This is a genomic window from Leucobacter japonicus, assembly GCF_001273855.1.
GTDB classification, from domain to species: Bacteria; Actinomycetota; Actinomycetes; order Actinomycetales; family Microbacteriaceae; genus Leucobacter; species Leucobacter japonicus.
The window spans coordinates 1-57245 of record NZ_JHBX01000141.1 but is presented as its reverse complement, the minus strand read 5'-3'; the positions used below and the strand labels follow the sequence as shown (position 1 = coordinate 57245).

Here is a 57245-nt window from a genome sequence, read left to right as displayed (position 1 = left end):
GTCGTCGTCGTGGCCGCCGGCGGGCTGCGCGCACTCACCTATCGCGCCGTCGCTGCCGAAGCGGGCGTCTCGCACGGACTCGTGCGACACCACTTCGGCACACGTGACCAACTCGTGGCCGAGGCCATGGAGTTCGCAATCGATGAGAGTTTGCGAGGCTCGAACATGGTCGGTGCCGGGCTCACCGTCGACACCTTTGCCGCCGGCATCGAGTCGTTGGCCGATCGCGAGAGCGGCGTGCAGGCATTCCAGTACGAGCTGCTGCTCGAGTCGCGTCGGCGCCCCGAGCTGCGGCCCCTCGCCGAACGCCACTATCGTGCGTACCGCGAGGCGATCGGGCAGCAGCTCGCGCGCCTCGGCGTCGACGATGCCGAACTCACCGAGCTGATCTGGTTCGCGCTCGACGGCATCGTCTTCAAGCAGCTCGTGCTCCCCGAAGCCGTCGAGCCCGCGCTCGGGCGCATCCGCACGCTCGTCGCAGCGGCCGCGCGGCCTCAGGGATAGCTCCCCGCCGACGGCGGTTCTCGCGCCGCACGCCCCTCGGCCCGCCGCGCCGCACTGCACGACCTGCGCCGCGCCGCTTGCTGTGCGCATCGCGTCACGGGTGCGCGCTTGACTATCCAAATGGATAGTTCTAGGCTGACGCTACCCGCCGCACTGTCGCCGGAACCGCTTTCGAAGGGACACACCGCCGTGCCAGACCACGATCCCACCGCACCCGATACGCGCATCGACTTCCTCTACCTCAACGAGGCAGACATGATCCGCGCCGGGGTAACCGACATGGCCGCCTGCGTCGACACGATGTCAGACATGCTCGGCCTCTTCGCCGAGGGCGATTACCGCATGGCCGGCACCGAGAACAATTCACACGGTGCGCAGATCTTCTTCCCCGAAACCGAGACGTTTCCGGGCATGCCCGTCGACGGGCCCGACCGCCGATTCATGGCCATGCCCGCTTACCTCGGCGGCGACTACCAGGCGGCCGGGTGCAAGTGGTACGGCTCCAATGTGGCGAATAAGGAGCGCGGCCTGCCGCGCTCGATCCTCATGTTCACCCTCAGTGACAAAGACACGGGCGCGCCGCTCGCGATCATGTCGGCGAACCTGCTCAGCGCGTACCGCACCGGCGCGATCCCCGGCGTCGGCGCCCGCGAGCTCGCCCGCGCAGACGCGCGCGTCGTCGGCATTGTCGGCCCCGGTCCCATGAACCGCACCTCGCTCGAATCATTCATGGCGGTGCGCCCCGGCATCGACACCGTGCGCGTCTTCGGCCGCAGCCAGGGCGGCGTCGACACGTTCATCTCGTGGGCGTCCGAGAAGTTTCCGCAGCTCACCCTCGAACAGGTCGACAGCTTCGAAGGCGCCGTGCGCGACTGCGACATCGTCAGCATCGCCGTGCCCAGCCAGTCGGGCTCGGATCACTACCCGCTCGTGCGCGACGAATGGGTGAAGCCCGGCGCGTTCATCTGCTGCTCCGCCCACCTCGCCGTCGAAGAGCCGCTCGTGCAGCGATCCCGCCACGTCGTCGACGCGCGCAAGATCTACCAGGCGTGGGCCGAAGAGCTCCCCGAACCCGCGCACGAGATCGTCGGCATCTGGGGCATCAGCCTCGTCGACCGCGTGCGCGACGGCCGTATGACCCCGGAGCAGTTCGAAGACGTGGGAGAGATCATTCGCGGCATCACGCCGGGCCGTCAGTCAGACGACGAGATCTTCATCTACTCGGTCGGCGGCATGCCCGTCGAAGACGTGGCGTGGGCGACGCAGGTGTATCGCAACGCCCTGCGCGACGGGATCGGCACGCAGCTGAACCTTTGGGATGCGCCCGCGCTCGCGTAGGCGACGCCGCTGCACCTGACGCGATCCCGCACCCCAGCGGACCGACCGAACCCGAACCCGCAACCTCACCGCACCGCACCGACCACCCGAGAAAGAAGACTGATGGAACTGCAGCACACCGACGTGATCGTCATCGGCGCCGGCACCGTGGGCTCGATGGCCCTGTGGCAGCTGAGCAAGCGTGAGGGCCTGAAGGTCGTCGGCATCGAGCAGTACGGGCGCGTGCACCCGCACGGATCGTATGTGGGCGAGTCGCGCGTCTTCCGCACCGCCGTGCACGAGGGCGGCACGTACGTGCGCATGATTCAGCGGTCACGCGATCTCTGGCGCGAACTCGAGCGCGAATCGGGCCGCGACATCTACGCCGAGGTCGGCTGCCTGAGCATCGCCCCCGAGGGGTTCCCCGACCTCGACACCGCGATCGGCACCGTGCGTCAGTTCGGGATCCCCCACCGCCTGCTCAGCACCGAGGAGTTGCGGGCGGAATACCCCCAGCACCGCATCAACGACGGCGATGTGGCGCTGCTCGACGAGCACGGCGGCGGCCTGCGCCCCGAGGTCGCCGTGATGAGCGCGCTCGACCTCGCCGAAGCGAACGGCGCCGAGCTCCACTTCAACACCCCGGTGCTCGAAATCGAGGAGCGCGGCAACGGCGTGGTGGTGCGCACCCCGCAGGGCGCGTGGCTCGCCCGGTCGGTCGTGGTCGCTTCGGGATCGTGGTCGACCCGCCTCTCCCCCGAGCTCAACGACCTGTTGCGCCTCCAAGTGCTCGGCCTCACCTGGTTCATGCCGAAGCATCCCGAGCAGTTCGTGCCGTCGCGCTTCCCGGCGTTCTTGCGCGACGTCGGCCCGATCCACTTCTTCGGCGCCCCCAGCTTCGACGGCTACTCGTTCAAAGCGTGCACGAACCCGGAGTGGCCCGTGTTCCGCGACGTCGACGAGGTGCCCGCCTCGCACACGCGCGCCGAACTCATCAAGATCGGCCAGCGCGCCGCCGAACTGTTCCCCGACATCAACCCTGAGCCCGTGCGCCAGAGCGTGCACCACTGCGCCTACACGCCGGATCGCCTGCCCGTCGTCGACCGCAGCGCCAGCGGGCGGGTCGTCACCGTGACCGGACTCTCGGGGCACGGCTTCAAGTTCTCGCCGCAGCTCGGAGAATGGGCGGCGCAGCTGGCCGCCGGCGACGACCTTGACGCGGTCACCGGTTGGGACCCGCGCTTCGCGCTCCCCGCCCACCTCGAGCGCCTCGCCGTGACCGGCGCCTACACCGGGGGCGGGCACTAGGGGTTTCGGCCGCCGGCCCGCGCCGCGCCCGCCGCCGCGCCCCGCCGCCGCGCCCCGCCGCCGCGCCCCGCCGCGCCGCCGCCTCGCCCCGCCCGCCTGCTCGCGAGTGCACCCCTTTTGCGCGAGTGCACCGGCGCGAAACGGGTGCGCCCGCGCAAAAGGGGTGCACTCACGGGAGAGCGGGCACGCATGAGGGGAAGTGAGCGGCCATAGAAAGAATCCGTGCGCTATCGAGGGAAGAGTACGGTCTCAGTATGGAACTGCAGAACCCGTCGGCGAGCTACTTCTCATCGTTTCAGCACTCGCTCGTCGAGTGGGGAGCGGCACACCAGGACGGCGCCGGAATCCGAGATGCCGGCGACCTCACGAGCATCGCGGGTTTCACTTCTTGGGTCGATGAGTTGCGTGCCGAAGAAATGGCGCCCGCCGGCCCGGGGTTGGTGACCTGCAGCTACTTCTGGATGGTTGAAGACGGCGAATATCTGGGCAGCATTGCCCTGCGCCACGAACTCAACGACTACTTGGCGGAATTCGGTGGACACATCGGCTACTCGGTTCGGCCGTCACGACGCGGTCGCGGGCTTGCGGCTGAGGCGCTTGCCCGCGCACTCCCTCTGGTGGCCGCACGCGGCATCCCTCAAGTACTTCTGGTGTGCGCGGCCGACAACCTCGCGTCTCGACGCACGATCGAGCGGACGATTGAGCGGAGCGGGGGCGCTTTTGACGGTGAGGTGCGAGACGGGCTAGAGACACTTCGCCGGTATTGGATTGACACCGACTCCATCGTGTAAATGGCGTGAGCCTGCTCGCGAGTGCACCCCTGATGTGCGAGTGCACCCATGCGAAACGGGTGCACTCGCGTAAAAGGGGTGCACTCGAGGAAGAACGCGGGGTTGAGGGCGGAGCGACGCGGGGTTGGGAACGAGGCGGGTCGGGGCAGGGCGGGGCCGCGCGGACGACGCGGGGCCGCCGTCAGCGCGCGGGCAGCGCGATCCACCCCTCGATCTCGACGAGCAGGTGGGGCTGCGCGAGCCCGGCGACGATCGCGAGCGAGTGCCCCGGCAGGTCGCCCGACGGGAACCACTCCGCGAAGATCGCGTTGCGCGCCGCCGCGTACTCGGGCATGCGCTCGGCGCCGACCACGAACGACATGAGCCGCACGATCGACTGCGGCGTGCCACCAGCCGCGGCGATGAGCGCCTCGATGTTGCGCAGCGTGTTGCGGGTCTGTGCGGCGATATCGTCGGGCACGGCACCGTCGCGGTCGGCACCGACCTGCCCCGAGATGAACACCCACTCCGCTGGCCCCGAGACCGAGGCGAGGTGCGAGTAGGCGCCGACGGGCGCCGCGATGCCCTCGGGCGAATAGCGCCGGATCACCGGGCCGGCCTGAGCTGAATCTTTCACGGTGGCATCCTCCGGACAACAACAACAACAACGCACCGGGCCCGACTCCGCACGCAGCGGTGGCCGGGCCCGGTGCACGCATTACTTCGCGGCGGCGACGATGCCGTCCATGAGGGTGCGGGCGCTGCCGTATCCCTCGGCGATGGCATTGTGCTGCATGGTGAGCAGCACGTAGTCAGCGCCCTCGGCGGCGGCGAATTCCTTCTCGACGGTGGTCCAGGCGGGCAGCACCCACGGCTTGTTGTTGGCGCGCGCTGCCGCGACAACCTTGCGGAAGTCGTCGAAGTCGGCCTCGGTCTGGCGGTACACGCCGCGTCCGCGCATCAGCGACAGATCGCCGGGGCCGATGAAGATGCCGTCGACGGTGGGCAGCGCCGCGATCACGTCGATGTCGCGCAGCGCACCCGGATCCTCCACCATCGGGAAGATCTTGATGTCGCGATCTTGCGCGGCGACCCACTCGTCGTCGTATCCGGCGTAGTTCATGGTGCGGCCGCCCGCGAGGCTGCGGGTGCCGAGCGGCGGGAACTTCGCGAAGTCGGTGACTTTCTTCGCGTGCTCGAGGCCCTCGATGTGGGGGATGATGACGCCGTCTGAACCAAAGTCGAGCGCCTGCTGGATCGCCCCGCGCTCGGGCACGAGCACCTTCGAGAGCACTTCAAGGCCGAGCCCCTTCAGTACCGGAATGAAGCGTTCGAGAATGGAGAGGTCGAATGCGCCGTGCTCGACATCGAGCACAACGAAGTCGTAGCCGAGATTCGCGACGATTTCAGCGATGGCGACGCTGGAGTCTGAGAGCCAGGCGCCCTGCTTGAGTTGCTGGGACATGAGTGGAGTTCCTTTCAGGAGTTGCGGAGAAAAGCTGAGATCAGGAGGCGATCGTGAACCGGCGGTTCGCGAGCGAGGGGTTGGTCTGGCGCACCTCGGAGATACGGTCGGGCAAGATGGCCGCCGTAGCGACGCCGTTGCGCTCCCCCAGCTCGCCGAGTACGAGGCCCATGGGGTCGATGATCAGGCTGCCGCCGACACCCAACGACGGACCCTGCGACACCGCGGCGACGTAGAACGTGTTCTCGATCGCGCGGGCCCGGGCGAGCGTCTGCCAGTGGTCTTCCTTGCGCGGCCCGGGCACCCAGGCGGCGGGGTACACGAGCACGTCGACACCGGCATCGGCGTGCTGGCGCGCCGCCTCGGGGAAGCGCAGGTCATAGCAGGTCAGCATGCCGACCTTTACCCCGGCGATGTCGAACGTGATGGCACCGTCGAGGGAGCCCGGGCAGATGTTGTCGGACTCCTTGAAGCCGAACGCGTCATACAGGTGGGCCTTGTGGTACACCGCGACGAGGCCGTCTTCGGGAGTCAGTACGACGAGCGAGTTGTAGGCGCGAGTCTCACCCGGAATCTCTTCGAGGATGCCGGCGACGATCGAGACGCCCGTGCGCTCGGCGATCTGCTCGAGCCCGGTGACGAACGGCCCGTCGAGGGGCTGCGCCTGGGCGAGCACCTCAGGGGTGAGCGCGGTGACGCCGATCATCGCGAACTCGGGGAACACGGCGAGGTCTGCACCTTCGGCGGCGGCGATCTCGGTGACTCGACCGATTTCGGCGAGGTTCGCCGCGACGTCCTCGGTCGAGACAATCTGACAGATGGAGAGTTTCATGGGGGGTCCTTCCGGGTGTTTCTAGGATTAGTAATGGGGTTCGTGGGCAGTTTTTGGGTGTGTTCGACCGCGCTTCGTGCGAGCGGCCGTCGGCCTGATGCCGGGTACGGTGTCGCAGCGAAGTGGAGGGTGCGGAATCGCGGGGCCTGGTGCGCCTCACCCGCCCGTCGTGCACTCGGCGATGCAGTGGTCGACGAAGGCCCGGCCCACCGAGTCGAGCCTGCGCGGGACCCAGGAGATCGAGGCCGTCATGCTCGCGCTCGGGTTGACGAGCTTGTGATAGCTCACCCCGTTCGGTCGCAGGTGCGCAAACGACTGCGGGGCGAACGAGACGCCCATACCGGCGGAGACGAGCCCTGCGTGGTCAAGGTATGAGCCGTACGCGTCGATGCTGTTCGGCGAGAATCCCGCGCTCATGCACGCGGAGACCACCGAGTCGAACCCCATCGGGTTCGCCGATCGGATGCCCTGGATGAGGCGTTCGTCGCGCAGCTCGGCGAAGCTCACCTCGTCTTGCCCCTCCAGCGGATGCCCGCTCGGCAGGCACACCATGTAGTCGTCGCTGAACAGGTCGACCGACGAGAGATCTTTGATCGGCGGCCGGGTGAGCAGTACGGCGACGTCGACGCTGCCCTGGTCGAGCTCCTCGATGAGCGTGCTCGTCGCGATGCTGCGCAGACTCACCTCGGCCTCGGGAAACCGCTCTTGGAAGGTGCGCACGGCCCGCGCCGGCGAGGCGAACAGCATCGCCGGCACGATGCCGATGCGTACGCGCCCGAACTGAGCGTCGCGCGCATCGGAGAGTAGTTGCGAGACCTCGCGCATCGAGTCGAGCACGTTGCGGCAGCGGAAGTAGAACTCGCGCCCCGCCTCCGTCGTCGTGATCGGCCGCGTGGTGCGGTCGATCAGCTGCACGCCGACGTCTTTCTCGAGCCGCGCGATCTGCTGCGACAGCGCGGGCTGGGTGATGAAGAGCTCGTCCGCGGCCTGACGAAAGCCACCGGCGTCGACCAGCGCGACGAAGGCTTCCAGGCGTCGGGTCTCCATGATCAGGCCTGCTTCGCTGCCAGTCGGATCGCCCGGCGCTCGCGCTGCACCTCGGGGTCGGGCACGGGAGCGGCTGCGATGAGGCGCCGCGTGTACTCGTCCTGAGGGTGGTGCAGCACCTGCTCGGTCGGCCCCTGCTCGACGACGTCGCCGTGCCGCAGCACGACCACGCGGTTCGACAGGGTCTCGACCACCGAGAGGTCGTGGCTGATGAACAGGCACGAGAACCCGAGTTCGCGCTGCAGGCCGAGGAAGAGGTCGAGCACCTGCGCCTGCACCGAGACGTCGAGCGCCGAGGTAGGCTCGTCGGCGATCATCAGCACCGGGTTCGTCGCGATCGCTCGCGCGATGCCGATGCGCTGCCGCTGACCACCTGAGAGCTCGTGTGGATACCGGTCGACCCAGTCGGGGTTGAGCTGCACCTGCTCGAGCAGTTCTTTCGCGCGGGTGCGACGCTTGCGACCGTCGCGCACGATCCCCTGCCACAGCAGCGGGTCGCTGATCGCCTGCCCGATGGTGCGCCGCGGATTCAGCGACGAGGCCGGATCCTGGAACACCATCGTGACGTGCTTGCGCAGCTGCTTCATGGCTGCGCCGCCGCGGCCGACGATGCGTTCGCCCTCCACTTCGAGCGTGCCCTCGGACACGGGGAGCAGGCCGATCGCGGCTTTGCCGATGGTCGACTTGCCCGATCCCGATTCACCGACGAGACCGACGATCTCGCCCTTCGCGACCTGCAGGTCGATGCCGTTGATCGCTTGAAAACCAGGGCGACGCCAGCGACCCGGGTAGCGGATGACCGCCTGCTCGAGTTCGAGCACGACCTCCGGGAGCACGTTGAGCGCGGTGACGCCGTCGATGCGGAGCTTGTTGCCCGAGGAATCCAGGAAGTCTTTCGCCTTGCCGAGGTGCGGCACCGCGGCGAGCAACTGCTGCGTGTACGGCTGCTGCGGGTTCGCGAAGAGCTGACGCGACGGCGCGGCCTCGACGACTTCGCCGTCTTTCATCACGACCACGTCATCGGCGACGTCGGCGACGACCCCCATGTCGTGCGTGATGATCAGCACGCCCATGCCGAGCCGCTCCTGCAGCTCCGCGATGAGGTCGAGAATCTCGGCCTGCACGGTGACGTCGAGCGCCGTCGTGGGCTCGTCGGCGATGAGCAGCTCGGGCTCGCTCGAAATCGCCATCGCGATCATCGCGCGCTGCCGCTGACCGCCCGAGAGCTGGTGCGGGTAGTCGTCGACCTTCTGCTCGGGATTCGGCATGTGCACGTCGCGCAGCAGCTGAACGGCCCGCTCGCGCGCCTCGGCCTTCGTGAGATCGCGGTGGCTCGACAGCGCCGCGATGAGCTGGTCGCCCACCGTGTAGACCGGATTCATCGCCGTCATCGGCTCCTGGAAGATCGTCGCGATGCGCGATCCACGCAGCTTGCGCAGCGCCTTGTCCGAGAACGCGGTGACGTCGACGCCGTCGAACCAGATGGTTCCGGTGCGCCGCGTGTTCGGCGGGAGCAGGTCGAGAATCGACATGGACGTGACCGACTTGCCCGATCCCGACTCACCGACGAGTGCGAGGGTCTTGCCCTTGTGGAGCTCGAACGAGACCTCGTGGGTCACCGCTCGCCACCCGTCGGGGGTCTGGAACTCGACGGAGAGACGGTCAATCTTGAGGAGTGGAGTACTCATGATCGCTTCTTCGCTTTCGGATCGAGGAGATCGCGGAGGGCGTCGCCGAGGATGCCGAACGCGAGAATGGTGAGCACGACGACGATGCCGGGCACGAGCAATGCGTGCGGGTCGGTCGTCAGGTACCGCTGCCCCTGGGCCACCATCGAGCCCCACGAGGGCGTGGGCGGCACGACGCCGAGTCCGAGGTAGCTGAGGCCCGATTCGAGCAGGATCGCCGCGGCCATCGTGAGCGAGAACTGCACGATGATGGGCGCCGAGACATTCGGCAGCACGGTGCGGAACATGACCACGATGGTCGGCGCTCCGAAGGTCTTCGCGGCATCCACGTATTCCTCGCGCTTCACCGACAGCACCTGGCCGTAGGTGATTCTCGCGAAGATCGGGGCGAAGAGCACGCCGATCGCGATGATCAGTGTCACCGCTCCTGGCCCGTAGAGGGTGACCGCGAGCAGCGCCAGAATGATCGGCGGGAACGCGAGCACCACATCGACGATGAGGCGCATGGTGATGAACTCGGTGAGCCCGTTGAAGTACGCGCCCAGCAGACCGAGCAGCGTGCCGAGGCCCGTTGCGAGCAGCGTCGCACCGAGGGCGATGAAGAGCTCGATCTGGGCGCCGTACATGACGCGCGACAGGATGTCACGGCCGAGCTCATCGGTGCCGAGCAGGTGGCCCTCCGAGAAGGGGGGCTTCAGTCGCAGCGCGACGTTCTGCGCGATCGGGTCGTAGGGTGCGAGTACCGGGGCGAGGAACATCACGACGAGAATGACGACGATGTACACGGCCATGATGACGCGCAGGGGCGTGATCGCCTGGCGCAGGCGGGGACTGAGTTTCATGACCGCCTCACTCGGGGATCGAGAATGCCGTAGATCACATCGACGACGATGTTGATCAGAATGAACATGAGCGCGATGACGATGACGATGCCCTGCACCACGGGGTAGTCGCGGTTGGTGACGCCGTCGACCAGCAGGCTCGACATGCCGGGGTAGTTGAAGACCCGCTCGACCAGCACGGTCGAGCCGAGCAGGGTGCCGAAGCCGATGCCGATGACCGTGACGACCGGGGTCAGGGAGTTGCGCAACACGTGCTTGCGGAACACCGTGAACGGGGCCAGGCCGATCGACTTCGCGGTGCGCACCCAGTCCTGCCCCTGCACCTCGAGCACCGCCGACCGTGTCATGCGGGCGATCTGGGCGGAGAAGCCGACGGCGAGCGATATCGCCGGCAGCATCAGGGACCAGATGGCGCCCAGCGGATCCTTCGCGAAATCGACGTAGCCGCCCGCGGGGAACCACTTCAGCGAGATCGAGAACAGCAGGATCAGCACGGCGCCGAACACGAACACCGGGAGCGCGACGCCGATCGAGCTGAGGGCGGTGACCAGGGTGTCGACCCAGCCGCCCTTGCGGGCGGCCAGGGCACCGAGGGTGATGCCGAACACGACCGAGAGGAGCGTCGCGAAACCGACGAGCAGGAGGGTGCGGGGCAGTCGGGCCCCGATCGCCTCGAGCACCGGCTGGGACGTCTTGAACGAGTTGCCGAGGTCACCGGTGAACACGCCGCCGAGGAAGTGCAGGTACTGCACGAACAGCGGCTGGTTGAGTCCCAGCTGTTCGCGGACCCGGTCGACGGCTTCCGGCGTGGGGGCGCCCCCATCGCCGACGCTGAGGAGCAGCACGGCCGGGTCGCCCGGCACGAAATGCAGCGCTGAGAAGATGAGCGTGAGTACGAGGAGCACGAGGCCCACGCCCATCGCCAGGCGCTTCGCAATGAATGCAAGCACGATGTGATGTCTTCCTGAATCGGGTGGTTACTTCATCGAGGTGTTTGCCAGCATGTAACCGCTGTAGAACGTGAGGGTGCCCGGCAGGTTTGAGAAGCCCTGCACCTGATCGTTGTAGCCGTAGGCCTGAGCGCGCGTGTTCAGCGACGCGAACGGCACATCTTCGGCCCAGATCTTGCCGATCTTCTGGTAGATGTCGTGCTTCGCGGCATCATCGGTCGCCTGCAGGCCCTGACCGATGAGATCGGCGATCTCGTCGTTCTTGTAGCCCCAGCTCACGTTGTAAGTGCGATCGTCGGTGACCCAGTTGATGAGGTACGACGGATCGGCGACGGCGCCGCTGTCACCGGAGACGGCAATGTCGTACTTGCCCTCGTTGCCCTGGGAGACGCGGGTCGACCAGTCAGGGGCGTCGAGCGTGACGTCGATGCCGATCGCCTTCAGATCCTCCTGCACCGACAGCGCATTGTCTTGCAGGAACGTGTACTGCGACGTCGACAGGAGCGTGGCGGGGAAGCCATCGGGGTAGCCCGCCTCCGCGAGCAACGACTTCGCCTTCTCGGGGTCGTAGCTCCAGAGGTTCGCGAGATCCTCATCGTATGCCGGGTCGGTCTCCGGGATCGACAGGCCGTTGAGCGCCGTGCCGTTGCTCTGGAATGCGGCGAGCACCGAGTTGTCGCGGTTCAGGGCGTACGCAACGGCCTGGCGCACCTTCGGGTCGGCGAACGGGCCGTCTTCGACGTTGAACTGCACGTACTGGAACGGTCCGTTGACCTGGTCGACGGTGAAGCCGGCGTCGGCGACACGGTCGAAGTTCTCCCACGTCACGTAGTCGATGAGGTCGACGTCGCCCGACAGCAGCGCGTTCGTGCGTGCCTCGCCGTCGGCGTAGAACTTCACATCGATCTCGTCGAGAGCGATGTTGTCGGCGTCGTAATAGCCGTCGTTCTTTTCCATCGTGAGGCCGATGCCCTGATCGAGGTTCGTCATCTCCCAGGGGCCGGCACCCACCCAGTTGGCGGTGTCGGGGTTGAGCGATGCGTCGGGCACGATGCCCGCGTAGGGCAGCGCGAGATACTGCAGGAACGCGTTGTTCGGCTGCGAAAGCTTCACGGTGACCTCGGAAGCGCCGTCGCTCTCGATGCTGTCGATGTCTGCGAGCAGCGCGGCGAGCTGAGAACCGTTCGCCGGGTCGCGGTAGTAGTCGAGGGTGTTCTTGACGTTGTCGGCGGTGAGCGCGCTGTCGTCGCTGAACGTGAGATCGGGGTGCAGGGTGAAGACGTACGTGCGGTCGTCGGGGGTGTCAATCTTCTCGGCGAGAGCGGGAACCGCCTGGCCGTCGGCGTCGAAGCTGGTGAGACCGCGGTGCACCATGGTGAGGAGCTGGTTCACGGCGGTGCCCTGCGAGGCACCGGTGATCGGCTGTGCCGGATCGGCCGAGAGACCGAACGTCAGCACCTGCTCGGCAGAGCCATCGCCGCTGGAGTCGCCGGAAGAGGAGCCGCTGCAAGCGGTGAGCGCGAGCGCCGCAACGGCGCCGAGCGAGAGAACCGAAAGCCAGGGCTTCAGGCGCTGCGGGCGTGAGGAGGACATCGGGTATTCCCTTCGTTGGGTGACCCACCTCGTGGCGCGACTGATGGTCTCTGCATGGCGAGGAGTCTCAACGCTGAGAGCTCGGTCGTCGTGCCAGTCGAGGGTGCTGGGTGAACAGGTGAAGTGTTCAACGCCCAATCTAGGAGCCGACAACATAGGCTGCAAGTAAGAATTGGGTAACGAGAATAACGCGCAACTTATACTGTGCGAAACCGCAGATGAGTGGCATGAAATGCGTCGATTTCAGTGCGTTCTCCATGCAGAACGCCTCCGATTCCGCGCGTGTTGCTCAGAATCGGAGGCGTTGTCGGAGGCGTTATTGATGGCGGATCACCCGCCCATGCAACGGGGTCAGGGAGTCAGTGAGTCAGCGAATCAGCGAATCAGCGAGTCAGTCGGCCGGCGGCAGCGGGTGCACGCGGGCCTCGACGGCGACGCGACGGTTGCGCAGCGATGGCAGCGTACTGCGCACCGCGGCGATGCGCTCGGGCTCGACGGTCGCCGTGATGAGCGCGAGCTCCTGCTCGCCCGCATCGCCGAGCTGCAGACCGAGCGGGTCGAAGATCACACTGCGCCCCACCGACTTCACACTGACCTCATCGGACGCGAAGACGTAGGCAGTGTTCTCGATCGCTCGGGCGCGCAGCAGCGCGAGCCAGTGATCCTCTTTGACGACCCCGCGCGCCCAGGCCGCGCTGATGGCCAGCACCTCGGCACCCTGGTCGATGAGTAGGCGGAAGAGCTCGGGGAATCGCAGGTCGTAACAGATCGCGAACCCGACTCGCACGCCATCGATGTCGAGCACCGGCGGCAACGCGTCGCCCGGGGTTATCGAATCGGACTCTTTGACCGCGAAGGCGTCATACAGGTGAATCTTCTCGTATTCGGCGACGATCTCACCGCGGTCGACGAGCAAGAGGATGTTGAGTGCGCGATCCGCATCGACCACCCCCGGAACCCGTTTCGACATGCCCGCCGCGATGAACAGCCCGTGCTCCCGCGACAGGCGCAGCACCTCGGTCGCGAACGGGCCATCAAGATCTTCGGCTGCTGCGACACCTTCGGTGACCGACGCCAAGACGCGGTGATACATCGCCATTTCCGGGAGAATCAGCACGCGCGACCCTGCGGCCGCGGCGCGCGCCGCGAGCTCGCGGACCGCCGCGAGGTTCGCCGCCTTGTCTTCGATCGCAGGAAACTGCCCAACGCTGATCTGCAGGCTCGCGCGGGCCGAGTGCTCGGGGCTTGTTCCAGTGTCAACGCCACTCATGCGCGCGCCCAATCGGCGTTCACCGTGTTGCGCTCGAACTCCTGCACGAAGCCGAGGCAGACGTCGTGCGCGACCCGTTTGATCCACTCGGCGCCGATCTCGGCCGAGCCGAGGCGCGGGTCGCCGGTGACACCCGACGGGCTGACATCAGAGAAGTCCCAGTACAGGGTGCCCGACTCGGCGGTGCCGGGGATCGCACCCTCCGAGTAGTTCGTCGGGGTCCATCCTTCGAACGGAACGAGGCCGCCGTCGGCGATGAGCTGCGACTGCACGAGCTCAGGGAACATCGCGAGCATCGCACTGTGCTCGGGCTCCGAGCCGTGGCCGTAGGCGGTGGCCGGATCCTCATAGAGATCGCGCATCACCCGGTAGCCGATGCCCCACGGGTACACACTGCCCACGAGCACGCCGTACTTCTTGCGCAGGCGATCCGCCGCGTGCGCAGCCGACGCCTGATTGCCGCCGTTGTTGTTGACGATGACAATGCGGCGGAAGCCGTGCTTCACGAGACTGTCCATCACCTCGAAGAGCACCGCCTGCAGGGTCTCGAACGAGAGGTTCAGCGTGCCCGGGAACCCGTCGAAGATCGGCGAGTGCCCGTAGCTCAGCGTCGGTGCCACGAGCACCGGAGTGTCGATGTGCTGCGCGATGTACTCGGCGACCCACTCGGCGGTGATCGCGTCTTCGTTCAGCGGCAGGTGCGCGCCGTGCTGCTCGATGGCGCCGGAGGGGATGAGCACGATCGGATTCTGGGCCGCGGCGTCGCGCGCCTCCGTCCAGCTGAGTTCCCCGAGTCGGTGTGTTCTGAAGTGCCCCATGTGCTCGCCTCTCCGTTGATGTGCGTGCTTTTCACCATAACTTTGCGCACAGTTCAGAGCACGGAGTATAAGGCGGTGTGATATTCGAGACGCGAGGCTTATCGCACGCCGGGCGAATATCACGCGGGGGCGGGTGAGGCGCCGGGCGCCGCGCCACCCTCTCCCCTCTCCGCCACTGCCTTCTCGTCGAACGCACCGCTTTCGCGCGAGTGCACCCTCTCAATAGGTGTGCGCTCGGGCGAAAGCGGTGCGTTCGGGAAGGGTGGCGCGCGGCGGGCCCGGCGCGCGGCGGGCCCGGGGAGCCCTAGGAGTTCACCACCTTTCGCAGGCCGACGGCGCGCTCGATCACGAGCACGATCACGACCGAGAGGGCAATGAGGATCACCGACAGTGCGGCGAGGCCCGGGTCCGAGCGGTACTGCAGGTAGCGGAACATCTCCACCGGCAGCGTCGTGTGCCCGGAGCCGGCGACGAAGAGCGAGATCACGGCCTCATCGAACGAGATGATAAACGCCATCACCCCGCCGGCGAGGATGCCCGGTGCGATGATCGGCAGCGTCACGCGACGGAACGTGGTGAACGAGTTCGCCCCGTGCACCCGAGCCGCCTCCTCGCAGCGCATGTCACTCGTGACCAGGCTGGAGAGCGTCGTGCGAATCACGTACGGCACGGTCACCCCGAAGTGCGCGAGCACGATGCCGGGGTAGGTGCCGACGAGCCCGACAGGCTGGAACACCAGCAGCAGGCCGAGACCGAGCACGACCCCGGGCACGAGCAGCGGCGAGAGGAAGAACCCCGACACCGCGGCCTTGCCCGGAAACTCGTAGCGCGCGATCGCCAGCGCGACCGGCACTCCGAGCACGAGCACGACGACCGCCGTCACGACGGCGGTGAGCAGGCTGACCCGCGCACCGTCCATGAGGTCGGTGTTCTGCAAGATGCTCTCGTACCACTGGAACGACGGCGCCCCGATCTCGATCGCGAGACTCTTGGAGTCGTTGAACGAGATCAGCACGACGGCGATGATCGGCGCGAGCAGGAAGAGGTAGACGATCGTCACGACGATCCGGTTCAGTATTTTCGCCACGGCGCATCACCCTTCGAATCGCTTGATCAGGCGCTGGTAGACGGCGACGATCGCGCCGAACACCACGAGCAGAATGACCGACAGCGCTGACGCGAGCGGCCAGTTGAGCGTCTGCGTCGCCTCACTGTAGACCTCGGTCGCGAGGATGAACACGCGGCCGCCGCCCAAGAGCTTCGGCGTCACGAACGAGCTCACCGCGAGCACGAACACGAGCAGGAACCCGGTGAAGACGCCCGGCAAAGAGAGCGGCAACGTGACCCGGAAGAACACTTTCGCCTTCGAGGCGCCGAGCGATCCCGCAGCCTCCTCGAGCGAGGCGTTGATGCGCCCGAAGCCCGAGATCATCGCGAGGATCGCGTACGGCATCAGGATCTCGACGAGCGCGATCGCCGTGCCCAGGAAGTTGTTGCTCAGCCGCAGCGGGGCCGTGACCAGCCCGAAGTTCTGGAGCGCCGCGTTGATCACCCCCTGGTCGCCGAGCAGCGCCATCCACCCGAACGTGCGAGCGACCGCCGAGGTGAGCAGCGGCGCGATGGCGAGCGCCATCAGCACCCCCTTCCACTTCGATGTCGTGCGCGTCAAGAAGAGCGCGATCGGGTACGAGAGCACCACGGCGCCGAGCCCGCAGACGAGGCCGAGCAGCAGCGTGTTGCCGATCACCTTCCAGTAGAAGGGGTCGGAGAGCGCGTCGCCGTACGAGGCGGCGGTGAGCGTCTCGATGAGCTGCCCACCCGAACCGTTCTCGTTCAGCGACATGCGGATCATCACGAAGAGCGGCAGCAGGAAGCTGACGAACAGGCCGATGATGCCCGGGATCACCAGCCCATACGCCGACCACCGCGAGCGGTTGCGCGCCCGGTTCGACTTCATGCCGATACTGATGAACTCCGTATTGGTGTGCGTGGCCGTCATAGCGTCCCCCTCACCCTTCCGGCACAAGGTGCGCGTCGCTCGGTTCGAACGACACGTACGCCTCGTCCCCGATCCGCAGTTCGTCGTGGGCCGTGCTCAGCTTGTCGGCGCGCATGACCTGGCCGCTGTCGAGGTGCAGGTCATAACTGCGCACGTTGCCGGTGTAGCTCGACGCCACGACGCGGGCCCGCGCGGTCGGCAGCGATCCCGCTTGCGCGTTACTTGCCGCGACCGACACCCGGTGCGGCCGCACCACGAGCGAGGCCGCTCCGTCGATGCCCGGCGCACCGGCCACCGCGAAGCTCCCGAACAGTTCCGACTGCACCTGGTACGCGCCACCCGAGCTGCCAGACACCGACCCCACCTCGAGAAAGTTCGCCTTGCCGACGAAGTTCGCCACGAACTTCGTCGCGGGGCTCTCGTAGATGGCTGTCGGCCGGTCGTACTGCTCGATGACGCCGTTGTTGAGGATCGCGATGCGATCCGCCATGTCGAGCGCCTCGTCTTGATCGTGCGTGACGAACAGGGTCGTCGTGCCCGACTCCTGCTGGATGCCGCGAATCTCGCGCCGCATCGCCTCGCGCAGCTTCGCGTCGAGGTTCGAGAGCGGCTCGTCGAGCAGCAGCAGCGTCGGGTGGATCACGAGGGCGCGTGCGAGCGCGACGCGCTGCTGCTGACCCCCCGAGAGCTCAGCCGGCTTGCGCGCTTTCAAGTGACCGAGTTGCACCTTTTCGAGCGCCTCCTCGGTGCGCGGGCCGATCTGCGCGCGCGGCACCTTGTGCATCTGCAGGCCGAACGCAACGTTCTCCTGCACCGTGAGGTGCGGGAAGAGCGCGTACGACTGGAACACCATGCCCATGCCACGCTTGTGCACCGGGGTCGACACGACATCCTTGCCGTTCACGAAGATCTGCCCCGACGTCGGTTCGAGCAGACCGGCGACCATGCGCAGCGTCGTCGTCTTGCCGCACCCCGAGGGGCCCAGCAGGGCGACGAGGTCGCCCTGCTGCACATCGAGGTTCACGTCGTTGACCGCGGGCGCGGTCGTCTTCGGATAGGTCTTCTGCAGGTTGCGGATCGACAGGTACTCGGGATCGAGCTGCTCCGTCATGCTCAGCCTCCGATCACGCTGCGTCGCCACTGCTCGGTCCAGGCGTCGCGCTGGTCAGCGAGCCAGATCCAGTCGATGTCGACGATGTTCGGGTCGGCGGAATCGGCGACGCGATCCTTCACGGCTTCGGGGATCTCAGCATCGGACACCACCGGCGCGTAGAACAGCGCTTCGGCGAACGACTCCTGCGCCTCCTTCGACAGCGCGTAGTCCATGAACTGCTGCGCGGCTTCGGTCTTCTCGGTGCCCTCGACGAGGTTGATGGTGTTGATCTGGAAGCCGATGCCATCATCGGGCTGCACGACGCCCATCGCGCCGTCTGAGTCGTCGGCGAAGTACTGGGCGCGGGCGTTCCAGCCGACGCCGTACTGCGATGTGCCGGAGATCACGGGCTGGTAGACGTCGGGCACCGGCTCCCACGTGTTCACGAGCGGGGCGAGCTCGGCGAGCTTCTTGATCGCGGGCTCGATCGTGTCTTTGTAGTCGACGCCGAGGTTGTTCGCCGTCAATGCGGTGAGCGTGTGGCCCTGGATGTCCGGCGGAGCCGGGATCGACACCGAGTTCTCGGGGGCATCCCACAGGTCGGCGATGCCCTTCGGCGGGGTCTTCACCGCCTCGGTGTTGTAGAGCACGACGAGGTTGTCGAATGTGACTGCGGGTCCGAAGCCGTCGGCGTTCTGCCCGAGCTCGACGACGTTCGCCAGGTTCGGCACGTCGGCCTCGCTCACCTTGGCGAACAGCCCCTCCTGGTTCCCGGTGTGCGCCACCGAGGCGTCCATGATCGCGAGGTCGACCGTGGGGCTCGACGCTTCGCTGCGCAGCTTGCCGAGCATCTCTGCGCTGTTCTGCGCGGGCACGAAGTTCACGACGACGTCGTCTTGCGACGCGTTGAACTTGTCGACGACCGCGGCGGTGTACTGGTCATCGAAGAGTGCGGCATAACCGAGCACGTTCACCTCGACGGCGTCGGGGTTCGACGAGCCCGAGCCGCCGGAGGCGCCACTGCACGCGGTGAGCGCGAGGGCGGAAATCATCACGGCGGACACGCCGATCTTGGTTTTCACTGACATGGTGCTTCTCCTTTGAAGTTCACTCACACCCATGTCAACGAGCCTGGTCGAGAGCGACGATACGGGGCGGTTCGGGATCGCGCAAGAGTCGATTTCAGAAATGTTATTTCGGGCAGATCACGCCCTCGAAAGCCATTTACACCCACCTGATCTGCACTTTTGTCACTTGTTGGCGAATGCGGGGTTCCTTTTCCGAAGTTTCGTTGTTACGGTGCATGGCACGTGTATACAACACGTACACAATCCGTGCGATGAGCCTGGTCCGCCCTGCACGATCCACTCGAAGATCCACACATTGAGGTGTGCGACTCCTCGCGGAAGCCGCCACCGGAAAGGCACGACGCCGTGTTCGAATTCCTCCCCATGCCCACCCAGATCTCCGAGGAGCGCCGCAAATCGCTCCTCACGGTGCAAACGTCAACACTCGGTCACCTGCGCGATTTCGGGTTCGTGCGCGGTCTCACCCCGAACCGACGCCCGATCCAATTCGCCGGCACCGCGGTCACCGTGCGCCTCCCCCACATGGACTCCACCGCACTGCACGTCGCGGCCGATCATCTGCGCCCCGGCGACGTCCTCGTCGTCGAGCAGTCGGGTGACGACCGCTCCAGCTTCGGCGGCATGGTCGCGTTCACCTCGAAGACGCGCGGCGCCGAGGGCGTCATTCTCTCGGGCGCGATGAACGACTTCGACGAGGTGCTCGAGCTCGGGCTCCCCGTCTACTCGCGCGGCGTCTCGGCACGCACCACCCGCATCCTCGGCATCGAGGGCGCGATCAACGTGCCGATCACCGTCGGCGGCGTCGTCATCACGCCCGGCGACGCGATCTTCGCCGACTCCGACGGCATCGCCATGCTCACCGAAGCCGAGATCGACGACGTCGTTGCCGATCTGCGCGGCAAGGAGGGCGCTGAGCCCGCCAAGAAAGATGAGATCGTCGCCGGCAAGAAGCTCTCCGAGTGGAGCGGCGCCGCGAAGTACTTCGAGACGAGCGGGGCAGCCTGATGAGCGAGTTCCGCCTCACCGTCGCCCAGTTCGCAGCGACCCCCGACATCGAGCGCAACCGCGCACTCGCCGTCTCGCTCATCGAGCAGGCCGGACCGACCTCCGACCTCGTCGTGATCCCCGAGAACGCCATGTACTCGGACTCGGCGAAAGAGTTTCCCGGTCAGACGCACTCCGAAGCGCTCGACGGCCCCTTCTTGACCGCGCTGCAGGGAGCGGCCGAGCGATCCGGCACCCATGTCGTCGCCGGATTCACCGAAACCAACGAAGGGGCGCACCCCTACAACACCCTCGTGCACATCGACGCGTCGGGTGCGCTTGCGGGCTACTACCGCAAGATCCACCTGTACGACGCGTTCGGATACCGCGAATCAGACTCGGTGACCGCGGCCGCGGCCGCCGAACCGCTCACCTTCGAGGTCAACGGCATCACCGTCGGCGCAGCCACCTGCTACGACCTCCGATTCCCCGAGATCGCGCGCTGGCTCGTCGACCACGGCGCCGACGTCATCGTGTACCCAGCCGCCTGGGCCGTGGGGCCTCTGAAGGAATTCCACTGGGAATCCCTGCTGCGGGCGCGCGCAATCGAGAACACGACGTACATCGCCGCCGCAGGGCAGACCGGGCCCCACTGCACCGGGCAGAGCCAGGTCATCGATCCGCTCGGGATCACCCGGGCCTCGGTGGGCGAAGAGGCCGATGCGTTCGCCACCGCGGTCGTCAGCTCCGAGCGCATCGCGCAGGTCCGCACCACCAATCCGTGCTTGGACAATCGACGCTTCGACGTCAGCCCCCGGGCCTGAGCTACGATCAACCCATGCAGCAGATCCCGGATGTTTCTCACGCCCGGTTCGGTGGCTGGTCGGCGAAGACGCCGCTGCCGCCGGGCGTGCGTCCGGCCGGGGTCAAAGCCGCAGACTACGCCTACGGGTACCTGAAGAACCTCATCATCACCCTGGTGCTGGCTCCGCAATCGGTCATCACCGAGAACGAGGTCGCCGTGGCGACGGGCGTCTCCCGGACTCCGGTCCGGGAGGCGTTCTCCCGTCTCCAATCCGAGCAGCTCCTCACCCTGATTCCCCACCGCGGCGCGGTCGTGCCCGAGATCACACTGCGCGCGATCCAGGAGCAGGCCCAGACCCGCGTCGTGCTCGAGGGGTACGGCGTGCAGTGGGTCTGCGAGCACCGCGTGCCGATCGTGGATCGCCTCAACCGCTTGATCGACGAGCAGCAGGCGATCTACGACGACGACCCCGAGCGCGTCGTCGACATGGTCGTCACCGACAAAGAGTTCCACTGGACGCTCGTGCAAGCCACCGGCAACACCGAGTTCGCCCAGCTCTACAACTCCATCCACGACCGGCAGGTGCGCATCGGCATCGCCATGTTCTCGGCCGTGCCGTCGCGCCGCTGCACCGCGATCGAGCAGCACCGCGAGATCGCGCACGCCGTCGAACAGTTCGACCTCACGACCGCGCGCTCACTGCTCGAGTCGCACCTCGTCGGCAGCCTCGGCGAGATCTCGCAGATCTTCAGGAACTAGGGCTGGGCTGGGCTGGGCTGGGCGCGGCCTGGCGCTGGGCCTCCTGATTCCCCTCGAGCGCACCGTTTTCGTGCGAGAGCACCGGTCAATGATGCGCACTCTCGCGCAAAAGTGGTGCGTTCGCGAGCTTTAGGCGGGCGCGGGGCGCGGCGGGGCGCGCTCAGCTAGCGGGGGCGCAGGGGCGAGTGCTGCTGCACCCAGCTGTACATCGCCACCGCGGCGGCGGCGGACGCGTTGATCGAGCGGGTCGAACCGTACTGCGAAATCTCGACCACGGCCTCGGAAGCGGCGATCGCCTCGGCGGTGAGCCCCGGGCCCTCCTGACCGAACAGCATGACGCAGCGTTCGGGCCAGTCGAACGTCTCCATCGGCACGCAGCCGGGCACGTTGTCGATCGCGATGATCGGCACGCCTTCGGCGCGGGCCCACTCGACGAGCGCCGAGACGTCTTCTCGGTGTTCGACGTGCTGGTAGCGGTCGGTCACCATCGCGCCGCGCTTGTTCCAACGGCGGCGCCCGACGATGTGCACGGTGTCGGCGGCGAACGCGTTCGCGCTGCGCACGATCGACCCGATGTTCATGTCGTGCTGCCAGTTCTCGATGGCGACGTGAAACGGGTGCCGGTGCTCGTCGAGATCGGCGACGATCGCTTCCATGCGCCAGTACCGGTAGCGGTCGACGACGTTGCGGGTATCGCCGTGCTCGAGCAGCTCGGTGTCGTAGAACTCCTCGGTCGGCCACGCCTCCCGGCCGCCGGGCCAGGGCCCGACCCCGGAGGTCGAGCGCTCGGCGGTCGGGGTCGTCTCGGGCGCTGCGTCACTCACCCGACGATTCTCCCACGCGGCGGCCGGTGATCCGCCCCTCAGCCTCGTCGCGAACCGCCGCAACTGGGAACGGGGTCGCTTTGGGAGGGTGCGATGCCGACAACACCCTCACAAAGTGACCCCGATCGCAAGAAGACGCGGCACCGCGCCGCAGCGCAGCGCTACTGGTTCGAGAACGCTGCGTCGAACGACGCCGTGGGGCGCTGCCAGAGCAGCGAGCGGATGCGGGTCACGGCCTCGGCGGCGCCGTGCAGGCGATCCATGCCGGCGTCTTCCCACTCGATCGAGATGGGGCCGTCGTAGCCGATGCTGCCGAGCGCGCGGAAGGCGTCTTCCCAGTGCGTGTCGCCGTGCCCGGTCGACACGAAGTCCCAACCGCGGCGCGGGTCTCCCCAGGGCAGATGCGATCCGAGGATGCCGGATCGCCCGGTCGGCGGGCGCAGGCGCGTGTCTTTGCAGTCGACGTGGCAGATGCGGTCGGCGAAGTCGACGATGAATCCGATCGGGTCGATGCCCTGCCAGACGAGGTGGCTCGGGTCCCAGTTCAGCCCGAACGCCGGGTGGTGGTCGATCGCTTCGAGCGCGCGCACCGTCGTCCAGTAGTCGTAGGCGATCTCAGACGGGTGCACTTCGTGGGCGTAGCGCACGCCTTCGCCTGCGAAGACGTCGAGGATGGGCTTCCAGCGCCGAGCGAAATCGGCGTATCCCTCGTCGATCACCGAGGCCGGCACTGGCGGAAACATCGCGACGTACGGCCAGATCTTCGACCCGGTGAAGCCCGTCACGACGTCGGCGCCGAGCTTGCGGGCGACACGTGCGGCGCGCTGCATGTCTGCGGCGGCGCGCTGGCGCACGCCCTCGGGGTCACCGTCACCCCAGACGTAGGGGCGCACGATGGCCTGGTGCCGAAAGTCGATCGGGTCGTCGCAGACCGCCTGGCCGGCGAGGTGGTTCGAGATCGCCCAGACCTTGAGGCCGTAGCGGTCGAGCACGTCGAGTCGCGACTGCAGATACGCGTCGTCTTCGTCGGCGCGCTGCAGGTCGAGGTGGTCGCCCGACGCCGCAATCTCGAGGCCGTCGTAGCCCCACTCGGCGGCGAGGCGGGCCACCTCCTCGAACGGCAGGTCGGCCCACTGTCCGGTGAACAGGGTGACGGGGTGCGATGCTTCGTGCGTCATGATCGGCCGCTCCTTCGCAGCTGGTGGTCGGTCAGAAAATCGTAGGTGATGCGGGCGATTTCGTCTTGCGATTCAGCGAGCGGCCGCCAGATCGAGGCCGCCGTCGCGATGGTGTCGTTGTTTCCCGTGAAACTTTCGAGGGTCAGCGGGCCGGCATAGCCGATGTCGTCGAGGGCATCGAAGAACGCATCCCAGTCGGTGTGGTCGGGGCCGGCGGGCCCTCGGTCGGAACCGCAGACCTGCACGACGGCGACGTGCTCCCCCGCGGCCCGGATCGCCGCCGCGGGCGACCGCTCCTCGATGTTCAGGTGGTACGCGTCGAGCGCGAGGCCGACCCCCGACCCCGCACCGAGCAGCGGCCCGAGCGCGTCGAGCGCCTGCTCCACCGTGTTGATGAGGCTCGTCTCGTATCGGTTCAGCGGCTCGATGGCGAGCGTGACGCCGCGCTCGGCGGCGTAGACGGCAACGGGCAGGATCGCCTCGCGCAGCGACGCAATCGCCGTCGCACGCTCGGCGGCGTCCATGCGCCACACTCGCCCGGTGCGCGCGGTGAATGGCCCGGCGACGGTGGGAGACCCCACTGCGACGGCGACGTCGACGCAGTGGCGCAGATATGCCTGGGTCGATGCGCGCAGCGCGTCGTCGATCAGGTCGCGACCATCGCCCATGGCCCCGACGACGCGGACCCCCAGGCCGAGCGCGCCGAGTCGTTCTGCGGCGAGCGCGGGATCCCAGTCGCCAGGAGATTCGACGGGCAGCTCGAGCAGCGAGTACCCGATGCCGCGCGCCCGCTCGGCGATGGCAACCAATGAGTCATCGTTCAGCGGCGAGGTCCACACCCAGCTATTCACCCCGAGCTCGCGCACGACGCTCCCCCGCACACGCACACCTTCGCTCATACGCTCACTCATCCGCTCACCCCTTCGTAACGTGAATCACACATCTACGCTGCCTTACGAGCGCCCACAGGGCTGACCCGTAACAGCGGAGCCTGTTCGCGGGTGCGAATGCCCCGCACAGACGCATCAAGGTTGGCGCGGCGAAGACGCGCCGGGTTCCCTTGCCTAAGTCTGTGCGGGGCATTCGCACCCGCGAACAGGCGCAAACTGCTTACGGAATCACCCGCTCCTGCCAAACTTTCGGGTACCCGGGCAGGTCTTCTCCACCGAACTTGGCGTAGTGCCCGTCGGGCATCCCGTCGTTGAGCTTCAGGTATTCGTCGAGTTCGTCGGCGGTGATGGGCTTCTGCGGCAGCACCCATTCGGTGGGCACTTCCTTGCCGTCGAAGATTTGCTCCATGGCGAGCAGTGGTGTGCGCCACTGGAAGTTGGAGTAGACGGGGGCGAGGCCGGTGAGTCCGGTATCTTTCCACTTGCGCAGGAAGCTGAGCTCGTCTTCGCCGGTCATGACCGGGTAATCCTTGCCGGCGTCTTCGAAAGCTTCGATGGCGGCGACGGCGCCGTCACCGGCGTCCATCCAGATGCCCTGTACGTCGCCCTTGGCGAGTTCGTCCGAGATGATCTTTTTGATTTCGGCGGGGTCGGCTCCGGTGAAGTAGTCGACGGCTTCGATGCCGGCTTCGTCGAACAGTTTCTCGGCTCCGGCCCAGCGCTGTTCGAGTACGTCGACGCCGGGGAGGATGCGGAGGGCGACGACCTTGTCTCCCTTATCGAGGTTGTCGATGAGGAACTCGGCGGTGTCGATGCCCCAGGCGAAGCCGCCGATGGGGTGGATGAAGGTGACGGCGCAGTCGGTTTCGACGCCGCGGTCGAAGACGACGACGGGCTTGCCGGTGTCGCAGGCGCGTTCGACGGCGGGCGTCATTGCCGCGGTGGAGTTGGGCGAGATGATGAAGCCGTCGCAGTTGCCTTCGGCGATGAAGTAGTCGATGTCGGCGATCTGGGTGTCGTCGCTGTCTTTGGCGTCGCGCGTCTCCATCGACGAGATGGCGCCCGATTCTTGGAGCACTTTGAGCTGTTCGTTCATCGTGATCCAGCCGGTTTGGCGCCAGGGGTTCGAGATCGAGGCGTTGGCGAAGCAGACTTTCTTGGCTCCGTCGGAGGCCCAGTCGGCGGTGTCACGCATTTCGGCGTTGATCATTTGGAGGTAGGGCTGGTCTGCTGGCCCTTCGGGGGTGACGGAGCGCTCCGCGTCTTGCTTGTCGAAGAGTGCCTGGTCGAACCACTGGCCCGAGTCGCCTGAGTCGGTCGACTCGCTGGTCTCGGTGGTGGCGTCGTCTGCCGGGTTTTCCACCGTTGGGTCGGTGGTGCACCCCGCGAGCAGGATCAGCGATGCCGCGCCGACGAGGCTCGCCGTGATGCTCAGCGATCGTTTCATGATCGGTTCTCCTTTGTTTGGTCGCCCCGCGCGGCAGCGTCGCCGGTGGGATCGGGTGACGGGGTGCTCCCCGCCGGGTCTGTGGGTGCCGTGCCGGTCGGGGCGGCGTCGGCGGGGTTGCTGAGTGGTGCGGGATCCGCACCGGCCCCGGCCGCAGCCGCCCCGACGGCGGCGAGCGCCCCGGTCGGCTTCTTGCGGCGTGCGCGGAACGCGGCGCCCGAGTAGGCGACGGCCGCGATGATGATGGCGCCTTGAATCGCGTCGCGCAGGGTCGAGGGTACCGAGGTGAAGTTGAGCAGGGTGAAGAGCGTCTCGAGTGCGAAGGCTCCGGCGAGTGCGCCCCAGACGGAGCCGCGGCCACCCCCGAGCACGACGCCGCCGAGCACGACCGCGGTGATCGCGATGAACTCGTATCCCTTGCCGACGGAGGGGTGCACGCCGGCGTAGCCGACGAGCAGCACCCCGGCGATGGTGGCCGAGAGCGATGAGATGACGAAGGCGGCGGTCTTGGTGCGCCACACCGAGGCTCCGGCGAAGACGCCGGCCGCGGGGTTGTCGCCGATGGCGACGAGGGTGCGCCCGAAGGGGCGGCGCGAGAGCCAGGCGGCGATCCCGACCACGCCGGCGAGCACGAGTACAGCCCACGGCAGCAGCCCGATGATCGGCAGCCCGTCGATGCCGCCGCGTCCGATCTGGCGGAACGAGTCGGCGGGGTTACCGGTTGCGGCTCCGCCCGTCCACCACATGACGCCGCCGTAGAGCACGAGCATCATGCCGAGCGTGACGATGAACGACGGCACTTTCAAGAAGGTCGTGACGAGCCCGTTGACGATGCCGACAACTGTGCCGAGCACCAGCAGCAGCACGAGCACCGGCAGCGCCTTCGCCTCGTCTTGCCCGATGAGCGTGCCGGCGAGCACGACCTGGGTGGTGACGAGCGAGCCCTGCGACAGGTCGAACTCGCCGCTCACGATCACGAAGTACTGGCCGATGGCGACGATGGCGATGGGGGCGACGCGCTGTATGTAGCGCACGAGCTGCCCGGGCTCCGCGAACGACGGGTTGAGGATCGCCACGGCGATCAGCAGCACGACGAGCAGCAGGTAGACCGCGCCGCGCGGGCTGATGGCCGTGCGCACGAAGCGGGCGAGGCCCGAGTCCGACGCGGCCGCGCTGGTCGCTGCGGGCGTCTCGACGGGACGCGTGAGGTTCGAGGTCATCGCGCACCTCCTTCGCGGGTGACGTCGGCGGGCAGCGGGGCCGCCTCCCCCGATCGGGTGAAGCGCTCGCGGCGGGCGACGAGACGCCTGCGGGAGTAGACGGCGACGGCGATCACGATGACCGCTCCGCGCACCACGTCCTTGAGGAATGGGTTCACCTGCAGCACGCTCATGAGGTTGTCGAGCACCGCGAAGATCGCGACGCCGCCGATGGTGCCCCAGATGGAGCCGCGGCCACCGGCCAGCAGGGTGCCGCCGAGCACGACCGCGGCGATCGAAAGCAGATCGTACCCGCCCTGCGTGCCGACGGTCGGGCTGCCGACGCCGAGGCGGCTGGCGAGCAGCAGGCCGGCGATGCCCGCGAACACCGAGCAGAGCACGTGCGCCCAGATGAGGGGTCGGCGGGTGCGCACGCCCGAGAGGCGCGCGACCTCGGCGTTGCCGCCGACAGCGAAGAGGTGATGCCCGAAGTTGGTACGGGCGAGCAAGAAAGCGACGACTCCCGCGAGCAGCAGCATCACCACGGTCGACACGGGTACGGGCCCGATGCCGGTGGCCCCGAAGAGCTGGAATGCCCACGGCGTCGACCCTGCGGTGCCCTGGTAGTTCGTGTCGAGATAGCCCTTGAGCATGAGTCCGACACCGAGCGTTGTGACGAAGCCGTGCACCTTCAGCACGGTGACGATCACCCCGTTGGCGAGCCCGATGACGGCGGCGACGGCGAGCGCGAGCAGCACGCCCGGCAGCACCATGCCGGCTTGGCCGTTCATCGTCTGCGCAGCGATGAGGCTGGTCAGGCTCACGACGTATGGCACGGACAGGTCGAGCGATCCGCCGAGAATCACGAGAGTCTGGCCGATCGCGACGAAGCCGAGCACGCTCATGCCGGTGAGAATGTCGCGGATGCTGCCGGCGCTGAACAGGTTGCGGCCGACCGTCGCGACGAGGATCGCGCTCAGCGCGAGCACCACGATCAGCGCGATGAACACGATCGCGGTGGTGTCGAGGCGCTTCAGGCGCGCGGGCAGTGCGAGGCTCATGCGGCTCCCCGTTCATCGGCGGCGCCCGTCGCGAGCGCGAGGACGGTTTCTTCGGTCGACCCGGCGGGCAGTTCGCCCGCGATGCGGCCGTCTCGCATGACGAGCACGCGATCGGCCATGCCGATGACCTCGGGCAGCTCACTGGAGACGAGCAGGATCGCCACGCCGCGCTTCGCCAGCTCGCGGATGAGCTGGTACACGGCGACCTTTGCGCCGACGTCGATGCCGCGGGTGGGTTCGTCGAGCAGTACGACACGGGGCTCGGTGGCGAGCCACTTCGCGAGCACCACCTTCTGCTGGTTGCCGCCCGACAGCGCCTGCACCTCTTGGTTCGGGCCGCGGCTCACGAGTTCGAGCGCGTCGAACACCCCGGGAATCGATGCGCGCTCGGCGCGCGTGCGGCGCGGGAAAACGCTGCGGATCGCGAGCAGGGCGTTGTCGAGAATCGACTGGTTCAGTGCGAGGCCGGTGCGCTTGCGGTCTTCGGTGACGAGCGCGACGCCGAGCCGCACGGCCTGCCGCGGGCTGCGAATGGTGCGCGTCGCTCCGGCGAGTTGCAGGGTGCCGCGGGTGAAGGGCTCGGCGCCGAAGATCGCTTCGACGAGCTCGGTGCGCCCGGAGCCCTGCAGCCCCGACAGCCCGACGACTTCACCGGCGCGCAGGTCGAGATCGATGCCGTCGAGCTGCGTGTTGCCGCCGCCCCGCACGCGCACCATTGTCTCGCCGACGACGGTGCCCGGCTCGGGGTCGGGGAAGAACGCGCTGATGGGCCGACCGACCATGCGCCTGACGAGCGTGGGCTGATCCAGCGCCGCCGCCGCGTCGCTCGAGACGAGCGAGCCGTCTTTCATCACCGTGATGGTGTCGCAGAGATCGAAGATCTCTTTCAGGCGGTGCGAGACATAGAGAATCGCGACGCCGCGATCGCGCAGGCGGCGAATGACGCGGTACAGGATCGCCACCTCGTGGTCGGCGAGCGCCGCCGTCGGCTCATCCATGGAAATGACCCGGGCGTCGATCGAGAGGGCCTTCACGATCTCGACGATCTGCTGCTCGGCGACGGTCAGGCTGCCGACCTGCGAATCGGGGTCGATGCCCGAGATGCCGAGGTCGTCGAGCAGGCTGGTCGTCGCGCGGCGCATGGCCTGCGTGTCGATGAAGCCGCGTCTGCGCGGCTCGCGGCCGAGGAAGACGTTCTGGGCGACGGTGCGATCGGAGAGCAGGTTGAACTCCTGAAACACCGTCGCGACGCCCGCCGCTGCCGCCTCGACGGGGTGACCGAAGTCGACGCTCGCGCCGTCGAGCTGCACCTCGCCGCCATCGCGGCGGTACACCCCGGCGACGATCTTCATCAGCGTCGACTTGCCCGCGCCGTTCTCGCCGACGAGCCCGTGCACGGTGCCCGGCACGAGGTCGAGCGAGATGCCGTGCAGCACCTCGACGCCGAAGAACTGCTTGCGAATGTCGCGAACGGAGAGCACGGGTGCGGTCACGGTCGCAGTGGGTGCGTCACTCATTCTGCGCTCACCTCCACCCAGGCTCCGGATCGCGCGGACTCGAGCACGGCATCCGTGATGATGGCGGCCCGCAGGCCGTCGCGGAAGGTGGGCAGCCCCTCAGGAGCCTCGCCCGCGATCGCCGCGTAGGCGTCGGCCATGAACCCGTTGAAGGCGTCTTGGTAGCCCTGGGCGTGACCGGCGGGAACGTTCGACAGCCGTGCCGCGTCTGCGGAGAGCGTCTCGGGGTCGCGCCGCAGCAGCAGGGAGCCGGCTCGTCGGCCGACCCAGAGCGTCTCGGGATCCTCCTGCGCGAACCGCACGCTCTCGTCGGCGCCGGCGATCTCGAGCACGAGAGCATTCTTGCGACCGGGTGCGACCTGCGAGATGAGCAGCGACCCGATGCCGCCGCCGGCGAGCTCGATCGTCAGGGCAACCGCATCTTCGGTGTCGACCGGCTGGCCACCCCGCTCCGCGTGCACAGTGCGCGTCGTCGCGACGAGACGGGTGATGCGGTCACCGCTCACGAACTCAAGGAGGTCGACGAGATGCGATCCGATATCTGCGAATGCCCGCGACGGCCCGCCGGCATCTGCCGCGACCCGCCAGTTGTCGTCGCCGGCGCCCAGCAGCCAATCTTGCAGGTACCGCCCCGAGATCGTGAGCACGGCACCGGCCTCGCCGCTGCCAATGCGTGCGCGCGCTTCGCGCACCATCGGGTGGTAGCGGTAGACGAACGGCACGGCGGCGACGCGCTGCTGCTGCTCGGCGAGAGCGACCAATTCGCGGGCCTCGTCAGCCGAGGTGGCGAGCGGCTTCTCGCAGATGACGTGGGAGCCGGCGAGCAGCGCCGCACGTGCATACGCGGTGTGACTCGTATTCGGCGTGCACACGTGCACGACGTCGAGTGCGTCTGCGAGCAGATGCTCGGGGGTCGACGCCCGTGCGTAGCCGAGTTCAGCGGCGGCGGTCTCGGCTCGCTCGAGTCGTGAGCTGGCGAGCACGTCGAGGCGTGCGCCGGCAAGGCGGGCTGCGGTGGTGTGGGTGCGAGCCATGAAACCGGCGCCGAGCATTCCGACGCTCGGTGACCAGCGAGACTCCATCGTCTGCGGGGACATGTGACTATTGTGTTTCCACATTCCCCACTTTTGTCAACTATTCTGCATAAGTAACCAAACCGTTACCGAAGTTCGTGTTGTGCTTTACTGAAAGCGTGATCGTGCCATCTCCCTCATCCGGACCCGGAATCTCCACCGCCGGCGGGCTCCTGCAGCTCTTCCGCGATGGCAAGCCGCGTACGCGGGCGAAGCTCGCGCAGATCACCGGCCTCTCGCGCCCCACCGTGACACAGCGCATCGATCAACTCATCGACCTCGGGCTCATCGCCCCCGTCGCCGACGCCGCCTCGACCGGCGGCCGCCCCTCGGCGCAGATCGCTTTCAACCCGCGCGCACGCGTCGTGCTCGCCGCCGACCTCGGCGCCCTGCACGCGCGCGTCGCCGTCACCGACCTCGACGGCGAACTCCTCGCCGAAGCTTCCGAACCCCGCGAGATCGCCTCAGGGCCCGAAGACGCGATCACCTGGATCCTCGACGCCGCCGACAAGCTGCTGCCAGAGCTCGGCTACGACGTCTCGCACGTTGCCGGAGTCGGCATCGGCGTGCCCGGCCCCGTCGAATTCTCAACCGGGCGCCCCATCAACCCGCCCATCATGCCGGGGTGGGATCGCTTCGACATCCCCGCCGCCATCCGCACACGCATCGACGCACCCGTACTCGTCGACAACGACGTCAACATCATGGCGCTCGGCGAGCTCGCCACGTCATGGCCCGGCGTCACCGACCTCATCTTCGTGAAAGTCGCGAGCGGCATCGGCGCGGGCATCATCTCCGGCGGATCACTGCGCCGCGGCGCGAACGGCGCCGCGGGCGACATCGGGCACATCGCCCTCGCTCGGGCAACCGACACCCCCTGCCCCTGCGGCAATCGCGGCTGCCTCGAGGCCGTGGCTTCGGGGCGCGCACTCGCAGCAGCGCTCAGCACCGTCGAGGCTCCGCTGCACCGACCGAGCGAGGTCGTCGCACTCGCGAAAGCGGGCGACGTCGGGGCAATCCAACGCATTCGCCAGGCCGGGCGCGACGTCGGCGAAGTGCTCACCGCCTGCGTCAGCATCATGAACCCGTCAGCGATCGTCATCGGCGGCACCATGGCGCAGGCCGCCGAGCACCTCGTCGCCGGCGTGCGCGAAGTCGTCTACGCGAGGTCGATCCCACTCTCGACCGAGCAGCTCACCATCGCGCCGTCGCGCGCCGCCGGCAACGCCGCGATCTACGGCGCGGCGCAGCTCGCGATCGACGCGGCGCTCGCCCCCGAACGCATCACGGCCGCCCTCGGCGGGTAGTGGGGCGGCGCAGCAGCACAGCCGCAGCCGCTGCGCCGCTTACGGCACCGTGTAGCCGGCGGCGCGGAAGAGTTCGTACCACTCGGCGCGGGTCAGCGTGATGTCTGAGCCCTGCGCGGCGGCAGCGACGCGGTCGGGCGAGGTCGTGCCGAGCACCACCTGCATGCGCGCGGGGTGCCGCGTGATCCACGCCACCGCGATCGCTTCGGCGGGCACCCCATACTGCGCCGCGAGGCGGTCGATGACCGCGTTGAGTTCGGGGTAGCGATCCGACCCGAGGAACGGACCGTCGAAGAAGTTCGCCTGGAACGGCGACCACGCCTGCACCGTGATGTCGTTGAGGCGGCAGTAGTCGAGCACGCCGTCGTCGCGGGTCACCGACTGCGGCAGTCCCTGCATGTTCGCGGCGACACCCTGCGCGATCATCGGCGAGTGCGTGATCGAGAGTTGCAACTGGTTCGCGACGAGCGGCTGGGTTACGTACTTGCGCAGCAGGTCGATCTGACGGGGCGTGTGGTTCGAGACGCCGAAGGCGCGCACCTTGCCCGCGGCCGAGAGCTCGTCGAAGGCGCGAGCGACCTCTTCGGGTTCGACCAGCGCATCGGGGCGGTGCAGCAGCAGAATGTCGAGGTAGTCGGTGCCGAGCGCTTCGAGCGAACCGTGCACGGTCTCCATGATGTGCTCGTACGAGAAGTCGAAGTACGGGCCGTCGGTGATGATGCCGGCCTTCGACTGAATCACCCACTGCTCGCGCTCGGCCGACGTAAGCCGCAGCGCCTCGGCGAAGCGACGCTCGCACCCGTGCACCGACGAGCCGTAGATGTCGGCGTGATCCAGAAAGTTGATGCCCGCATCACGAGTCGCGCTCACCAGCGTGCGCACCTCATCGTCAGTTTTCTCCTGGATCCGCATCAGCCCCAGCACGACATCGGAGACGGTCAGGTCGGTTCCCGGCAGTGTGAAAGTCCGCATGCGGCTCACCCTACCGAACGCACGAACGCCCCGAAACCCGTTGCGTGCGCGGGGTCGGGGCGTTCGGGTGAGAGTGTGCGGGATCAGCGGGCTGCGCCCGCCCCACCCATGTCGAGCTGCGCGATCAGGCGGAGGCCGCCGTGAGCGCCGCCAGCTCGGCCGCGTTCAGCTCGAGCGAGAGCGAGGCGAGCAGCGCGGGCAGCTGCTCGAGGTTGCGCGCACTCGCGATCGGGGCGGCGACGGTGGCCTGCTGACGCAGCCACGCGAGCGACACCGCGGCGACCGGCACGCCGTGCGCCTCGGCGGCGGCGTCGAGTGTGGCGAGCACCTCGCGCCCGCGATCGTCGAGGTAGCCGGCGGCCTCACCCGCGCGCGGGCTCGCACCGGCCGCGGTCGCGTCAGCGGCATCGCGGTACTTGCCCGCGAGGAAGCCCTTCGCGAGCGAGAAGTACGGGAAGACGGAGAGCTGCTCGTCTTCGGCGACGGCGCGGAGGCCGTTCGTCTCGAACTCGCGCTCGACCAGGTTGTAGTGCGGCTGCAGTGCCACCGGCAGGTGGTAGCCGCCCGCCCGTGCGATCCGGAACCACTCGGCGATGCGCTCAGCCGTATAGTTCGAAACACCGATGGCGCGAATCTTGCCGGCGTCGACGAGCTCCGAGAACGCGGCGACCGTCTCTTCGAGCGGGGTCTCGGCGTCGTCGAAGTGCGCGTAGTAGAGGTCGATGCGGTCGGTCTGCAGGCGCTGCAGCGACGCATCGGCGGCCGCGCGCACGTTCGCCGCGGCGAGGCCCGAGAACTGCGGGTGCGTCGACACCTTCGTGGCGAGGGTGATCGCATCACGGCTGCCGCGGCCAGCGAACCACTCGCCGATGATGGTCTCCGACTCGCCGCCCGAATTGCCCGGCGCCCAGTGCGAGTAGCCGTCCGCGGTATCGACGAAGTCGCCGCCGCCCGCGACGAACGCATCGAGCACGTCGAACGAGGTGGCCTGGTCGGCCGTCCAGCCGAACACGTTGGCGCCGAGCGCCAGCGGTGCGATCTCGAGGTCGGAGGATCCGATGCGGGTCCGTGCAGCAGTTGCGTTCGGTGCAGCCTGAGTCATGAGGTCTCCTTCGCGTGTCGGGTCACCGTGCGGTGCGTCCACTCGACGCTAACAGCGGAGGCTGCGCCCGCATTCCGATGTGACGCCGCGCGGCAGAGTTGCGGCGTGCGCCCTCCCGTCACGGCGGAGAAATTCGCTCACGCGGACCATCCCAGGGGAAGTCCACCGCCCGACAGAATTTCTCCTGCGCAACGGATGGTTCGAACCGCCACCGAACGGACGACCGCGCTACTCGCAGGCAATGCCGTCGCCATCGCGGTCGAGCTTGCGCGAATAGCCGGGGGAATCCACGTACAGCGGCGCTGCGCCTGCCGCTCGCACCGCATCACAGTTCTCGTAGTACGCCGACGTCGACTGAGGCACGCCGGTCGATGCTCCTGAGTCGACGAACTGCGCCGGCGCCGAGGCGCTCTGAAGTTCGGCGACCTGTGCGGCGAGCGCCTGGTTCGACGCGTTCAGGTCGCCGACCTCGGTCACGTGCGTGTCCACCTGCGCCTGGAGCGACAGCACCTGCTGCTTCTGCGTCTCGAGATCGGTACGCGCCTGCTCAGCAGCCTGCTCCGCGGTCGTCGCGGCTTCTTCCGCGGCGTCAAGCGCATCATCTGCGACACGTATTTCTTGGTTGGCCTGCTCGAGCTCCGAGGTGAGCGACTGCTCCGAGGCCACGAGCTGCGTGTGCTGGGCGTCGGATCCGCCCGCGCCGACCCCGGTTCCAAGCCCAAACGCGAGCAGTGAGCTGATGACCGGAACCCCGACCGAGACCCACTTGCTGCGCTTCGCGCGTGCGGGCGCGGGTGCTGCGGCTTGTGGTGATCCGGAACCGGGAATCCACTGCGTCATTGCGTTCACTGCCTCTGCTTCGCGCGTCGCCACTCTGACGAACACCTCAGCGTACGCATGCGCTTCAGTCACTTTTGCATGATCGACCAGTTTTTCGCCCGCGTTTTCATCCTTGGGCCACCCGAGGGCATAGGCTGCGCCTGCTGTCACGCCGGAGAAATTCGCTCCTGCGGACCAACTTCGGGGGAATCCACCGCACGACGGAATTTCTCCATTGCGGCGGTAGGCACCCCGGCCCGCCCCAAGGTCACACGACCCCGAGCCCGAACCCGGGGCTCGCACCACCCCGCTACCCTGGGGTGATGACCCAGGCCACGCACGACGCGCTGCGGGTGATGACGTTCAACGTGCGGCGCAGATTCGGTGCGCTGCTGCAGGCGCGGGCCGATCGCTGGCTGCTCCGCAAGCATCGCCTGCGCGAGCTGCTGCAGCAGCATCGCCCGCACGTGCTGGGCGCGCAGGAGGTGCTCGGAGGTCAGGGCCGGTGGGTGCGCGACTCCCTGGGCGCCGACTTTCGCAGCATCGGCACCGGCCGCAGTGCGCGCGGCACCGGCGAGGCGTGCCCGATTCTGTACGACGCCCGACGGCTTGAGCTGATCGGCTGGCGACAGGTCGCGCTCTCGGCGACGCCCGACGTGCCGGGGTCGCGCAGCTGGGGCAACGTGATTCCGCGCATCGCGGTCGTCGCCGACTTCGAGGATCGCCGCACCGGCGCACGCTTCCGGCACCTCAACACGCACTTCGACCTGCTCAGCAGTCACGCTCGGCTGCACTCGGCCGAGCAGCTGCGCGCGCTCGCGACCGTTGACAACCCGCTGGGCTCGGCGATCCTCACCGGCGATTTCAACACGGGGCCGTCGTCGCAGCCCGCCCGCATTCTCGGCGAGCACGATGCGATGCGCGATGCGTGGCCGGCGGCGAGCGCACGGCTCACGCCCGAGTACCGTACGTTCGCCGGCTACGCGGCTCCGACGCCCGGGCGCCGCATCGACTGGATCTTCACGACACCCGATATCGCGGTGGATCGCATCAGCATCATCAGCGACCGCGCACGGGGCGGGTGGGCGTCAGACCACCTCCCGGTCGTCGCGGAGCTGCGGGTGCCGAGGTAACCCCGGCACCCGCAGCCCGCTGACGCGGTCTACGCCCCGGCCATCACCGACAGGGCGAGCCCGTCACCGTCACCGGCGACGTCGACGCGCACCGCCGAGCCGTCGCGCACCTCGCCCGACAAGATCGCCCGAGCCAGCCGGTCATCGATCTCCTTCTGCATGAGGCGGCGCAGCGGCCGCGCACCGTAGATCGGGTCGTAGCCGCGGGATGCGAGCCAGCTCCGCGCGTCGGGGGTGACGGCCAGGGTGAGCCGGCGCGGCGACAGGCGCAGTTGCAACCGATCGATCGAGAGCTCGACGATCTGCGCGAGGTCGGCCTCGGAGAGCGGGTGGAAGATCACCATCTCGTCGAGGCGGTTGATGAACTCAGGCTTGAATGCGCGCCGCACGGTTTCGCGTACCGCGCCCTCTTTCTCGCTCCATTCGAGATCGGGGTCGATCAGGTACTGCGAGCCGAGGTTCGAGGTCAGGATCAGAATGACGTTGCGGAAGTCGACCGTGCGGCCCTGTCCGTCGGTCAGACGCCCATCGTCGAGCACCTGCAGCAGCACATCGAATACCTCGGGGTGCGCCTTCTCGACCTCGTCGAGCAGCACGACCGAGTACGGCCGGCGTCGCACCGTTTCGGTGAGCTGGCCGCCCTGCTCGTAGCCGACGTATCCCGGAGGGGCGCCGACGAGGCGGGAGACGGAGTGCTTCTCGCCGTACTCCGACATGTCGATGCGCACCATGGCGTGCTCGTCGTCGAAGAGGAACTCGGCGAGCGCCTTGGCGAGCTCGGTCTTGCCGACACCGGTCGGCCCGAGGAACAGGAAGGATCCGGTGGGCCGGTTGGGGTCGGCGATACCGGCGCGCGTGCGGCGCACGGCGTCGGCGACGGCGCGCACCGCGTCGCCCTGCCCGATGAGTCGCTTCGCGAGCTCGTGCTCGAGCGCGAGCAGCTTCTCGGTCTCGCCCTGCAGCAGCCGCCCGACGGGGATGCCCGTCCAGGCAGCGACCACACCGGCGATATCTTCATCGGTGACCTGGTCGTTGACCATGCGATCCTCGCCATCGACTGCGCCCGCAGCCTCGGCGACCTCCGCCTCGGTGAGCTGCTTCTGAATCACCGGGATCTCGCCGTACAGCAGCTTCGACGCCTTCTCGAGCTTGCCCTCGCGCTGCGCCATCTCGGCCTCCATGCGCAGCTGGTCGAGCTTCTCACGCAGGGCGCCAACACGGTTCAACGAGTCGCGCTCGCGCGCCCAGCGCGCTTCGAGCCCGTCGAGCTCCGTTTGCATGCCTGCGAGGTCTTCGCGCAGCTTCGCCAGGCGATCCTTCGAGGCGTCGTCTTTCTCCTTCTTCAGCGCGAGTTCTTCGAGCTTCAGCCGGTCGACCGCGCGGCGCAGCTCGTCGATCTCGACCGGAGCCGAGTCGATCTCCATGCGCAGACGGCTGGCGGCCTCGTCGATCAGGTCGATTGCCTTGTCGGGGAGCTGCCGGGCGGTGATGTAGCGATCCGACAGCGCCGCGGCGGCGATGAGCGCGGAATCGGCGATCGTCACCTTGTGGTGCGCCTCGTAGCGCTCTTTCAGGCCGCGCAGGATCGCCACCGTGTCGGCGACCGAGGGCTCGCCCACGTACACCTGCTGGAACCGGCGCTCGAGCGCTGCGTCTTTCTCGATGTATTCGCGGTACTCGTCAAGCGTTGTGGCGCCGATGAGCCGCAGCTCGCCGCGGGCCAGCATCGGCTTCAGCATCTGGGAGGCCGCGACCGATGATTCGCCACCGCCGGCACCCATGAGCGTGTGCAGCTCGTCGATGAAGGTGATGAACTTGCCGTCGGAATCCTTGATCTCTTGCAGCACCGCCTTCATGCGCTCCTCGAACTCGCCGCGGTACTTCGCGCCCGCGATGAGCGCGGAGATATCGAGCGAGATGAGCTCTTTGTCTTTCAGCGACTCGGCGACGTCGCCCGCGACGATGCGCTGGGCGAGCCCTTCGACGACGGCGGTCTTGCCGACGCCGGGTTCGCCGATGAGCACGGGGTTGTTCTTGGTGCGCCGAGTGAGTACCTGGCTGACGCGACGAATCTCGGAGTCGCGGCCGATCACGGGATCGAGTTTGCCCGAGCGCGCGACCTCGGTGAGGTTCACGCCGAACTGCTCGAGTGCCGACTGCTGATCGCCGTCGCCCTGGGCGGGCGTCCAATTGGCCTGCATGGGAGTCCTTTCTGATGCGGGGATGGGGTGCGGTTTGCCGACGCGCACCGTGATGAACACGTGCGATCAGGCCCTTTCCGCAAACTTGAGTGATGTTGACTCAAGTTTAACCCAGGGCGTCGTCAATCGCCAGTGCCGATACGCTGGATCCCGAACACCCCCAGCATTTCCGCAAGAAATCGAGGAACACCCGCATGTCCCAGATCGCACTCGTGCGCCAGCCCAGCCCCCTGCTCGACAACGGCATCGTCGACCACATCGAGAAGGTGACCGTCGACCTCGAGCGCGCTCGCGAGGAGTGGCGCGGGTACGTCGCCGCACTGCAGTCGCACGGCTGGGAGACGATCGAGGTCGAGCCGGCCGACGACTGCCCCGACTCCGTCTTCATCGAAGACACGGTCGTGATGTTCCGCAACGTCGCCGTCATCTCACGCCCCGGCGCTGACAGCCGCAAGCCCGAGACCGCCGGAACGCGCAAGGCCCTCGAAGAGCTCGGCCTGCCGATCGCCGAGATCCGTGCACCCGGCACCCTCGACGGCGGCGACGTGCTCAAGATCGGCGACACCGTCTACGTCGGCCGCGGCGGTCGCACCAACGCCGAAGGCGTCGCGCAGCTGCGCCGCCTCCTCGGCCCGCTCGGCGCGAAGGTCGTCGGCGTGCCCGTGACCAAGGTGCTGCATCTCAAGACCGCGGTCACCGCGCTGCCCGACGGCACCGTCATCGGGTACCCCGAGTTCGTCGACAACTCCGACATCTTCGACCGCTTCCTCCCGGTGCCCGAGCCGCACGGCACCGCGGTGGTCTGCCTGAGCGAGTCCGAACTCATCATCTCGGCCTCCGCCCCGAAGACCGCGGAGATGCTGCGCGATCTCGGCTACACCGTCACCGAGGTGCCCCTCGCCGAGTACGAGAAGCTCGAGGGCTGCCCCACCTGCCTGTCGGTGCGCGTGCGCAACGCGTACTGAGGCTTCGGTATCCCGCACCTGATCCCGCGCCTCGCGTTCCGGGCCTGTGACGCGACGTGTCGTGTCACTCGCTCAACGCACGAGTCGCGGGATCACCCGTATCCCCGCGACCATCACGACGAGCTCGACCAGAGTCTGTGTCACGACGACGAGCGGCGCCAGTTCAAGTGAGGCCGGGAGCGCAAGAGCGAGCGGCAGCACGACGAGCGAGTTGCGCGTGACGCCGCTGAAGACGAGGGCGCGACTGCCAGCGACATCGAGCCCGACTCGTCGTGCGAGCCACCACCCGATGAGTGCCATGATCACGGCGAACGCCCCACAGATCGGCACGACGGCGATCAGCGATCCGACCCGATGGCCGATCGCAGAGATCTGTGACGCCACTACGGCCGCGAGCACCAGCATCATGAGCGGCACCATCGATGCTGCGGCTCCTGCCATCACGGCGCCGCCGAAGTTCGCTGCACCAGCGCGGCGCCGCGCGAGCCACTGCACCCCTGCGGCCAGCGCGAGCGGCACGATAATGAGCCACACGAGCGCCTCGACGAAAGGTTCGGGGTCGACCGCCGCCAATAGCTCACCGCCACCGAAGAGCCAGAGGTAACCGGGCAGCAGGACCATCTGCACGATCATCAGGATCGGTGATGCGGCGAGCAGGCGATCGGCTGCCCCACCGGCGATGCCGGCGAACACGATCACGTAGTCGATGCACGGCGTGAGCAACACGAGCAGCAACCCGATAAGGATCGCCGCATCGTTCGCCACCGCACGCGAGAGCCCGAACGCAACGATCGGCGCGACGACGAAATTCAGCAGCAGCAGCGCGGCGAGGAAGCGCAGGTCACGCACAGCCGCGCCGATACGCGCGAACGGGACCCCGAGGAACGTCGCGAACAGCAGTAATCCGAGCGCGGGGGTGATCAGCAGCGCCGACGACTGCGCGATCATCGGGAACGCAAGGCCGACCGCCGCACCGACGATCAGTGCCGCAAGGAAGCAGGCGACCTGATGCCGCTCCCCCCACTCCATCACCACGCGCATGCCCTCCAGTCTGGCAGTGGGCAACCCCATCGCCGATGTCGGTGGTGCAGCGTACGCTGGCGGCATTCTCCCCGCAGATTGAACGGAGCCCGCATGAGCGCCCTCGTCACCACCGACCCGCCCCGATCTTCCGCACTGCAGCACGCTGCCCGCGTGCTGCTCGGGGCCGGCCTGCTCTTCGCGGGCATCGCGCACCTTACGTTTGCGCGCCGCGAATTCCAGTCGCAAGTGCCCGACTGGGTGCCCGCCGACAAAGACTTCGTGGTGATCGCCTCGGGCATCGTCGAGATCACGCTGGGCGGGGCCGCAATTGTGCTGGGACGCCTGCGCGTGCCGATCGGGTGGATCATCGCCGCATTCTTCGTCGCGGTGTTCCCCGGCAACATCTCTCAGTTCGTCACCCGCTCCGACGCGTTCGGGCTCGAGAGCGACGCGGCGCGTGGCATCCGGCTCGTCTTCCAGCCGCTGCTCGTGCTGTGGGCACTGTGGTCGTGCGGCGCGTTCCAGGCGCTGCGTCGCGCTGGGCGACGCTGAGGCGAGCGTCCGCTGCCTCGATCTCGAAACCGTGACGCGGCGATACTGACCGCGCGGTCAGTTCCGACTGCAAGACTCGGGCAATGGCTTCTCCCTCACTCACCGCACTCATCACCGGCGCTTCCGCCGGTCTCGGCACGGAGTTCGCGCGGCAGCTCGCCGCGAAGGGCGTCAACCTCGTGCTCGTCGCCCGCGACGGCGAACGACTGGACGCGCTCGCCACCGAGATGCATCACCGCTACGGCGTGCAAGCTCAGGCCCTGCCCGCAGACCTTACTGACGCCGAACAGCTCGAAGCGGTGGCTGCGCGCATCGCCGACGGCGGCCAGCCGATCGACATCGTGGTGAACAACGCCGGCTTCGGCGTCTACGCGGGGTTCGAAGAGAGCGATCTCGACGACGAGCGGCGCTTGCACGAACTGCTCTCGTGGGTTCCGCTGCGACTCTCGCACGCAGCTATTCCCGGGATGCTGGATCGCGGCTACGGCTGGATTCTCAACGTGGCGAGCGTCGCCGCGTTCACCCCGACCGGCACGTACGGCGCAGCCAAGGCCGCGGTCGTCTCGCTGTCGCGGGCGCTCAATGCGCGGTTCCGTCGTCGCGGAGTGCACGTCACTGCGCTCTGCCCCGGGCTGCTCGACACCGAATTCCACGCGCGCATGGGTGAAGACCACCTGCCCGAGTTGCCGCAGATCGCCTGGGCGAACACGCGCCGCGTCGCGCACGAGGGCATCATCGGCGTGCGGCAGGGCCGCAGCGTCGTGATCTCCGATTGGCGCTACCGACTCCTGGCACCTCTGACGCGCATTCTGCCCGACCGGTTGCTCGAGCGAATGTCGACCACGAACGACTGAGGCCGAATCTGGCCGCCCGTCACGCGTCCACAACCTTTCAATTTCTCAACTCCCGACCATCTGTCCGGAGTTCATGAAACTCTCCGTCACCCGCAGAGCCCACGGGCATAGGCTGGGGCAATGGTCAACTATCGCTATCTCGGAAACAGCGGCCTCAAGGTCTCAGAAATCACGTTCGGCAACTGGGTGACCCACGCCTCCCAGGTCGAAGATGACGCGGCCGTCAAGACGGTGCACGCGGCTCTCGACGCCGGCATCACGACGTTCGACACCGCCGACACGTACGCCAACACCGCGGCCGAGACCGTGCTCGGCCGCGCGCTCGAGGGCCAGCGTCGCGAAGGCCTCGAGATCTTCACAAAGGTGTACTTCCCGACCGGCCCCAAGGGGCCGAACGACACGGGGCTCAGCCGCAAGCACATCCTGGAGTCGATCAACGGCTCGCTGCGCCGACTCGGCACCGACTACGTCGACCTGTACCAGGCGCACCGCTTCGACTATGAGACCCCGCTCGAAGAGACGTTCCAGGCGTTCGCCGACATCGTGCGCCAGGGCAAGGCGCTCTACATCGGCGTCTCCGAGTGGACCGCCGAGCAGCTGCGCGAGGGCCACCAGCTCGCCCGTGAGCTGAACGTGCAGCTCATCTCGAATCAGCCCCAGTACTCGATGCTGCACCGCGTCATCGAGGAGAAGGTCGTGCCGACCTCCGACGAGCTCGGCATCTCGCAGATCGTGTGGTCGCCGATGGCGCAGGGCGTGCTCTCGGGCAAGTACCTGCCCGGTCAGCCGGTACCCGCCGGCTCACGCGCAACCGACGACAAGAGCGGTGCGGAGTTCATTCAGAAGTACCTCCGCGACGACATCCTTGAGGCCGTGCAGCGACTGAAGCCGATCGCCGAGCAGGCAGGCCTGACGATGCCGCAGCTCGCGATCGCCTGGGTGCTGCAGAACCCGAACGTTGCCGCAGCACTCGTCGGCGCCTCGCGCCCCGAGCAGCTCGCCGACACCGTGAAGGCCTCGGGCGTGGTGCTCGACGCCGACACGCTCGCCGCGATCGACGTCGCCCTCGGCGACACCCCGAACCGCGACGGCAACGACACCTACGGGGTCTCCCCGAAGGCACGCCTGGTCTGATCCGGCGCATCGCCTCGCCCGGCACCTGCCCGGCATCTCGAGTGGCCCGAATCGCACTGCGGTTCGGGCCACTCGTGCGTTTGGGGTGCCTCTTCTTCTCACCCCACCCCATCCCCACCCCACCCCACCCCCAACAGCGGAGATTCAACACACTGCGGACCGAAACTGCGATATCGGTCCGCGATTCCGAGAATCTCCGCTGCTGGGTGAAGGCTGAGGTGTCGGCTGAGGTGGAGGCTGAGGCGAAGGCGGGGATGATCCGCCACCGAGCCCCCATTGCACCCCAGGCGCACCCGTGTTAGTTTTGTCGCAAAACCAATCGGGTGTGTCAGCATCGACCGCCCCGAACAGGAGTGGTCAATGAAGATCGTTATCATCGGCGCCGGGATCTGCGGCCTCCTCACCGCACTGAGCCTGCATGACGCGGGCTTCGACGACGTCGAAGTCTACGAGCGCTCGGCCGAGATCCGCGGGCTCGGCGTCGGCATTAACTTGCTGCCGCACGCGGTGCGCGAGCTCACCGAGCTCGGCATCGTCGATGACATCGCTGCGCTCGGCGTCGCGCCCACCACCCTCGCCTACTTCAACCGCCACGGCCAGCCGATCTGGGATGAGCCGCGCGGCACTGCCGCCGGGTACAGCTGGCCCCAGCTCTCGGTGCACCGCGGGCAGCTGCAGCTGAAGCTCCGCGATCTCGTCGAGCAGCGACTCGGCGGTGTGATCCGCACGGGCCACCGTGTCACCTCGGTCGACGATCGCGCCGACGGCAGCACCGCCCACTTCGATACGGCGAACGGCCCCGTCTCGGTTGAGGCCGATCTCGTGATCGCTGCGGACGGCATCCACTCGGCCGTGCGCGCCGAGCGCTACCCCGACGAGGGCGCTCCGCCGTGGAGCGGGCTCACCCTGTGGCGCGGCGTCGCGTACGCCGAACCGTTCCTTGACGGCAGCACCATGGTCATGGTGGGCGATGGCGAGCAGAAGTTCGTCGCGTACCCGCTTGGTCCGGTCGGCGAAGACGGTCGCATGCCCATCAATTTCATCGCCGAGCAGCGACGCGAGGCCACGAGCGACGCTGACTGGAACCACCCGATCGATCCGCAGCCCATCGTCGACCTCTTCCAGGGGTGGACATACGACTGGCTCGATATTCCGGCGCTGATTGCGAGCGCCGACGAGATCCTCGAATATCCGATGGTGGATCGCGACGCCCTGCCGCAGTGGACCTTCGGGCGCACCACACTGGTCGGCGACGCCGCCCACGCGATGTATCCCAATGGTTCGAATGGCGGGTCGCAGGCCACGCTCGACGCACGCACCCTCGCATTCCACCTCGGCACGAACCGCCCGGTTGAGGAGGCGCTGCGCCTGTACGAGGCGGATCGCCGCCCCGCCACTGCGGCGCTGCTGGAGCAGACGCGGCAGGCCGGCCCCGAACGCGTCATGGTGCTCGCGGCCGAGCGGGCACCCCAGGGCTTCGCGCACATTCACGACGTCATCGGCGCCGCTGAACTCGAAGAGGTTGCGACGGCGTACAAGCAGGCTGCCGGATTCCATCCGCAGTCGCTCAACGATCGGGCTTCGCTGTCGGTGGGGCGCCCCGCGTGAGCGATGACGCGCTGCACCACTCGAACAGCACCGCTCACCCCGCGCGGCTTGCCGCGGTCATCTCGCCGTTGCGGCGAGCGCTGCTCGCAGCGACCCGGGAGGCCGGGGGTCTTCCCGATATTCCTGACGCGCAGATCCAGGTGATTCGCGCCCTGCCCGACGGGACGACGCGCACCCCGAGCGAGCTCGCCGATGAGTTGCATCTCGACCGCTCCACCATCAGCAACCTGCTCGCGGCGATGCAGCGAGCGAAGTTGGTGGAGCGCGCGCCCGACCCGAGCGATGGTCGGCGGTCGCTCGTCACTACCTCGGCCCGCGCCCGCGAGTTGTTCGCGGCCTTCGACCGTTCGAGCGCCGACCTGCTGGGCGCAGCGCTCGACACGCTCGACCCGACCGACCGCGACGCGATCGCCGCGGCCCAACCCGCCCTTGAGCGTCTGCTCGACGCGCTGCTCACCGTGAGCGTGCCCGGCGACGCACCCCATCGATCCTGAACGGACCACTCATGACGCTTCCCATCCCCTCCCTCGAGCACGTCTTCGACGTCGAGGTCGAACTCGGCGCTCTCGAAGACCACGGCGACACTCGAGCCGGGCATCGCCGCGTGATTCCGATTCTCGGTGGCCGGATCACCGGAGCGATTAGCGCCGACATCTTGCCCGGTGGTGCCGACTGGCAGTTGGTGCGCGCCGACGGTTCGATCGAGATCGACGGCCGCTACTCCGCGCGCACCGACGCGGGCGAGTTGCTGTACCTGCAGGCGAATGGGGTGCGCAGCGGCGAACCCGCCGTGCTCGAAGCGCTGCTGCGCGGCGAGCCCGTCGACCCGTCGGAGTACTACTTCCGCACGGTCGTGACCGTCGAGACCTCGGCTCCGCGACTCGCGCACCTCGAGCGCGCGCTGTACCTCGCGGTCGCCGAGCGCACGGCGAACGCGGTGCGCTACGCGACGTACCGATTCGCGTAGGCGCGAGCCTCCCCAACACCCCGGTACCTTCCGTCACACCGGAGAAATTCCGTCACGCGGTGGCGCGCACCCTAAAACCGTCAGCAGGAGCGGATTTCTCCTGTCGGACGGGAGAGTGGCGGGAGGTGGCGGCCGCTCGGACGAAGGAGCCAGCAGGCCTACCTTCAGCGCAGTTCGCCCGTACCGCGCGCGCTCGCACTCCGGTGGATCAGCGCCGTCGCCACGGCGATCGCCGACCCGATGACGGTGTCGAGCACGCGCTCGCCTGCGGTACCCATGAGGTTCGCGCCGCCGGTCGCCGCCCCGCTGATGAGCAGCACGAGCGGGGTGATGAACACGAGCGCGAGTGCGTAGTTGCGCACGACCACGAGTTCGATGGTGAACTGCAGCAGGGTGAGCAGCAGAGCGAGCACCAGCGGAAAGGCACCGAGGCCCGCGAGGGCGAGGTAGAGCACGGCTCCGACGAGGGTGCCGGCGGTGCGGTGCAGCCCGCGCCCGAGCGAGTGTCGGCGCACCGCACTCAGCCCGATCACGGCGATGCCGGTCGAGACGGTCCAGTAGGCGCGATGGGGATCGATCCAGAGCACGGTGACGACCGTACCGATCACGGCGACGATGAGAATGCGCAGGATCAGCTGACCCTCGCCCGCCCCGAGCCACGGGCCTGGAAGCAGTTCGCGCAGCGGCCGCACGGGTTTCGCACGTTCGGAGGGGCGCAGCAGTGGCGCAAGCGCGAGCAGGTACGAGAAGAGCGCACCACCGGCGAGGGCGGCGAGCAGCACGAACGGGGAGTTCAGCCGCTGCCCGTCGACGACGCCGGTGATGTTCGCTGCGAGGCCGTAGCTGAGCACGAAGAACACCGGCCCGGGCGGCCCGAGGCGGAACGCGAACGCGAGCGTCGCGGTGACCCCGGCGACGACAACGAGCCCGACTGAGAGCCAGAGCGGTGACGGCGCGAGCGCCGCACCCAGTGCCGAGCAGGCGAGCAGCAGGGCGCCGACGAACGGCAGCACCTTCGCACGCTCCGCGGCGGCGAATCCGGCGGCGTAGAGGGCGACGAATGCGCCGGCGGCCGTCTGCAGCCCGATCCCCTCGTGCCCCAGCAGGGTGAGCACCGCGAACGGCGTGCCGATCGACAGTGCGGCGCGGATCGCGATCCAGAGCCGGGGGCCCGGGCCCGCGGGCATCTGGAAGAGGCTGCGCACGGCCTTGATCAGCGCGGTCGGAGGTGCGGGTGTACGCGGGCGGGGTGATCCGCCGTCATCGACCGCTTCGGCCATGCGCCGCTCCCCTCGCCCGTACCCAGCTATTCTTTCAGGCGCGGCGCGGGTGCGATGACACTCGCGGGGACTCTGTCAGGTGCGGCAGGCTCAGCCTCACCCCTGGGCGGCGAGGAACGCGGCACCAATGATGCCCGCGTCGTTGCGCAGTTTTGCTGGCACGACGGGCACCGTCACGCCCACGAACGGCAGATACTGATCGGCGTTCTTGCTGATGCTGCCGCCGATCACGAAGCGGTCCGGGTTCATGACTTGCTCGAGGTACCCGATGTAGCGAGCGGCGCGGCCGCCCCACTCGGCGAGGGTGATGCCCTCGCGCTCGATGACCTTCGCGGCCGTGTGCTTCTCGATCGAGGTGAACCCGTCGAGCTCGAGATGCCCGAGCTCGAAGTTGGGCACGAGCACCCCGTCGGCAACCAGTGCCGAGCCGATGCCGGTGCCGAAGGTGAGCACCATGGTGACGCCCGGCAGCCCGCGCACCTCGCCAAACGCGACCTCCGCGACGCCTGCCGCGTCAGCATCGTTGACGACGGTGCAGGGTGCGCCGACGGCTGCGCCCAGCAGCTCGCGCGCGTCGGTGCCGATCCAGCTGAGGTCGATGTTCGCCGCCGTGCGCATCACACCGTCGCGCACCACGCCGGGCAGCGTCACGCCGACCGGCAGCGCCGCGGCCACCTCGGCCGTTGCGGTGCCCGCCTCGACGAGCTCGACGCGAATCGCCGCGACCATCTCCCCGACCTCGCGCGCGATGTCGGCGGGAGCGCCGCCCTCGGGGGTCGAGACCTTGTGCCGTGAGGTGATCCGCTCACCCGTCGTGAGCTCAATCGCTCCGCCCTTGATGCCGGTGCCGCCGACGTCGATGCCGATGGCCGTGAGGTGCAATCCCATAGCCGCGAGTGTACTGGCGGGCGCGGGCGCGTCGCCACCGCACGACCGCGCCGAAACCGCCACATCTCGAACCGATACAGACGGGCCCGACGACGCGCACGTCGTCAGGCCGACTCAGGCCGAGTCAGACGGCGCGGAGCACCACCGCGCTGCCCTGCCCGCCGCCGCCGCAGATGCCGACGGCGCCGAGCGATCCGGAGCCGAGCTCAGCGAGCTGCCGTGCGAGCGTGCCGACGATGCGGGCGCCCGAAGCGCCGATGGGGTGCCCGAGCGCGATTGCACCACCGTGCGCGTTGACGATCGCGGCGTCGAGGTCAAGTTCGCGGCTCGACTGCACGCCGACTGCGGCGAAGGCCTCGTTGATCTCGACGGCCGCGAGGTCTGCGGAGGTGGCGTCGGTCTTCGCGAGTGCCGCGGCGATGGCGCGCGCCGGCTGAGAGTGCAGGTGGGTGTCGGGGCCGGCGACGAACGCGGTCGCCTCGACCCGCGCGATCGGGGTCAGGCCCAGACGCTCGGCGGCGGCCTCGCTCACGATGACGAGCGCCGCGGCGCCGTCCGTGATCTGCGACGCGTTGCCGGCGGTGATGGTGCCGTCTGACGCGAACGCCGGGCGCAGGCCGGCGAGGGTCTCGGCGGTCGTATCGGCGCGCACACCGTCGTCGCTCGATACGACGGTATCGCCGCGGCGCGAGGTCACGGTGAAGGGCTCGATCTCACCGGCGAGAAACTCCGCCGAAGCCGCGGCGCGCTGGTGCGAGGCGGCGGCGAACGCGTCTTGTTCCTCACGGGTGAGGCCGAGGGGCGCATTGCCCGTCTCGGTGAGCGCACCCATCGCGACCTGATCGAACGCGTCTGAGAGCCCGTCGCGATCGACGGTGTCGACGAACGTCGCGTCGCCGTACTTCGTGCCGGCGCGCAGCGGCAGCACGTGGGGCGCGAGCGACATCGACTCCTGGCCGGCGGCGACCACGATCTCGGCCTCGCCCGCGTTGATCAGGCGCACCGCCTGCGACACGGCCTCGGTGCCCGACAGGCACACGGCGTTCAGCGTGATCGCGGGCACCGTCAGCGGGATGCCGGCCCCGACCGCGGTCTGTCGTGCCGGGTTCTGCCCAGCACCGGCCTGCAGCACCTGACCGACCACCACAGCGTCGACCTGCTCGGGCGCGACCCCGGCGCGACCGAGCGCCGCGCGCACCGCGTGCGCGCCGAGCACGGTCGCGGGCTGCGTCGCCAGCTGCCCGGTGAAGCGGGTGAACGGGGTGCGGGCGTACCCGGCGATCAGTGCGACCATCAGCGAGCTCCTCAGTAGTGCGGTTCTGACATGCGGTGTCGAAGACTGCCATCTTCTCGCAATTGGTCGCACGGGTCATGCGCGGGATCGCACAGCCGTACTCGCACCGGCTGTGCACGGGCGGATTCCCGGGCATCGCACCGAGCCGCCCACTAATCTGGATCGGTGACCACAATCGACGCTCAGCCGGTGCAGCGACGGCGGACGGGCCGCGTGATCGGTCTCGTCGGCGGCGGCCTGGTGATCCTGCTCGCCGGAGGCTATGCGGTCGCGTGCGCGATCGCTCCGGTGCCCGCTCCGACGCTCGCGCTCAACGCCGACGTGTCGACCGCGTTCAGCCTCGATGACGACGATCTGCGAGCGGCGGTCGACGGCGAATCCGCGCCCACGGCCATCGGCTGGCTCGACGACGATGCGGTCTGGGAGAACACCACCGAGGCCGCCCCGATCGCGAGCATCTCGAAACTGGTCACGGCGCTCGTCACGCTCGAGCGTGCGCCGCTCGACGGCGACGGCGCGGTGCACGTCTGGTCGGCGGCCGACGCCGCGCGCCAGCAGCAATACCGCGAGGCCGACGGCGTCGCCTTTCCGATCGCGGTCGGCACCGAAATCACCGCGCGTCAGATGCTCGAGCTCGCGCTCATCCCGTCGGCGAACGACTACGCCGCCGCCTTCGCTTACTCCGTCTTCGGCGACAACGAGTCTTTTCTCGCAGCCGTGCGCGACTGGCAAGATCGCCAGGGCCTCGCATCGCTCAGCCTCTTCGAGCCGACCGGCATGGACGAGCGCAACGCGGCCTCGCCGGGCGACGTGCTGCGCATCGCTCGCCTCGCGCTCGCCGACCCGACCATCGCCGCGATCGTGTCGCAGCCGTACGCGACGCCCGTGGCCGAGATCGGCCTGGTCACCAGCACGAACCCGCTGTTCGGCGTGCTCGACGGCGTCGTCGGCGTGAAGACCGGGCGCACCGACGTCGCGGGGTACAACCTCGCCGCAGCCCGCACCAGCGATGCCGCCGGCCGCGAGGTCACCCAGATTTCGGTGGTGCTGGGGCGCGAAACGGCGCAGGATCGCCTCACGTCGAGCATCAGCATGTTCTCGGCACTCGATGCGGCACCCTCCACCGTCACGCTCGTCGCTGCGGGCGAGGAGTTCGGCGCGCTGACCGGCGTCGACGGCGCCACGGTGCCGGTGGTCGCGGGTGCCGGGGTCACCGCCGTGCTCGTGCCCGGCGAGGAGGGGTCGCGGCGGGCGACGGGCGATCCGGCAGCCATTGCCGCGGCCGCTCGCGCCGACGGCGGCGATGCGCCTGATGCTTCCGCGGCCGCCGATACCTCTGACGCCGCCGGCTTCAGGATCGCCGCCGGTCAGCGCGTCGGCTCACTCACCGTCGAGACGCCCGTCGACGGCGCCGCCGAAACCGACCTCACGACGGCCGCGGCGCTCGCCGACCCCGACTACTTCTGGCGCCTCACGCATCCGCGGCAGCTGTTCGGCCTCGGCTGAGGCCGTGCGCCGTCGTATGTTCGCGGAGCTGGCGGCGGGTACGGCAACGCGTGAGCCATCGTGCGCCGCGCCAGTGCCGCGAGTGATTTCGACGCCCCAGGGGCCTGCCCCCTCGATTCCGTGATCAGCCCCGCGGGCTCGACGTCGGCGGAGCACCTCGATCGTTGCAGCGGTCAGCAGTAGCGCTCCCCCGGCGATGAGGAGGTCGACCGGAGCCGACGCCTCGGTGCGCGAGAGCGCCTGCTGTATCGCAGTGGAGCCGGGCGCCACGCCATCTCCGCTTTCGAGATCGAGCCAGAGCCGCGTCGTCCCCTCGGGGGCCTGCTCGACGATCTCGATCGGTTGCGGCGCGGCCGATGCAGCGGTCGCACCGCCGAACGCGGCCGCGAAGAACGTCACCGCGCCGGCGATCGCCGCCCCGCGCCCCAGTGAACGCATCGATTTCGTTTGTGCCTTCGGTTCAGTCATCAGTGCACACGGTGCCTTCTGCGGGGAGCTCGCCCTCGAGCAGGTACTGCGTCGCGGCAGCGTCCGCGCAGGTCGAGCGATTGGCGAATGACGCACCGTGCCCCTGGCCCTCGAGGGTGAGCAGGCGCGCGTTGCCGAGCTCTTCGGTCAACTGCTGAGCACCCGTGTACGGCGTCGCGTGGTCGCCGGTCACTCCCATGACGAGAATCGTGGAGTCGCCCGTGTTCGTGAACGTGTCGGTGATGTCGTCACCGCTGACGGGCATGGCATCGCACCCGAGGTCGATGAACTTGCGCAGCACCTCGTCAGTGATCTCGGGGCCGCCGAGTTCTTCCGGGACCCCAGCTTCTTTCACGTGCGCAATCAAACCGGGCACATCGGCGTCCGCAGGGAACGAATGGCAGCGCACGATCGTACCGGCGAGACCGACATTCGCACCGCCGCTTCCGACGACCTGTGCAACGGCGTCGATGCCGTCTTGCTCGCCCGAAAGAGCGCTGCCCGCCATGTCGAGAGAAATGGCGCGTGAGGCCGCACCGCCATAGAGGGCTGAGGTGAGGAACGTGTACATGCCGGTCGAGTCGACCTCGAAGCCGTCGGTCGCGACGAGCGGCTGCTCATCGAGTGTGGCAATCTGCGCGCTGCGCGTCGCGGCGTCAGGCAGCGGGCAGCGACCCAACGCGAAGTCGTTTTCGCATTCATCGAGCATCGTTTGGGTCGCATCGACGATCGCCACCTGCTGGTCGAAGCTGCCCTCGAGCCCGGCCCAGTGCGCGCTCTCGGCACTGTCGAGCACCATGCGCCCGACGCGTTCGGGGAAGATCGTGGCGTAGGTCGCCCCCAGCATGGTGCCGTAGGAGTAGCCGAGATAGTGCAGCTCAGGGTCGCTCGAGAGATGGCGCAGCAGGTCCATGTCGCGCGCGACCTGGCTCGTGCCCATGGTCAGCGCCAGCGGGTTCTCATCCGCGCAGAGGCTGATCTGTACCTCTGGGATGTTCGAGTCGATGTCGCACTCGATGGGGGTTGAGCGAGCGATGCCTCGGGGATCGAACCCGACGAGGTCGTACTGCTGCATCACCCCCGAGAACTCGGCCACGGTCGACATCGACAATGCCAAGTCGAAACCGCTGCCCCCCGGGCCGCCGGGGTTCACGAGCAGTGCGCCCGCCGAGGTCTCGGCCTCCGCGGGGAGACGATTGACGGCCAGCGAAATCGACTCCGTGTTCTCGGGATCGGCCCAGTCGATCGGTGCGGAGACATGCCCGCACTCGAAGCGATCAATGGGCATCTCGGCCTCTTGCATGCGTTTCGCCGCATCGGCTGAGATACCGAAATCATCGTTGCACTCGCCCCAGGAGATCTCTTGGTCGTAGTACTCGGAGAATGCCGCCTGCTGGGCAGCGCTCTCGGAGCCGGCGTCGGCGTTCGGTGGCGACGTGCACCCCGCGAGCAGCAGTGCCAGTACACCGGCGGCGGCGCACACGCCGATCACGCGGCGCGGCGCACGATGAGGTTCATGGACGAGGGAAAACATGGGCATCACACTCTCTCGAAGCAGGCGGGAACCCTCAGAGTGTGACACCGCGTGCGCACGCCGCAGTCGGCCGGCGGCGCAATAGCGTAGTGCTCGAGCCAGGATCAGGTAGTGGGTGCCACCGCGCGCTCCGCAGGCGGGGCGAGTTGCTGTCGGCTGTCGATCCCGAGCTTCGCGAATGCGCGCTGCAGGTGCCCCTCGACCGTGCGCGCCGACAAGTAGAGCTGCTCGGCGATGCGCGCACTACTCGACCCGGCATGGGCGAGCAGGCACACCTCGTGCTCTCGCGCTGACAGCAGCTCGGCGTCGATGCGCACGCGACCGAGCACCGGCGTATCGACGCCGGTCAGCTCGCTCAACCCAAGAATCGCCGGCTCGATCGATGCGTTCGACGGCCGCCCGCGCCGATCAGCGCGGGCGGCACGTACCGCTGCCATCGCGCATTCACCCGCGAACAAGTGCTGGTCGAGCGCAAGATGCGTATCCAGCGCACGGGTGAGGGCGGCATCGTCGCCGCCGATGGCCCGCGCGTACTCTCCGAGCGCGTCGGCGAGCGGCCCCTGCACCCGCGTCGCCGCGTCGTGCAGCGCGTCGAGATCATCGTGGAGACCCCAGCGCCAACCGTCGTGCAGCAAACGCAGCACGACGTACCACTCCTCGTGCTCGTGCGCCCGCGCGAGCTGATGCCGCCATCGCTCAGTCGCGTGGGTGTTCCCGTCGAGCAGGCGGTCGGCGGCGAGCAGCATCCGTTCCGCTTCGCTCTGCAGGGTGCCGCCCACCCGGAGCGCGGCGGTGGCGGCGGCTCGCAGCTGCTCGGCGTGCGCACGATCGCCCAGGTGCGCGCAGGCTGCAGCGCCTGCCGCCGCGAAGTACGCCGTGATGCCAAATCGGTTGTCGTCGCCCAGCACCGCGAGCGCCTGCCAGAGCAATTCGCGCGCGGCCATCGCATCGCCGCGCTCGAGGCTCTGCACGCCTGCGGCCCCCAGATAGAGCCCCGGCGGAATCTGCAGCGCCGCCCAGTCATCGTCTGACAAGCCGATGTCGAGCTGCGCATTCGAGCCGAGGGCACGTGCGGCCATGAAGTACGTGATGAGCAGATTGCCCTGCTCCGATACGGGAATATCTTGCCACGCCGGCGAGACCATCAGCGCCACGATCTCGCCAGCGGTGTCGCCTGCCCGCCCGCCGTGCACCGCCGCGAAGAGGGCGGTCTGCAGTGCCGCGGCCCGGGTGTCGCGCCCGAGCGATGCGGTCGCCGCGTGCGCGCGCAACGTCGCCTCGGGCACCGGCACTCCGGCGCGGGCGCGGAGCACATCGCGGTGCGCCCCCAGTTCGGCGGCCCAGTGAGGGTCGTCTCCGGGTGCCGGCTGCAACAGCTCGTCCGCCTGATCGGAGCGGCCCAGCGCCGAGAGCATCGTCGCGGCCTGCGCGCGTGCTTCGGGGTCGGCGGCCTGCAGCAGCGGCGCCAGCAACGTCAGTGCTTCGTCGTGGCGCCCGGATTCGAACAGCGCGTGCGCACGCAAGCGCCGCAGCGGGTCGGGCAGCGGATCGGCGTCGAGACGCTCCGTGAGCGCGACGGTCACTTCGAATTGGCGGGCCGCGAGGCTCTGGATCGCCAGCGCTTCGCGCACGTCCGCGTCGAGGCGCACCCCCGCGCGCATGGCGTGCAGCCCGACTGTCAGGCGGCTGGCGGGATGCAGACGCTGAGCATGCTCGAGCGCGCGCCCGGCATGCTGCTGCAGTCGGCGTTGCGGCAGCTGGGCGAGCAGGGTCTGCGGGGTGAGGCCGCCGCTGATGCGCACGACTTCATCGCGGCCGACTCCGTCTGCTGTCGAGACGAGCGACATCTCGATCAGTCCGAGCGCGAGGCCGGCGTCGAGGTCTGCCGGCGCCACGAGGTCTTCCGCGAGTGCCAGGGAAATCTCGCCCGTGACCGCGAGCATCTCGACCGCGTCGCGCACCTCGATCGGCTGGTGCGCGAGTCGCAGGGTGATGAGTTCGCCGATGCGACGGCCGTGCGGTCGCCACTCCTCACGCAAGGCGAGGTAGCCGTGCACCTCGCGCAGCCCGCCGTTCTCGAGCGCGTCGCGGGCGAGCTCGTGCACGAAACGCGCATTGCCGCCTCCGAGACGTCGCAGGTGGTCGACGTCGTGCAGCGTGACCACGCCGCCGAACACGCGCTCCACCAAGATCGCGGCATCATCGAGTTCGAGCGGGGCCAGCTCGACGAGGGCGGCGTCGAGCGCGAAGGCGCGCAGTGGGGCGGGCAGGCGATCGAGACGCGTGCCGAGCACCACCAGGCGCACCGGCCCATCGTTCGCCGCCTGCGCGAACACCGCCGCACTGGCCTCGTCGATCCAGTCGGCGTCGTCGATCACGAGCACTCCGGATGCGGAGGCCGCATCCGCGCTTTCGCGCGCCAGTGCCGCGATGAGTCGCGCCGGCGACTCCGCGGAACCGGCGACTCCGGACACACCCGCGAGCACCGCGGCGAGCGCTGCGAACGGCACGTCGGCGAGCTGGGGCACTCCGGTGATGCGCCGCACCCTGCCCGCCCGCCCCTGCAGCAGGCGATCCGCGAACGTCGTGCGCCCGCTCCCGGGCTCGCCCAGCACGACGAGCGGCGATCCTGCGTCCCACTCCTCGCGAGTCCGCGCCGCCGCGTCGGCGCGCGACGGGAACTCGGGGCTCTGCTGCGTCGCATTCCGCGCGGCGGCGTGAGCCGTCTCGTGGACGACGTTGCGAGCTGTACTGCCGGCAACGTTGCGCGGAGCGTCTCGATGCGATGCGTCTGCGGATGTGTGGGGCACCTCGTAAGCCTATGGCGCAGGTATGCACTGCCGATAGAGGCGCGCGCGGCAAGCTGTCCCGCTGCCGTGCTGGCACCCTGCGCCTGCGCCCCGCCTCTTGCGGATCGGTGTCAATAATTGCTGTTCCGGGGCGCGAATTGGCCCATATTGCAGCAATTATTGACACCGATTCGCTCTGCGGGGCTGGGCTGGGCTGGGGTGTGGAAAGGCAGCGGCGGGGCGCGTCGAGCGCGGCGCGGACGGCGCGGCGCGGACGGCGCGGCGTGAGCAATTACAGTCGGCGTATGACCTCATCGCGCGAGACCGCATCCGCTCCCGTCGGCCCGAACCCGGTCGCATTGATCACGGGGGCCGGATCCGCCACAGGTATCGGCTTCGCCACCGCGCGCCAGCTCCGTGCGGCCGGATTCGACCTCGTCATCACGGCGACCACCGAACGCATTCATGATCGCCGCGACGAACTGCTCGCCGGAGTACTCACCGACACCGCACCGCGCGTGCATTCCGTCGTCGCGGATCTGACCCTTTCGGCAGACGTGCAGCGGCTCGTCGACGCCGCGCGCGCCGAGTTCGGGCGCCTCGACGCGGTCGTGAACAACGCCGGCATGACGTCGATTTCCGACCCGCAGCAGCCCGCCGGCATCGACGACATCGCGATCGAGCAGTGGAATCTGTCGCTGTCGCGCAACCTCACCACTGCCATGCTCGTGACGCAGGCCGCGCTGCCGCTGGTGAACGCCTCAGCGCACGGCCGCATCGTGAATGTGGCGTCGGTCTCGGGGCCGGTGCTCGCCTATGGCGGCGACGTCGGCTACCACGCGGCGAAGGCAGGGCTCGTTGGGCTCACCCGATCCGTGGCGATCGATGCGGCCCTGCACGGCACGACGTCGAACGCGGTCGCTCCCGGGTGGATCGCCACCGGCTCAGCGACCGAGCACGAGGTGCGCATGGGCGGCGCGACTCCGCTCGGCCGGTCGGGCAGCGCCGACGAGGTTGCCGCGGTCGTCGCCTTCCTGTGCTCGCCGGGCGCCTCGTACGTCACGGGCCAGCTCATCGTGGTCGACGGCGGCAACGCGATCCAGGAAGAACGCGGCTAGCGTCGCGCCAAGCCGTTCGGCCGGCAGCTCAGCCCAGCTCAGCTCAGTCGAGCAGCGCCCCACCGGCAAGGCGGCGCACGACGCCGGTGAGGTGATCCACCCCGGCGATGAGATCGGCCTCTTCCGTGAACTCGTCGAGATTGTGCGAGACCCCCGCGACGCTCGGCACGAAGAGCATGACCGTGGGCACGGTGTCTTTCATGTTGGTCGAGTCGTGACCGGCGACCGTCATGACGCGGTCGTGCGTGAGGCCGAGCTCTTCGGCTACCCCGCGCGCCAACTCGACGCCGTTCTCGGGGTAGGGGTTGCGATCCCAGCTGTGCTCAGCGGTGACGGCGATCTCGACGCGGTCTTCGCGCTGCACGCGCTCGATCGTGCGCTGCAGCGAGGCGTGGGCCTGGCGGATCACCTCGGCGCTCGGCGATCGCAGGTCGATGAGGAGTTCGACCTCGCTGGCGACGACCACCGGCGAGTTCGGGTAGACGTTGAGCTCACCGCAGGCGGTGTGCAGCTGGCCAGGCTCGAACTCGTCGACGAGCTCGCGGGCGGCGACCACGAGGCGGGCGGCGCCGAGCAAGGCGTCGCGACGGTCTTCCATCAGCGTCGATCCGCTGTGCGCCTGAGCTCCGGTCACGCGGAACTCGAACTTGTGCGCCGCCCACGTCGCGTCGACGAGGCCGATGGTCACGCCATCTTCTTCCATGCTGCGCCCCTGCTGCACGTGGATCTCGGCGTACGAGGCCACCGAACGACCCGACGCTCCGCCGAAGACATCGCCGTCGCCGAGCTCGCCGAGTGCACCGAGCGCATCGGCGACGGTCACGCCGTGCGGATCGGTCGTCGCGAGCGCGTCGGCGAGCGGCAGCTTGCCTGTGAATACCGAGCTCCCCATCATGGAGGGCTTGAAGCGCGAGCCCTCCTCGTTGAACCAGTTGACCACGGCGAGGTTCACGCGCGCGGCCGAGGGGTCGGCGCGCAGCTCGTCAGCGACGCGGAAGCACGCGTGCGCCGACGCCATTACCCCGTACGCCCCGTCGAAGCGGCCCGCGGTCGGCTGCGAGTCCATGTGCGACCCGGTCACGACGTAGGGAGCTCCCGGTACGAGCTCGAGCAGACCGAACTGGTTGCCGATCGCATCGCGCTCGACGGTGAAGCCGTGCGCCGTCAGCAGCTCGGCGAACCACGCACGCTGCTCGCCGTCGGCCGCGCTGGCCGCCTGCCGGTCGACGCCGTTCGTCTCGGGCACCGCGCCGAAGCGGGAGTGCACGGCCCAGTCGGCGAGGAAGGCGTCATCGTGGTGCTGCGTCATGGTGTTCTCTGTTCTCTCGTTCGTCACTGTTGTCTGCTGTGCGCGTGTCTGCTGTGCGCGTGGGTTGCGTGCGCTACTCGGCGATTTCGTCGGCGGCGGGC

51 protein-coding genes (1 of these 51 running past the window's edge) are annotated in these 57245 nt (G+C 68.3%); 18 read left to right on the top strand and 33 right to left on the bottom strand.

Going from position 1 to position 57245, the window contains the following annotated elements:
- The 4 genes from AMS67_RS13260 to AMS67_RS13245 form a co-directional block, all read left to right on the top strand.
- Positions 1-504 carry the 3' portion of a TetR/AcrR family transcriptional regulator gene (locus AMS67_RS13260; RefSeq protein WP_053387954.1) on the top strand. 42 nt of this gene lie to the left of the window's left edge, so the window shows 504 of its 546 coding nt (coding positions 43-546); the start codon falls outside the window, past its left edge; the stop codon is at positions 502-504.
- A gap of 189 nt (positions 505-693) precedes the next feature.
- Positions 694-1842 carry a tyramine oxidase subunit B gene (locus tag AMS67_RS13255; protein ID WP_075201388.1) on the top strand — a complete coding sequence of 383 codons (1149 nt, stop codon included), beginning with the start codon at positions 694-696 and terminating at the stop codon, positions 1840-1842.
- A 102-nt stretch (positions 1843-1944) separates the two neighbouring features.
- Entirely contained in the window at positions 1945-3129 is a 1185-nt protein-coding gene (solA, locus tag AMS67_RS13250) for an N-methyl-L-tryptophan oxidase (protein ID WP_053387798.1), read from the top strand.
- A gap of 254 nt (positions 3130-3383) precedes the next feature.
- On the top strand, positions 3384-3920 hold the full coding sequence (locus AMS67_RS13245; protein ID WP_053387797.1) for a GNAT family N-acetyltransferase: 537 nt from the start codon (positions 3384-3386) through the stop codon (positions 3918-3920).
- Positions 3921-4101: 181 nt separating this feature from the next.
- Here the strand turns inward: AMS67_RS13245 and AMS67_RS13240 are convergent, their stop codons facing one another.
- The 14 genes from AMS67_RS13240 to AMS67_RS13175 all read right to left on the bottom strand — a co-directional run bounded on the left by AMS67_RS13240 (position 4102) and on the right by AMS67_RS13175 (position 18584).
- Positions 4102-4536, bottom strand: a complete 435-nt coding sequence (locus AMS67_RS13240) for a RidA family protein (RefSeq protein WP_053387796.1) — start codon at positions 4534-4536, stop codon at positions 4102-4104.
- Between the two features lie 81 nt (positions 4537-4617).
- Complete coding sequence (locus AMS67_RS13235; protein WP_053387795.1) at positions 4618-5364, bottom strand: HpcH/HpaI aldolase family protein; 747 nt, start codon at positions 5362-5364, stop codon at positions 4618-4620.
- Between the two features lie 40 nt (positions 5365-5404).
- A complete protein-coding gene (locus tag AMS67_RS13230; protein WP_053387794.1) occupies positions 5405-6196 on the bottom strand; it encodes a carbon-nitrogen hydrolase family protein in 792 nt (263 codons plus the stop codon).
- 156 nt (positions 6197-6352) lie between these two features.
- Complete coding sequence (locus AMS67_RS13225; protein ID WP_053387793.1) at positions 6353-7243, bottom strand: LysR family transcriptional regulator; 891 nt, start codon at positions 7241-7243, stop codon at positions 6353-6355.
- Between the two features lie 2 nt (positions 7244-7245).
- Complete coding sequence (locus AMS67_RS13220) at positions 7246-8931, bottom strand: ABC transporter ATP-binding protein (RefSeq protein WP_053387792.1); 1686 nt, start codon at positions 8929-8931, stop codon at positions 7246-7248.
- Complete coding sequence (locus AMS67_RS13215) at positions 8928-9773, bottom strand: ABC transporter permease (protein ID WP_053353835.1); 846 nt, start codon at positions 9771-9773, stop codon at positions 8928-8930. Before AMS67_RS13215 ends, AMS67_RS13220 begins: the two co-directional genes overlap by 4 nt.
- The gene (locus AMS67_RS13210; protein ID WP_075201386.1) at positions 9770-10723 is read right to left on the bottom strand and encodes an ABC transporter permease; all 954 of its coding nucleotides are present in this window, start codon (positions 10721-10723) and stop codon (positions 9770-9772) included. The genes AMS67_RS13215 and AMS67_RS13210 overlap by 4 nt, the downstream gene beginning before the upstream one ends.
- A 27-nt stretch (positions 10724-10750) precedes the next feature.
- The gene (locus tag AMS67_RS13205) at positions 10751-12316 is read right to left on the bottom strand and encodes an ABC transporter substrate-binding protein (protein ID WP_053387791.1); all 1566 of its coding nucleotides are present in this window, start codon (positions 12314-12316) and stop codon (positions 10751-10753) included.
- Positions 12317-12707: 391 nt separating this feature from the next.
- Positions 12708-13586: a carbon-nitrogen hydrolase family protein gene (locus AMS67_RS13200; RefSeq protein ID WP_156316672.1), complete on the bottom strand. Its 879-nt coding sequence runs from the start codon at positions 13584-13586 to the stop codon at positions 12708-12710.
- Entirely contained in the window at positions 13583-14404 is an 822-nt protein-coding gene (locus AMS67_RS13195; RefSeq protein ID WP_053387789.1) for a creatininase family protein, read from the bottom strand. The genes AMS67_RS13200 and AMS67_RS13195 overlap by 4 nt, the downstream gene beginning before the upstream one ends.
- Positions 14405-14708: 304 nt before the next feature.
- Positions 14709-15491, bottom strand: coding sequence for an ABC transporter permease (locus AMS67_RS13190; RefSeq protein WP_053387788.1), 783 nt, complete (start codon positions 15489-15491; stop codon positions 14709-14711).
- A 6-nt stretch (positions 15492-15497) separates the two neighbouring features.
- The gene (locus tag AMS67_RS13185; protein ID WP_082305516.1) at positions 15498-16403 is read right to left on the bottom strand and encodes an ABC transporter permease; all 906 of its coding nucleotides are present in this window, start codon (positions 16401-16403) and stop codon (positions 15498-15500) included.
- A gap of 10 nt (positions 16404-16413) precedes the next feature.
- Positions 16414-17514, bottom strand: a complete 1101-nt coding sequence (locus tag AMS67_RS13180) for an ABC transporter ATP-binding protein (protein WP_053387787.1) — start codon at positions 17512-17514, stop codon at positions 16414-16416.
- Positions 17515-17516: 2 nt separating this feature from the next.
- Positions 17517-18584 carry an extracellular solute-binding protein gene (locus AMS67_RS13175; protein WP_053387786.1) on the bottom strand — a complete coding sequence of 356 codons (1068 nt, stop codon included), beginning with the start codon at positions 18582-18584 and terminating at the stop codon, positions 17517-17519.
- Between the two features lie 363 nt (positions 18585-18947).
- Here AMS67_RS13175 and AMS67_RS13170 point away from each other — a divergent pair, with 363 nt between their 5' ends.
- The 3 genes from AMS67_RS13170 to AMS67_RS13160 are packed head-to-tail and all read left to right on the top strand — an operon-like array spanning position 18948 to position 21132.
- Positions 18948-19589: an RraA family protein gene (locus AMS67_RS13170; RefSeq protein WP_053387950.1), complete on the top strand. Its 642-nt coding sequence runs from the start codon at positions 18948-18950 to the stop codon at positions 19587-19589.
- On the top strand, positions 19589-20392 hold the full coding sequence (locus AMS67_RS13165; RefSeq protein ID WP_053387785.1) for a carbon-nitrogen hydrolase family protein: 804 nt from the start codon (positions 19589-19591) through the stop codon (positions 20390-20392). Before AMS67_RS13170 ends, AMS67_RS13165 begins: the two co-directional genes overlap by 1 nt.
- Before the next feature lie 14 nt (positions 20393-20406).
- A complete protein-coding gene (locus AMS67_RS13160; protein ID WP_053387784.1) occupies positions 20407-21132 on the top strand; it encodes a GntR family transcriptional regulator in 726 nt (241 codons plus the stop codon).
- A 164-nt stretch (positions 21133-21296) separates the two neighbouring features.
- On the opposite strand, the gene AMS67_RS13155 is transcribed toward AMS67_RS13160, so the two are convergent.
- The 8 genes from AMS67_RS13155 to AMS67_RS13120 form a co-directional block, all read right to left on the bottom strand.
- Positions 21297-21956, bottom strand: a complete 660-nt coding sequence (locus AMS67_RS13155) for a TrmH family RNA methyltransferase (RefSeq protein WP_053353826.1) — start codon at positions 21954-21956, stop codon at positions 21297-21299.
- Between the two features lie 161 nt (positions 21957-22117).
- On the bottom strand, positions 22118-23134 hold the full coding sequence (locus AMS67_RS13150) for a sugar phosphate isomerase/epimerase family protein (protein ID WP_053387783.1): 1017 nt from the start codon (positions 23132-23134) through the stop codon (positions 22118-22120).
- Complete coding sequence (locus tag AMS67_RS13145; RefSeq protein WP_053387782.1) at positions 23131-24033, bottom strand: sugar phosphate isomerase/epimerase family protein; 903 nt, start codon at positions 24031-24033, stop codon at positions 23131-23133. Before AMS67_RS13145 ends, AMS67_RS13150 begins: the two co-directional genes overlap by 4 nt.
- 211 nt (positions 24034-24244) lie before the next feature.
- Positions 24245-25471, bottom strand: coding sequence for a substrate-binding domain-containing protein (locus tag AMS67_RS13140; RefSeq protein ID WP_053387781.1), 1227 nt, complete (start codon positions 25469-25471; stop codon positions 24245-24247).
- Positions 25468-26691, bottom strand: a complete 1224-nt coding sequence (locus AMS67_RS13135) for an ABC transporter permease (RefSeq protein ID WP_053387780.1) — start codon at positions 26689-26691, stop codon at positions 25468-25470. The genes AMS67_RS13140 and AMS67_RS13135 overlap by 4 nt, the downstream gene beginning before the upstream one ends.
- Complete coding sequence (locus AMS67_RS13130; RefSeq protein WP_053387779.1) at positions 26688-27731, bottom strand: ABC transporter permease; 1044 nt, start codon at positions 27729-27731, stop codon at positions 26688-26690. The genes AMS67_RS13135 and AMS67_RS13130 overlap by 4 nt, the downstream gene beginning before the upstream one ends.
- Positions 27728-29248, bottom strand: coding sequence for a sugar ABC transporter ATP-binding protein (locus AMS67_RS13125; protein ID WP_053387778.1), 1521 nt, complete (start codon positions 29246-29248; stop codon positions 27728-27730). The genes AMS67_RS13130 and AMS67_RS13125 overlap by 4 nt, the downstream gene beginning before the upstream one ends.
- The gene (locus AMS67_RS13120) at positions 29245-30345 is read right to left on the bottom strand and encodes a Gfo/Idh/MocA family protein (protein WP_169782367.1); all 1101 of its coding nucleotides are present in this window, start codon (positions 30343-30345) and stop codon (positions 29245-29247) included. The genes AMS67_RS13125 and AMS67_RS13120 overlap by 4 nt, the downstream gene beginning before the upstream one ends.
- 98 nt (positions 30346-30443) lie before the next feature.
- Here AMS67_RS13120 and AMS67_RS13115 point away from each other — a divergent pair, with 98 nt between their 5' ends.
- Positions 30444-31628, top strand: coding sequence for an ROK family transcriptional regulator (locus AMS67_RS13115; RefSeq protein ID WP_053387948.1), 1185 nt, complete (start codon positions 30444-30446; stop codon positions 31626-31628).
- A 39-nt stretch (positions 31629-31667) separates the two neighbouring features.
- On the opposite strand, the gene AMS67_RS13110 is transcribed toward AMS67_RS13115, so the two are convergent.
- The 3 genes from AMS67_RS13110 to AMS67_RS18030 form a co-directional block, all read right to left on the bottom strand.
- Positions 31668-32600 (bottom strand): aldo/keto reductase, encoded by a 933-nt coding sequence (locus AMS67_RS13110; protein WP_053387777.1) that lies wholly within the window; start codon positions 32598-32600, stop codon positions 31668-31670.
- Between the two features lie 124 nt (positions 32601-32724).
- Positions 32725-33702, bottom strand: a complete 978-nt coding sequence (locus AMS67_RS13105; protein ID WP_053387776.1) for an aldo/keto reductase — start codon at positions 33700-33702, stop codon at positions 32725-32727.
- A gap of 228 nt (positions 33703-33930) precedes the next feature.
- Entirely contained in the window at positions 33931-34614 is a 684-nt protein-coding gene (locus AMS67_RS18030) for an excalibur calcium-binding domain-containing protein (protein WP_241488084.1), read from the bottom strand.
- A 230-nt stretch (positions 34615-34844) separates the two neighbouring features.
- Here AMS67_RS18030 and AMS67_RS13095 point away from each other — a divergent pair, with 230 nt between their 5' ends.
- Positions 34845-35654 carry an endonuclease/exonuclease/phosphatase family protein gene (locus tag AMS67_RS13095; RefSeq protein WP_053387774.1) on the top strand — a complete coding sequence of 270 codons (810 nt, stop codon included), beginning with the start codon at positions 34845-34847 and terminating at the stop codon, positions 35652-35654.
- A gap of 29 nt (positions 35655-35683) precedes the next feature.
- On the opposite strand, the gene AMS67_RS13090 is transcribed toward AMS67_RS13095, so the two are convergent.
- Positions 35684-37855 carry an ATP-dependent Clp protease ATP-binding subunit gene (locus AMS67_RS13090; RefSeq protein WP_075201384.1) on the bottom strand — a complete coding sequence of 724 codons (2172 nt, stop codon included), beginning with the start codon at positions 37853-37855 and terminating at the stop codon, positions 35684-35686.
- Between the two features lie 194 nt (positions 37856-38049).
- Here AMS67_RS13090 and ddaH point away from each other — a divergent pair, with 194 nt between their 5' ends.
- Entirely contained in the window at positions 38050-38820 is a 771-nt protein-coding gene (ddaH, locus tag AMS67_RS13085) for a dimethylargininase (RefSeq protein ID WP_053387773.1), read from the top strand.
- Between the two features lie 72 nt (positions 38821-38892).
- Here ddaH and AMS67_RS13080 read toward each other — a convergent pair whose 3' ends face one another.
- A complete protein-coding gene (locus AMS67_RS13080; protein ID WP_156316670.1) occupies positions 38893-39861 on the bottom strand; it encodes an arsenic resistance protein in 969 nt (322 codons plus the stop codon).
- 93 nt (positions 39862-39954) lie between these two features.
- On the opposite strand from AMS67_RS13080, the gene AMS67_RS13075 reads away from it, so the two are divergent.
- The 6 genes from AMS67_RS13075 to AMS67_RS13050 all read left to right on the top strand — a co-directional run bounded on the left by AMS67_RS13075 (position 39955) and on the right by AMS67_RS13050 (position 44958).
- A complete protein-coding gene (locus tag AMS67_RS13075; RefSeq protein WP_053387772.1) occupies positions 39955-40395 on the top strand; it encodes a DoxX family protein in 441 nt (146 codons plus the stop codon).
- Between the two features lie 83 nt (positions 40396-40478).
- On the top strand, positions 40479-41249 hold the full coding sequence (locus AMS67_RS13070; RefSeq protein WP_053387771.1) for an SDR family NAD(P)-dependent oxidoreductase: 771 nt from the start codon (positions 40479-40481) through the stop codon (positions 41247-41249).
- Between the two features lie 120 nt (positions 41250-41369).
- Positions 41370-42383, top strand: coding sequence for an aldo/keto reductase family protein (locus tag AMS67_RS13065; RefSeq protein WP_053353812.1), 1014 nt, complete (start codon positions 41370-41372; stop codon positions 42381-42383).
- Between the two features lie 360 nt (positions 42384-42743).
- A complete protein-coding gene (locus AMS67_RS13060; protein ID WP_053387770.1) occupies positions 42744-43991 on the top strand; it encodes a flavin-dependent oxidoreductase in 1248 nt (415 codons plus the stop codon).
- The gene (locus AMS67_RS13055; RefSeq protein ID WP_053387769.1) at positions 43988-44485 is read left to right on the top strand and encodes a MarR family winged helix-turn-helix transcriptional regulator; all 498 of its coding nucleotides are present in this window, start codon (positions 43988-43990) and stop codon (positions 44483-44485) included. The genes AMS67_RS13060 and AMS67_RS13055 overlap by 4 nt, the downstream gene beginning before the upstream one ends.
- Positions 44486-44496: 11 nt before the next feature.
- A complete protein-coding gene (locus AMS67_RS13050) occupies positions 44497-44958 on the top strand; it encodes a DUF3237 domain-containing protein (protein ID WP_053387768.1) in 462 nt (153 codons plus the stop codon).
- A 164-nt stretch (positions 44959-45122) separates the two neighbouring features.
- Here AMS67_RS13050 and AMS67_RS13045 read toward each other — a convergent pair whose 3' ends face one another.
- From AMS67_RS13045 to AMS67_RS13035, 3 genes are all read right to left on the bottom strand, one after another.
- A complete protein-coding gene (locus AMS67_RS13045; protein WP_053387767.1) occupies positions 45123-46238 on the bottom strand; it encodes an FUSC family protein in 1116 nt (371 codons plus the stop codon).
- Positions 46239-46334: 96 nt separating this feature from the next.
- Positions 46335-47126 (bottom strand): polyphosphate--glucose phosphotransferase, encoded by a 792-nt coding sequence (ppgK, locus tag AMS67_RS13040; protein WP_053387766.1) that lies wholly within the window; start codon positions 47124-47126, stop codon positions 46335-46337.
- Positions 47127-47250: 124 nt separating this feature from the next.
- A complete protein-coding gene (locus tag AMS67_RS13035; RefSeq protein ID WP_053387765.1) occupies positions 47251-48420 on the bottom strand; it encodes an acetyl-CoA C-acyltransferase in 1170 nt (389 codons plus the stop codon).
- A gap of 165 nt (positions 48421-48585) precedes the next feature.
- Here AMS67_RS13035 and AMS67_RS13030 point away from each other — a divergent pair, with 165 nt between their 5' ends.
- Positions 48586-49926, top strand: coding sequence for a D-alanyl-D-alanine carboxypeptidase family protein (locus AMS67_RS13030; protein ID WP_053387764.1), 1341 nt, complete (start codon positions 48586-48588; stop codon positions 49924-49926).
- 460 nt (positions 49927-50386) lie between these two features.
- On the opposite strand, the gene AMS67_RS13025 is transcribed toward AMS67_RS13030, so the two are convergent.
- Positions 50387-51928 (bottom strand): alpha/beta hydrolase, encoded by a 1542-nt coding sequence (locus tag AMS67_RS13025; RefSeq protein WP_053387946.1) that lies wholly within the window; start codon positions 51926-51928, stop codon positions 50387-50389.
- A 104-nt stretch (positions 51929-52032) separates the two neighbouring features.
- Complete coding sequence (locus AMS67_RS13020; protein ID WP_053387763.1) at positions 52033-54738, bottom strand: LuxR C-terminal-related transcriptional regulator; 2706 nt, start codon at positions 54736-54738, stop codon at positions 52033-52035.
- Positions 54739-55022: 284 nt separating this feature from the next.
- Here AMS67_RS13020 and AMS67_RS13015 point away from each other — a divergent pair, with 284 nt between their 5' ends.
- Complete coding sequence (locus tag AMS67_RS13015; RefSeq protein WP_053387762.1) at positions 55023-55835, top strand: SDR family NAD(P)-dependent oxidoreductase; 813 nt, start codon at positions 55023-55025, stop codon at positions 55833-55835.
- A 43-nt stretch (positions 55836-55878) separates the two neighbouring features.
- On the opposite strand, the gene AMS67_RS13010 is transcribed toward AMS67_RS13015, so the two are convergent.
- A complete protein-coding gene (locus tag AMS67_RS13010) occupies positions 55879-57144 on the bottom strand; it encodes a M20 family metallo-hydrolase (protein WP_053387761.1) in 1266 nt (421 codons plus the stop codon).
- Positions 57145-57245: the final 101 nt, after the last annotated feature.

Coding starts and splice junctions, on each gene's coding strand:
- AMS67_RS13245 (WP_053387797.1), top strand. CDS start 3,384: ATGGAACTGCAGAACCCGTCGGCGAGCTACTTCTCATCGTTTCAGCAC.
- AMS67_RS13200 (WP_156316672.1), bottom strand. CDS start 13,586: ATGAGTGGCGTTGACACTGGAACAAGCCCCGAGCACTCGGCCCGCGCG.
- AMS67_RS13130 (WP_053387779.1), bottom strand. CDS start 27,731: ATGAGCCTCGCACTGCCCGCGCGCCTGAAGCGCCTCGACACCACCGCG.
- AMS67_RS13235 (WP_053387795.1), bottom strand. CDS start 5,364: ATGTCCCAGCAACTCAAGCAGGGCGCCTGGCTCTCAGACTCCAGCGTC.
- AMS67_RS13090 (WP_075201384.1), bottom strand. CDS start 37,855: ATGCAGGCCAATTGGACGCCCGCCCAGGGCGACGGCGATCAGCAGTCG.
- AMS67_RS13110 (WP_053387777.1), bottom strand. CDS start 32,600: ATGCGGACTTTCACACTGCCGGGAACCGACCTGACCGTCTCCGATGTC.
- AMS67_RS13065 (WP_053353812.1), top strand. CDS start 41,370: ATGGTCAACTATCGCTATCTCGGAAACAGCGGCCTCAAGGTCTCAGAA.
- AMS67_RS13170 (WP_053387950.1), top strand. CDS start 18,948: ATGCCCACCCAGATCTCCGAGGAGCGCCGCAAATCGCTCCTCACGGTG.
- AMS67_RS13120 (WP_169782367.1), bottom strand. CDS start 30,345: ATGTCCCCGCAGACGATGGAGTCTCGCTGGTCACCGAGCGTCGGAATG.
- AMS67_RS13095 (WP_053387774.1), top strand. CDS start 34,845: ATGACCCAGGCCACGCACGACGCGCTGCGGGTGATGACGTTCAACGTG.
- ppgK (WP_053387766.1), bottom strand. CDS start 47,126: ATGGGATTGCACCTCACGGCCATCGGCATCGACGTCGGCGGCACCGGC.
- AMS67_RS13175 (WP_053387786.1), bottom strand. CDS start 18,584: ATGTCAGTGAAAACCAAGATCGGCGTGTCCGCCGTGATGATTTCCGCC.
- solA (WP_053387798.1), top strand. CDS start 1,945: ATGGAACTGCAGCACACCGACGTGATCGTCATCGGCGCCGGCACCGTG.
- AMS67_RS13045 (WP_053387767.1), bottom strand. CDS start 46,238: ATGGCCGAAGCGGTCGATGACGGCGGATCACCCCGCCCGCGTACACCC.
- AMS67_RS13145 (WP_053387782.1), bottom strand. CDS start 24,033: ATGAGCGAAGGTGTGCGTGTGCGGGGGAGCGTCGTGCGCGAGCTCGGG.
- AMS67_RS13060 (WP_053387770.1), top strand. CDS start 42,744: ATGAAGATCGTTATCATCGGCGCCGGGATCTGCGGCCTCCTCACCGCA.
- AMS67_RS13135 (WP_053387780.1), bottom strand. CDS start 26,691: ATGACCTCGAACCTCACGCGTCCCGTCGAGACGCCCGCAGCGACCAGC.
- AMS67_RS13070 (WP_053387771.1), top strand. CDS start 40,479: ATGGCTTCTCCCTCACTCACCGCACTCATCACCGGCGCTTCCGCCGGT.
- AMS67_RS13220 (WP_053387792.1), bottom strand. CDS start 8,931: ATGAGTACTCCACTCCTCAAGATTGACCGTCTCTCCGTCGAGTTCCAG.
- ddaH (WP_053387773.1), top strand. CDS start 38,050: ATGTCCCAGATCGCACTCGTGCGCCAGCCCAGCCCCCTGCTCGACAAC.
- AMS67_RS13230 (WP_053387794.1), bottom strand. CDS start 6,196: ATGAAACTCTCCATCTGTCAGATTGTCTCGACCGAGGACGTCGCGGCG.
- AMS67_RS13010 (WP_053387761.1), bottom strand. CDS start 57,144: ATGACGCAGCACCACGATGACGCCTTCCTCGCCGACTGGGCCGTGCAC.
- AMS67_RS13105 (WP_053387776.1), bottom strand. CDS start 33,702: ATGACTCAGGCTGCACCGAACGCAACTGCTGCACGGACCCGCATCGGA.
- AMS67_RS13185 (WP_082305516.1), bottom strand. CDS start 16,403: ATGACGGCCACGCACACCAATACGGAGTTCATCAGTATCGGCATGAAG.
- AMS67_RS13150 (WP_053387783.1), bottom strand. CDS start 23,134: ATGACGCACGAAGCATCGCACCCCGTCACCCTGTTCACCGGACAGTGG.
- AMS67_RS13035 (WP_053387765.1), bottom strand. CDS start 48,420: ATGGTCGCACTGATCGCCGGGTACGCCCGCACCCCGTTCACCCGCTTC.
- AMS67_RS13225 (WP_053387793.1), bottom strand. CDS start 7,243: ATGGAGACCCGACGCCTGGAAGCCTTCGTCGCGCTGGTCGACGCCGGT.
- AMS67_RS13015 (WP_053387762.1), top strand. CDS start 55,023: ATGACCTCATCGCGCGAGACCGCATCCGCTCCCGTCGGCCCGAACCCG.
- AMS67_RS13075 (WP_053387772.1), top strand. CDS start 39,955: ATGAGCGCCCTCGTCACCACCGACCCGCCCCGATCTTCCGCACTGCAG.
- AMS67_RS13125 (WP_053387778.1), bottom strand. CDS start 29,248: ATGAGTGACGCACCCACTGCGACCGTGACCGCACCCGTGCTCTCCGTT.
- AMS67_RS13215 (WP_053353835.1), bottom strand. CDS start 9,773: ATGAAACTCAGTCCCCGCCTGCGCCAGGCGATCACGCCCCTGCGCGTC.
- AMS67_RS13195 (WP_053387789.1), bottom strand. CDS start 14,404: ATGGGGCACTTCAGAACACACCGACTCGGGGAACTCAGCTGGACGGAG.
- AMS67_RS13050 (WP_053387768.1), top strand. CDS start 44,497: ATGACGCTTCCCATCCCCTCCCTCGAGCACGTCTTCGACGTCGAGGTC.
- AMS67_RS13160 (WP_053387784.1), top strand. CDS start 20,407: ATGCAGCAGATCCCGGATGTTTCTCACGCCCGGTTCGGTGGCTGGTCG.
- AMS67_RS13165 (WP_053387785.1), top strand. CDS start 19,589: ATGAGCGAGTTCCGCCTCACCGTCGCCCAGTTCGCAGCGACCCCCGAC.
- AMS67_RS13025 (WP_053387946.1), bottom strand. CDS start 51,928: ATGTTTTCCCTCGTCCATGAACCTCATCGTGCGCCGCGCCGCGTGATC.
- AMS67_RS13180 (WP_053387787.1), bottom strand. CDS start 17,514: ATGACGGAGCAGCTCGATCCCGAGTACCTGTCGATCCGCAACCTGCAG.
- AMS67_RS13140 (WP_053387781.1), bottom strand. CDS start 25,471: ATGAAACGATCGCTGAGCATCACGGCGAGCCTCGTCGGCGCGGCATCG.
- AMS67_RS13080 (WP_156316670.1), bottom strand. CDS start 39,861: ATGCGCGTGGTGATGGAGTGGGGGGAGCGGCATCAGGTCGCCTGCTTC.
- AMS67_RS13205 (WP_053387791.1), bottom strand. CDS start 12,316: ATGTCCTCCTCACGCCCGCAGCGCCTGAAGCCCTGGCTTTCGGTTCTC.